Source organism: Alteromonas salexigens (genome assembly GCF_025628895.1).
Classification (GTDB): Bacteria; Pseudomonadota; Gammaproteobacteria; order Enterobacterales; family Alteromonadaceae; genus Alteromonas; species Alteromonas salexigens.
On record NZ_JAOTJC010000012.1, the window covers coordinates 57,672 to 115,342 of the forward strand.

The following is a 57,671-nucleotide window of genomic DNA, read 5'->3' on the forward strand; positions in this document are numbered from 1 at the left end:
AGCCACAAACCTTAACTACCATACAGCAGGGTGTGACTTTGAACTGCAAACCTCATGGGGAAGCCAGCAGGTGAGTATTCCGCTGCTGGGCAGATTCAATGTGAGTAACGTGCTCAGTGCAGTGGCTACCTTGCTGGCGGAAGGCGAGCGGTTTGAGGATGTGATGAAGGTGGTCACCCGACTGCATCCGGTGAAAGGGCGTATGGAAGTGTTTCCGTTTACCGCCCATGCCAACGTGGTAGTGGACTATGCGCATACCCCCGACGCGCTTGAAAAAGTACTGCAAAGTGCCAGGGCTCATACCGATGGCGACGTGTGGTGCGTGTTTGGCTGCGGCGGCGATCGCGATGCCGGTAAACGCCCGCTTATGGGGAAGGCCGCGGAGGCCGGCGCGGATCATCTGGTGATCACCACCGACAACTGTCGTACCGAAGCGCCAGAAGCGATAGCCCGCGATATCCTTCGGGGGCTGGCCGACAGTGCCAACGCAGTGGCAGAGCCCGACCGTGAACAGGCAGTGCGGTATTGCCTGGAGCACGCCAATCAGAATGACCTGATTGTGGTCGCGGGCAAGGGGCACGAAGACTACCAGATAATAGGTACCACTAAGACAGATTATAACGAACGCGCAGTGATAGCGCGTTTGCAACAGGAGTACAGCAAATGATTACCACAACGCTGTCGTGGATCGCCGAGAAAATTGGCGGAAAACTGGAGGGTGAAGACCTCACCGTCGCGGATGTCAGCACAGACACCCGTGCTATGACGGAAGGCGCAGTTTACCTGGCGCTGAATGGGGCTAACTTCAACGGCCATAAGTTTGTGGCACAGGCTGTGGCAGCGGGGGCGGCGGCGATTATTGCCAGTGAGCCGGTTAGCACCAACGTGCCTGTGATATACGTGAACGACACCAAAGAAGCCCTGGGACAGCTAGGGGCTGCGGTAAAAGCCGAAGTGGCACCGAAAACCGTCGCGATCACCGGCAGCAGCGGTAAAACAACCGTAAAAGAAATGAGTGCGGCAATTCTTGAGCGCCGTGGGTCGGTATTGGCTACCGCGGGCAATTTTAACAATGAGATTGGCGTACCGCTGACCCTGTTAAGGTTACAGCCAGAGCACGAATTTGCGGTCATTGAACTGGGTGCTAATCACTTAGGCGAAATTGCCTACACCACCAGTTTAGTTAAGCCTGATGTGGCGACAATCGTGAACGCGGCGGCGTCACACCTGGAAGGCTTTGGCAGTCTGCTGGGTGTAGCCCGGGCGAAAAGTGAAATATTCAAAGGCCTCGCCGAACAAGGCGTGGCCATTGTCAATGAAGACAGTCAGTTCGCTGAATTCTGGAAGGGCAAGCTGAAACACCGTGAGGTCCTCACCTTTGCCCCCGATCAGACCCATACTGCTGACTTCACTGCAGAAGATATCATTGTGGGGCTGGACGGGTGTGCCGCGTTTCAGATGGCCACCCCGCAGGGGGAAGTGGCTATTCAGCTGACTATCCCCGGCTTGCACAATGTGGGTAATGCCCTGGTTGCAGCCGCACTGTGTATGCAGGTAGGTGCCACACTGGAGGATATCCGTGACGGACTGGCTGGTATGCAACAGGTGAGCGGACGACTGAATGTTAAAATGCTCACCAGCCAGATTCGCTTATTAGACGACACTTATAACGCCAACGTGGCCTCCGTTAACGCGGCAATTGATACACTGGCGACGTTTTCCGGACTGAGAGTCATGGTACTGGGCGATATGGCCGAGCTGGGCGAAAAGGCCCGCTACTATCATGAAAAGGTGGGCGACTATGCCCAGCAACAGGGTATCCATTATCTGTTTACAGTGGGCGTTCTCAGTCAGTCTGCGAGCAGTGTGTTTGGCAACAATGGTCAGCATTTCTCAGACATCGAAGCCTTAATGGCGGAGATGGAAAACCGGCTACTGCATGAACAGCGGGATATCTCCATTCTGGTTAAAGGCTCGCGCAGTTCCAGGATGGAGCGGGTAGTGGCCGCCATTGAGGCGTCTCCGCTGGGAAAGCTTGAGCGCCGTCGGGAGCGAATTGCATGTTAATATGGCTGGCTGACTGGTTAACGCAGTTTGATGCGGGATTTAATGTCTTCTCGTATCTGACCATGCGCGCCATCCTGAGTACCCTGACGGCGTTACTGATCGCTATTCTGATTGGTCCGAAAATGATCCGCTGGCTACAGCAGATGCAGATTGGCCAGACCGTGCGCGATGACGGGCCGCAATCCCATCTGTCAAAAGCCGGCACCCCCACAATGGGCGGTTTGTTAATTCTGGCGGCCATCGTGACCAGCGTTTTGCTATGGGCCGACCTGAGTAATCGCTACGTGTGGGTGACCCTCAGTATCGTAGTGGGTTACGGCATTATTGGTTTCGTCGACGACTACCGTAAGGTGATCCGCAAAGATTCAAAAGGCCTGATTGCGCGCTGGAAATATTTTTGGCAATCGGTCATCGCGCTGGTGGTGGCCTTTTATCTCTACAGTTCATCCACCAGTGCGGTGGAAACGTCACTGTTGGTCCCGTTTTTTAAAGAGGTTTTCCCGCAACTTGGGATCTTCTTCATCGCCATTACCTATTTCGCGCTGGTGGGCACCAGTAACGCCGTTAATCTCACCGATGGCCTCGATGGGTTAGCCATTGTGCCGACCATTTTAGTCGCCGGTGCATTTGCTGTGTTTGCTTATGTCACCGGGAATGCAAACTTTGCCGAATACCTGAACATTCCTCATATACCGCTTACCAGCGAACTGGTGATTGTGTGTACTGCCATGGTGGGCGCCGGACTGGGCTTCCTGTGGTTTAACACTTACCCGGCGCAGGTGTTTATGGGCGATGTAGGTTCGCTGGCACTGGGCGGAACGCTGGGTATCCTGGCGGTACTGGTCCGTCAGGAAATTGTGCTTATCATTATGGGCGGCGTGTTCGTGATGGAAACGGTGTCGGTTATCTTGCAGGTGGGTTCCTACAAGTTGCGCGGGGAACGTATTTTTCGCATGGCGCCCATTCATCATCATTACGAACTGAAAGGCTGGCCTGAGCCCCGGGTTATTGTCCGGTTCTGGATTATCTCCATCATTCTGGTGCTGGTGGGGCTGGCAACGTTGAAATTACGCTAATGAATATACTGGAAAACGCACAACATGTGGTGGTGGCGGGTCTGGGAATGACCGGCCAGGCCTGTGTGCGTTTTTTGACAGGACAGCCTGTGACGGTAACGGCGTGGGATACCCGTTCCCACCTCAACGTGCCTGACACCATCACAGTACCCGTGATTCTTGGCGAGCCGGCTGAAGACTTCTGGCAAAACGTTGACTGCCTTATCCTCAGCCCGGGAATCAATCCACAGCTGCCGGCTGTAGAGGCCGCACAGGCGCATGGTGTGGAGGTCATGGGCGACGTTGAACTGTTCGCCCGGCTAAACACAGTGCCAGCGTTCGGCATCACCGGTTCGAACGGCAAAACAACCGTGACACTATTACTTACCCATATTCTGCAAGCTGCGGGGAAACGGGCAATTGCCGCGGGGAATGTGGGCACTCCGGTACTGGATACTCTTGATCAGTCACTGGACGCGGTGGTGCTTGAGCTGTCCAGCTTTCAGCTGGAAACCACCTCATCGCTGACGCTGCAGGCGGCGACTATCCTGAATATATCGGATGATCACCTGGACCGCCATGGCACCCTGCAGCGTTATCTGGACGCCAAACAACGAATTTTTGCCCATTGCGACACCGCCGTAGTCTGGCGGGGGCAAGCGGAAACCCGGCCTACTACAGCGGTAAATAATATGCTGTTGTACGGTCTGGATGACGTAGCCAGCGGGTTGGGTTACCGTCAGGGATGGATCACACTGGACAATGAACCTGTGGTAGATATGCAGCAGGTTGCCCTGGTAGGGCGCCATAATGTACTGAATATTCAGGCCGCCCTGGCCATGGCGATGACAGCCGGCGTGCCACCGCACGTTGCGGCAGAGGCCGTGTATGAGTTCTCCTCCGCGCCGCACCGCTGCGTGGAAATCGCCTCTCATAACGATGTACGCTGGATAGACGACTCTAAAGCCACTAACGTAGGTGCGACACTGGCTGCTATTGAGGGGATTGGACCGGGCTGTTCCGGTAACCTTATTCTGATTGCGGGAGGCGATGCCAAAGGCGCTGACCTCTCGGCACTGGCAGCAGTCATCAGTGAAAACGTTCACTTTGTGATTGCTCTTGGCCGCGATGGTGAACGAATTGCCGCGCTGTCTCCCTGTTCAGCCTATGTACAATCGTTGCAGGAAGCGGTGGCGCTGGCCTATGAAAAAGCCACACCCGGTGACGTGGTATTGCTGTCACCAGCCTGCGCCAGTTTAGACATGTTTGATAATTATATTCACCGCGCCAGCGTATTTGCAGACGCCGTGAAGGGGGTGACAGCCGATGCTTAATGCTGCCACCCGCCTGACTGACTTATTTGCCGCTCGCCATGGCGCCGTGGAAGACCGTCGATCCTACGACAGCGGTCTTATCATGGTCTCCATCGCCTTAATGTCCATTGGCTTGATTATTGTCACCTCGGCGTCTATGCCGGTGGCGGATCGCCTGTTCGACAACCCGTTTCATTTTGCCATCCGGCATATGATTTATCTGGTTATAGCCATCATTGCCGCCATGCTGGTGTTGCAGTTACCGTTAAACTTTTGGCGCGTGAGCAACCCCTATCTGCTGTTAGTTGCGCTGGCACTGTTGGTGGCGGTGCTCTTTATCGGCCGAAATGTGAACGGCAGTACCCGCTGGCTGGCGATAGGGCCGATTACGATTCAGGCCGCTGAGCCGGCAAAATTATTTTTCTTTGCTTACCTGGCGGGCTATCTGGTGCGCCGGTATGAAGAGGTGACAGAAAACCTCAAAGGCTTCATTAAACCGCTGGTGGTGTTCTTTATTCTGGCCATGTTGCTGTTGCTACAGCCGGATTTAGGTACGGTGGTGGTGATGTTTGCCACCACTATTGGCTTATTGTTCCTGGCCGGCGCAAAACTCTGGCAGTTCTTCGCGCTGGCTTTTGCGGGATTGCTGGCGGTGGTAGCGCTGATCGTCTTTGAGGAATACCGAATGAAGCGGGTGACCTCGTTTCTGGACCCCTGGGCTGATCCCTTCGGCGCCGGCTACCAGCTCACCCAGTCACTGATGGCATACGGGCGTGGCAACTGGTTTGGTCAGGGGCTGGGCAACAGTCTGCAAAAGCTCGAGTTCTTGCCTGAAGCGCATACTGACTTCGTGATGGCCATCCTTGCTGAGGAACTCGGCTTCGTGGGTGTGGTGGCGGTATTGGCGCTGATTCTGTACATGGTGGTGCGGGCACTGCAAATCGGTAATGCTGCACTGCTGAAAGAGCGGCCGTTTGAAGGCTACTTGGCGTACAGCATTGGGATCTGGTTCAGCTTCCAGACCGCCGTGAATATTGGTGCCAGCGCCGGCATCCTGCCCACCAAAGGGCTTACCCTCCCACTGGTTAGTTACGGTGGCTCCAGTCTCATTATTATGGCAATAGCGGTGGCGCTGTTGCTGCGGATAGACTTTGAATTGCGGGTTGACGGGGTGCAGGCACTGGGCCGTGGTGATCGGGCACGCCTGCCGAAAAAAGTGTCCCGGACCGAAGGTAAGCAACGGGCCAAGGCCATGCTTGATGATGTTGCTGAGGAGGCCGGCGATGACTAAACGTTGTCTGATCATGGCCGGCGGGACCGGCGGCCATGTGTTCCCCGGACTGGCAGTGGCTGATGCGTTATACGATAAAGGCTGGGACGTACACTGGTTAGGTACTGCTGAGCGAATGGAAGCGGACGTGGTGCCTAAACACGGCTATCCGATTTCTTTCGTACCGGTAAAAGGGATGCGCGGGAAAGGCATATTGGCGAAAGTCTCTGGTGCCCTGACGCTGCTAAAAGGCTTATGGCATGCCCGCAAACTTTTACAGTCGATAAAGCCGGATGTGGTTATCGGGTTTGGCGGTTATGCCAGCGGGCCCGGGGGCATTGCTGCCTGGTCACTGGGAATACCGCTACTGGTACACGAGCAGAATGCCGCGGCCGGATTAACCAACCGCTTGCTAAGCCGTTTCGCCAACCGGGTTCTGTTAGCCTTTGACGATGCGCGGCCGCAATTTACCTCAGCTAAAGATATCCAGGCGGTGGGTAACCCCGTGCGCAATCCTATTCTGACTACTCCGCAAAAAGACAGTATGGAAACTCCGCTTAACATGCTGGTAGTGGGAGGAAGCTTGGGTGCCCGACCATTGAATGATACGGTGCCGGCAATGACTGCTGAATTTGAAAGCTTGTCCATTTGGCATCAGTGTGGCAAGGGCAACGAAGAACAGGTGAAAGCCGCCTACCAGTCCGCACGCAGTCAGGTCAGAGTGACCGAGTTTATTGATGATATGGCCGCGGCTTATGCATGGGCTGACTTTATCGTCTGCCGGGCCGGCGCGTTGACAGTGTCAGAAGTTGCGGTGGCAGGGCGCGCGGCTATTTTTGTGCCGCTTCCACATGCGGTGGATGATCATCAAACCAAAAACGCGCAGTCGTTAGTAAACGCTAAAGCTGCAGTGATGATCCCGCAGTCGCTGCTGAAGGAAAACCTCGGCCCCGCTGTACGCCAATGGATTGCAGACCCACAAGCCTGTCTGAAGATGGGGCATATGGCCAGCAAGCAGGCCCGCCGAAATGCCACCCAAGATGTAGTAACCCAGTGCGAAGCACTGATGGGAGGATCCAGATAATGGTGTTGAAAGCTCCATTCCAAAGCCCGCAAATGCGCAAAGTCCGCCGAATTTTCTTCATTGGTATCGGCGGTGCAGGCATGGGCGGCATTGCAGAAGTATTATTAAACGAAGGCTACACCGTGGTGGGATCCGATATTCAGGCAGGTGCGATGACGCGCCGGCTGGCGGATTTAGGGGCTGAGATCCAAATCGGCCATGCCGCCCAGAACGTCCATGGTGCTGACGTGGTTGTGGTATCCAGTGCCATTGACGAAACAAACCCCGAAATACAGTTTGCCCGGGAGCAACGTATTCCTATTATTCGCAGGGCTGAGATGCTGGCAGAGCTGATGCGCTTCCGGCACGGTATCGCCGTGGCCGGCACCCACGGTAAAACCACCACCACCAGCCTGATTGCCACAATATTCGCCGAGGCCGACTACGATCCCACCTTTGTTATTGGCGGCCTGCTTAATAGCGCGGGCACCAATGCCCGGTTAGGCAAAAGTCGTTATCTGATTGCCGAAGCGGACGAAAGCGACGCATCATTTTTGCATTTGCAGCCCATGGTGTCGGTAGTGACCAATATTGAAGCGGATCACATGGCCACCTACGATGGCGACTTCGAACGAGTCAAAGATACCTTTGTCGACTTTTTGCGTAATCTGCCTTTCTATGGCCAGGCTATTGTCTGGGGGGATGATGAAAATATTCAGGAAATTCGCCCCCGCATCGGCCGCAATATTCTGACCTATGGTTTCGGTGAGCAAAATGATTTCCGGGCTACCGAGGTCACGCTGTCGTTCGGAAAAGCGCAGTTCACGGTATTGCGTCCGGATCACGACCCGTTAACGGTGACGCTCAACCAGACCGGTATGCATAATGTGCTCAATGCACTGGCCGCGATTGCAGTGGCTACCGACGAAGGCGTGAGCGATGAGGCCATTATTAAGGCTTTAGCAGGTTTCGGTGGGATAGGACGGCGGTTTGAGTTACTGGGTGATTTTACAACCAGTAAAGGGCAGGTGACCCTGGTGGACGACTACGGTCATCATCCTACGGAAGTCAAAGCCACCGTTGAAGCGGCTCGGGCAAACTGGCCCGATAACAGGTTAGTAATGGTTTACCAACCTCACAGGTACAGCCGTACCCGGGATCTCTATGAAGATTTTGTAGAGGTGTTGTCGCAGGTAGATGTATTGTTGCTGCTGGATATTTACCCTGCCAGTGAAGCCCCAATCAAAGGTGTGGACAGCAAATCCTTATGTTGGTCCATTCGTCAGCGCGGCCAGATTGAGCCCATTTACGTGGGAGATAAAAATGCGCTGGGACCAATTTTAGCGGGCATTCTGACGGATAACGACATTGTCATGACGCAGGGCGCTGGCAATATCGGCCAGATAGCCAGGCAGTTGCAGCAAGCAGGTCTGGAGCCTGAACAGTTGCAGGCACTGGGGGCCACGTCATGAAATTGTACAGCCCGAGAGAATTTGGCCGGGTAGCTGTGATGCTCGGCGGTGATTCTGCTGAACGCGCGGTATCGCTCAATTCAGGACAAGCAGTTTTGGCCGCCCTCCATCGTCAGGGCGTGGATGCGTTTGCTTTTGACCCGGCAGCGCGACCACTGACCGATTTATCACACGAAACAGTCGACCGGGTGCTGATTATGCTGCATGGTCGCGGTGGCGAGGATGGCTCAATGCAGGGCGCCTTACAGCAGCTAAAAATACCCTATACCGGAAGTGGCGTATTGGGGTCTGCGCTGGCAATGGATAAAATCCACAGCAAGCAAATTTGGCAGTGTCTTAATTTACCGACGGCTAAATACCAAATTGCTGATAAAAGTGACTTTGAAGCTGGATCATGCGGCGCTATAATGCATGAATTGGGGAATGAGGTCATGGTAAAACCGTCTCGGGAAGGCTCGAGTATCGGCATGGCCAGAGTGACGAGCGCTAAACAACTTCTTACTGCCATTCAGGACGCTTTTAAATACGATAATCAAGTCCTGCTGGAGCAGTATATTGACGGGCCCGAATACACTGTATCGGTGGTTCAGGGTGAGGCTTTACCGTCGATCCGCATGTCTACCCCCCATACGTTTTATGATTACGCTGCCAAGTACCAGGATGATACTACTGAGTATTTTTGTCCCAGCGGACTAAGCGATGACGACGAGCAAAGGCTGGCAGCGTTAGCGACCCGGGCCTTTCATGCGCTCTCCGGTTCTGGCTGGGGACGTGTGGATGTGATGCGGGACGCCAGCGGGAATTTTTTCCTGCTGGAGTCGAATACCGTACCGGGCATGACAGAAAAAAGTCTGGTGCCAAAGGCGGCCAGTGCGGCAGGCATGAGCTTTGATGATTTAGTGCTGGCCATATTAGCGACCAGCATGCCCGCAGAGATAGGGCGGGCAGCGGAATAATGACTGACCAGGCGCGCAATTCCTATGAGCTGTGGGGCGGTGTTATCTTCCTGCTGCTGATAGTCTGCGGGTTGATATTCGGCGGGGTTAAAACCTACGGCTGGATGCAGGATGAGCAACAGATGCCGGTACAGGTAATCGACTTTTCCGGCGATTACCGCTACGTCAATATTGCGCGGCTGGAGCGCCTGATTCGCCAGTCGCAGCCAGGCAGCTTTTTTGCGCTGGATGTAAATGACGTGTATCGGCTAGTAGAAGCGCAGCCGTGGATTTACCGGGCTTCGGTACGTAAACAGTGGCCCAATACGTTAAAAATTTATCTGGTTGAGCAGACCCCGGTGGCGCACTGGAATGATGATTTACTGCTTAACCCTTATGGCGATACCTTCAATGCCAGTGGCGAAGGACTGACGCTGCCGCGGTTATACGGACCGGGAGGCAGCGAGAAAACCGCACTGGAAGGCTATCATGCGATGCAGTCGCTGCTCGCGACGGCCGCCATGGGTATCAACGAACTCTCGCTGAGCGAGCGGTTCGCGTGGCAACTGGAGTTACAAAACGGCGTTGAACTGAATCTTGGCAGACAAGAGTTCATCGACCGGCTGCAACGGTTTATCGATATTTATCCGTTGTTGGCCACACAACCGAAGGGCGTGAAATACGTTGACCTTCGATACGACACAGGATTGGCTGTAGGCTGGAAGTCGGCAAACGGCGAACAAAGCGAAGAAGAGAGTTAAGGAAACCATGTCAAAACCTGCTGAACGCAATTTGATTGTCGGACTGGACATAGGAACCAGCCAGGTAAAAGCCGTGGTCGGCGAGCTGCTGGACGATGACCAAATCAGCATTGTTGGTGTCGGCACCCACGCAGCTAAAGGCATGGATAAGGGCGGCGTGAACGATCTGAACCTGGTGGTGAAGTCCGTTCAACGGGCGGTCAATGAAATGGAGCTGATGGCGGACTGCCGGGTCTCGTCGGTCTTCATGTCAATCAGCGGGCGTCATGTGAAATGCCAGAATGAAAACGGCATGGTGCCAATTAACAATCAGGAAGTGACGCAGGAAGACGTTGATAACGTTATCCATGCGGCACGCAGCGTGCCTATTGCTGCAGAACGACGCTTGCTGCACGTACTGCCTCAGGAATACACCATTGATGTGCAGGAGGGGATTAAAAACCCTATCGGCATGTCGGGTGTGCGGATGGAAGCGGACGCGCACATTATTACCTGCGCCGATGATATGGCGAAGAATCTGGTGAAGTGCATTGAACGTTGTGAGTTGAATGCAGACCAACTGATATTCTCTGCGCTGGCGTCCAGCTATGCCGTGCTCACCGATGATGAACGGGAACTGGGCGTCTGTGTAGTCGACATTGGCGGCGGCACCATGGATATCGTGATTTATACCGACGGTGCGATACGACACACGGCGGTGATCCCCGTAGCGGGAAATCAGATTACCAGCGATATCGCCAAGATTTTCCGCACGCCTATCAGCAATGCGGAAGAAATTAAGGTCAATTATGCCTGTGCTCTCAAAGATATGGTGAGCATGGAAGAAAGTATTGAAGTCCCGAGCGTGGGTGGAAGACCCGCTCGGGTGATGTCGCGGCACACCTTGGCAGAAGTCATTGAGCCGCGTTATCAGGAACTGTTTGAGCTGGTTTTGGATGAAATTAAAGCCAGCGGTCTGGAAGAGCAAATTGCGGCCGGGTTAGTGCTAACCGGCGGCACCGCCAAAATGGAAGGCGCCGTTGAGTTTGCTGAGGAATTGTTCCAGATGCCCGTGCGTGTGGGTAACCCCATCAATATGAAGGGGTTGTCCGAGTATGTTGACGACGCGGGGTTTGCAACCGCAGTAGGGCTTTTGCACTACGGAAAAATGCAGTCAGAGAATAATAAGTCCAGTAAGCAGAAAGCCGGGGATAATTTCTTCCACCGGGTGCAAAGCTGGTTTAAAGGTGAATTTTAATTTTTTTTGGGGGCGCTAAGGCAATGGCCATAACCATCAGCATGGATGCATCTGATTTAGAGTGTATGACCTGGCTTAGTGTTGAAGACGTACAACCGGAGAGTAAGTATGTTTGAATTAATGGATAGTCACGGCGAAGAAGCCGTAATCAAAGTCATCGGTGTCGGTGGCGGCGGTGGCAATGCAGTGGAACACATGGTTTCACAAAGCATTGAAGGCGTTGAGTTTATCGCTATCAACACTGATGCACAGGTACTGCGTAGCTCCAGTGCCAACGTCACGTTGCAAATTGGCTCCAGCGTTACTAAGGGCCTGGGTGCAGGTGCCGATCCCAACATTGGCCGGGAAGCGGCACACGAAGATCGCGAAACAATTCGTCAGGCGCTGGATGGCGCTGACATGGTATTTATTACCGCAGGAATGGGCGGCGGCACAGGTACCGGTGCGGCGCCTGAAGTCGCTAAAATTGCCCGTGAAATGGGTATTCTGACAGTCGCAGTGGTGACCAAGCCGTTCCCGTTTGAAGGGAAAAAGCGCACCACATTCGCTGAACAGGGCATCGTTGAGCTGGCGAACAATGTGGACTCATTGATCACCATCCCGAACGAGAAACTGCTCAAAGTGATGGGCCCAGGCACACCATTATTGCAAGCCTTTAGTGCAGCAAATGATGTGCTACGTGGTGCGGTACAGGGTATTGCAGAGCTGATCACCCGCCCCGGTCTGATTAACGTTGACTTTGCAGACGTTCGCACCGTGATGTCGGAAATGGGTAAAGCCATGATGGGCTCTGGTGCAGCATCTGGCGCCGATCGCGCTGAAGAAGCAGCCGAAGCCGCCATTGCCAGTCCACTACTGGAAGATATCGATCTTTCCGGTGCCCGTGGCATCCTCGTGAATATTACCGCTGGTCCGGATTTTGCAATAGATGAGTTTGAGACCGTAGGTAACGCCGTTAAAGCGTTTGCCTCTGAAAATGCGACGGTCGTCGTGGGTACAGTGATAGATATGGACATGACCGACGAGCTTCGTGTGACCGTAGTAGCCACCGGCATTGGCGCAGAGCGTAAACCAGATATTTCACTGGTGAGCTCAGAAGGCTCTCGCCTGACAGCCAGCGCCCGTGAGTATGGTTCACAGCAATCTGCGGAGCCGCGTGGGAATAGCAGTGTAGGATCTACAGACGGCAACCAGGCGTTAAAAGCTGAAGATGAAGCGCAGCCAGGTTCAGATCTGGAGTATCTGGATATCCCTGCGTTTTTGAGAAAACAAGCGGACTGATTCCCACTGGGGAATTTTTACGCAAAACCGTTGTCACAAAGTGAATGGGTGCCTGCTGCTTAGGGGCACGTATGACACTTTTTTGACATGTGAGTGACAACTCACTATAATGCGCGACCGCTTTTTATACAGGTAAAAGCAAACGAGATGATTAGACAACGTACAATCAAGCACCCGGTTCAGGAAACCGGAATAGGGCTTCACAAAGGGGAAAAGGTCACCATGACTCTCCGGCCTGCGCCTGCGAATACAGGAATTGTATTTCGGCGTATTGACCTTGAACCTCATGTGGACATCCCTGCGCGTGCGAACGCGGTGGGTAATACCATGTTGTGTACGTGTTTGAACAACGACGATGGTGTGAGTATTCACACCGTTGAACACCTGGCCTCAGCGTTAGCTGGCCTGGGTATCGACAACATTATTGTTGAGGTTGACAGCAACGAGCTGCCGATCATGGATGGTAGTGCAAGTCCGTTCGTCTTCTTGTTGCAATCCGCCGGTATTGAAGAGCTCAACGCACACAAACGGTTTATCCGTATTAAGAAGCCTGTGCGGGTAGAAGACGGTGATAAGTGGGCCGAACTGGTCCCGCACGACGGTTTCCGGGTAGATTTTAAGATTGATTTCGACCACCCGGTAATCAGTCAGACACGTCAGCACATGGTGATGGACTTTGACTCCTGTTCGTATGTGAATGAAGTCAGCCGGGCGCGCACATTCGGATTCATGAGTGACCTGGAATACATGAACGCGAATAACCTGGCGTTGGGTGGCAGTATGGAAAATGCTGTTGCGCTGGACGAGTTCCGTATTCTGAACCCGGAAGGGCTTCGCTACGATGACGAATTCCTGAAGCATAAAATTCTTGATGCTGTGGGCGACTTGTATCTGGGTGGCCACAGTATTATCGGTGAGCTACGGGCATTTAAGACCGGCCATGGTTTAAATAACAAGCTGTTGAATGCCGTGTTATCACAGCGCGAGTGCTGGGAGTTCGTGACTTACGACTCGCAGGATGACGCGCCTATCCGATACGCGCAGCCGCTACTGGCGTAATTGAATGATAAGCTTGTAATAAGAAAGCCGCTCATGTTTGAAGCGGCTTTTTTTATTGTGGCAACAAGGGATCAAAACTGTTTAGGTGGAAACTTGCAGTTTAGGGGCTTGGGTTTTCCGCCGGTATAATAAAAGTGCTGCACCGGACGCCATCAACAAACCAAATGTTGCCGGGGCATTTACTTGCGGATTAGGTGGTGGTGGCGGAAGAACTACTTGAATTTGACCGCCGTTGCTCGGCATGGTCCATTGTGTCAGGGCAATGTTTGTCGTGCCGAAAGTATGCGGACCAGGCTGTAAACCACTAACTGTTACTGTTAAGAAGTTAGGTTCAGACAAGGTGGTAAGCGTACCGCCAGCAAACATTGCATATGTGGCATTTACCAGAGCACCATCAAGATTATTAATACTAGTTAAGCTGTTAATGAACCCATCGAACGGGTATTCTACTCCATCAATAAACAAAGACCCGTCGGGGGAGGAAAGACTTCCGTGCCAGTGTTGATCGTAAAATAATACATCACCGTTATTTAAGACTCTCCAACTGAGCGACACCGTATGTGCATTAACATTGGTCGCTATACCAAAAATTGTAAAGAATAATAACGTACATCCTGTTAAGAAGCGTTTCATAATCATCTCCAATAAGGATTTTTCGTTACTTCGCCGTATAATTACAGGCACAAAAAAAGCTGCTTAAGCCGTGCCAGATCTATATCTCGTTGAAAAGATGTTTATTTATTCAAATGACTTTTTCGTTAAAGTGAAAAGTGTAAAGAAAGCTGACATTTTTCTCAGGGAGATTGAGGTTTTGTCGTTAACTTTGTAAGGTGAGCGCGAATCAATGGGTTGGAAGGATCTAACCTTGAAGCTTCCGCAAGCATTTTTTTTGCGGTTTCTATATCACCACTTTTTTCGAACCAGGTAGCGGCAGTATCGAGTGCAGGTGGATAATCAGAGTGATGCTTAACAAGTGAGTCTACATAGACACGCGCTTCACTTAATCTGTTGTTATCTGTTAAGAGAGCGGTTAAATTATTTAACGCAAAGACATTGTATTGATCGAGTAACAATACTTGTTTATAGCTTTCGATAGCTGTCTCCGGAGAGTCATTTTCAACTTTATTAGCTAATATTAATTTTGCTGTAATATTGTCAGGATGTTCCTCGGAAAATACGCGAATAGTATGAATAGCCGCTGAAAACTTCTTATTTGCTTCTAATGTTTCTCCTAACAGAAGGGTTGAATGCAGATTATTCCTGATTTCTGCTGCTCTCTGCGCGTGAGGTAAGGCCTTCGCGCTCTCCTCTTTTTGATTATAAAATGTGGCTAGTAAGTAATTGAGGTAGTAATTTGATTGTAAGGAGTCTTCGGTAACTGTAGGTTTCTGAATGAGGATCCTTCCTTCTTTACGAATATAAGTGATGTATTGAAGCTGATACGTCAAAGGCTGGGATTGAAAATGCGCCAGGTAACGTGAAAGCACATCTTCCGCTTCCAATAGCTCTCCGGACATTTCCAATACTGTTGCCAATGCAGTCACCGCAGCTTCATTATAAGGGCTTTGTTCAAGCCAAAACTTTGAAAATAATAAGGCCTCTTCAAGTTCGTTCGCACGTATTAGAGAAATCACATAAGGTAGGTAGTCTACCCCGTCAGCGATGCGGTTAGTGTAAGACGAGAAAAGTCGTAGTACATTGGTTGTTTTGTTGTGCGTGCTGAATTTTCGAACTGCAAAATTAAAAAGTTTAAGGTCTTCTGGCTGATGTTCTGCACTCTTCAGCATTAGTGAAGCCACTTCGTCAACCTCATCTGATGTCTCGGCCGCGGTGAATGCGGTTTGCCAAATCGCCGTTGAAGTCGTATGGGAGGTCATCATCGGATGAAGATGTCGCAAGGCCCTCTCTGGTTCGTTCAGCTTAATTGCTACTCTGGCCTGAAACAACCCAGCGACATCTTCGTTCAGGTAATTGGGAGGCATGTCAGTAACTAAGTCAGTGACCAGACTGAATTGGTTTTGTAAAAAAGCAGCCTGAACCTGAAGTTGGCCACTTGCTGTTTTCGCACCTAACTGTTCTAGAGAGTTTTTTAACTCCGAATGTGCCCGCTTTCCCTTTGTATTAAAGAGCCAGGCACCATAGGAGTCGAGCATGTCTATCGACCATTGCTGTTCGATGATCTTATCAGCCGTGACATCACCAACCAGAAGCAATGGCCATGGTGTATCGTCGCTCTCATCGCCAGACTTTGTCGTGAAAAGCTTTTCATAATATCCTTTTCGATAAAGTTGATAATTGGCAACGCCTTTTAATTGCTCCACAGTAGATGAATTATTATTCAAGCTTTCCAGTGTTTTCTTTGCAAGCAATGGCTTTTCAAGAGCCAGATAAGCGCCAGTCAGTATATGATAGAGAGGCTCGGAAAGAGAAGTGAGTGAACGTAACCTCTCGAGATAGACTACAGCCTCCCCATATTCTTTATTTTTAAATGATGAAGCCCCCATTATAGCTAGCAGGTGTTCATCAGCGGTTCCTTGCGACATCGCTTTTTTACCACTAGCGTATGCCTCATCAAAATTACCTATGTTAAAACTTATAATAGACTTAAGCTTTGCTAAGAAGGGGGATCTCTGCCACGATTCTTCAAATGGCGAAAAATACCGTTCCGCTTCATCAAAGCGCTCTTCATATATGAGAAGTGAAATGAGTGCTAATCTATTTTCAGAATGTTGCGGGCGGAGCTCTAATTGAGTTAATAGGGTCTCAATAACTTCGCTTGGGGAATCGTTATTTGTATAAACAAACCGCATAACGTCCATATAGTCATACAGCTGTTCCTCATTGGGGGACAGTAATTCCAGTTCTGTCAGCGCTTTGTCTGGCTCTTCTCCCGATACATATTTTACAAAGCGGCTTGTTAACTGCGTATAAAACTCGTTTTCTTCCTCCATGGACTTGTGATTCGACCAAAAATCAACCCCATCTTCATAGGTCCCTGCCATTATCAAGGCTTTGACTTTCTGAAAGATATCTCGTGGGGTACCTCCGTGAGAGGTTATAGCCACTTCGGAGGCTTCCCGAAGTTTAGAATGGGCACCCGTTTCGGAATATATCAAGTATCTACGGGATGTAATTTGATGTACCGGAGCTCCGAAATCGATCGCTCTGCTTAATTCTTTCTCTGCTGACTCATACTTACTTTGCGCAATGTATGCATCGGCCAGTGTTAATCTGAGGAGGTAATTGTTCCCTTCTTTCTGAAGAGCGGTTTTAAGAATTACTTCAGCAGTTCGATGATCCTGGCGCTCCATAGCAACTTTTGCTTCTGCCAAAGACTCATCACTTGTTTGACCACACCCAACCGTAAATAAAGCCGACAGTACGAGAAGAATAGAAAAAATTCGGTAGTTTGCATACCGATGATAAAGTGACCAATCAGGGCGATATGTTTTCACGTTGATACCTTTCGGCGTCGCTAGTCTCGTGACGACTAGGGGAATTGAGCTATTTCTAACTATATATCAGTCCACAAATATTGCTTAATTATCGTTCAGTTTATTTCGTGTTTGTTTGGCGGCAATTTAAACGTTAAACTATGCCCGGTTAACGATGGGGCAACGAATGAAAGTTGAGATAAAACTATATTCTGAAAGTAAGTCTTACTTTAGAAGTTATCGAATGCGAGATGTTGTAAGCATCACGGTTCTTTGCTCTCTTTTCATGTTGGTGTCGAGTCGCTCCACCGATTCGGTGTCAGAAGATCTTGCGCGCATCAAGCTGGCTCAGACCGCTATGACTACGCAGCAAGACGAGGTCACGGCGCTGAAGACAAATACCAGTGAAAAACTGAATGCGCTGGTGACGCATATTGCTTCGTTATCAGCGAAGGTGAATCAACTTGACAGCCAGAATGCACGACTGGCTGAAGAATTAGGTATGGCAGCGGCTGACCTGGACGCTTTCGTACCTGCAGCATTACCTGATGAACATCAGGACGGTCCGATCATGCAGCAGATTACTGCGCTACAGCAGTCACTGGATAGTAAAGCGCAACAACTGACCATGCTTGAAAGTCTGGTCAGAGGGCACCATATCAGTGAGCAGAGTACATTATCTGGCCGTCCGATAAAGTCTGGATGGTTGTCGTCTTATTATGGTATGCGCGCCGACCCCTTTACCGGGGAGCAGGCGATGCATAAAGGATTAGATTTCGCCGGGGAAGCCGGCGACAGCGTGGTTGCCACCGCCGCCGGGGTTGTTACCTGGTCGGGCGATCGGTACGGCTACGGAAATCTGGTAGAAATAGAGCATGGAGATGGCGTGGTAAGCCGGTACGGGCACAATCAGTCGCTCCTGGTGTCAGTAGGGGATGTGGTGACCAAAGGACAGCAAATTGCTGTAATGGGCAACACAGGCCGCTCTACTGGTGCGCATGTTCACTACGAAGTAATAAGAAACGGACAACAAATCGATCCTCTGCCTTTCGTTTACAAGAAGTAATCGGGCAGCAGCCAGGTAAGTCAGTTAGTCTGACAACATCAAATTTGGGTGGCCATGCTGTGCCGTTGTGCAGGGTGGGTCATTTTTAGAAAATTGACGGCGCAGGTATGTGACGTCACGACAAGTAGTGGAATAATCAACCAAATGTTTGCAAGCGTCCTGAGAAAAGTATTCGGAAGTCGAAACGACCGTCTATTAAAAAAATTACAAAAAAGTGTCGAAGCCATTAACGCGCTGGAGTCTGAGTACGAAGGGCTTTCCGACGACGCACTAAAAAACAAGACAGCTGAATTCCGTGAACGTCTGGAAAAAGGCGAAACGCTTGATAGCCTGCTGGTAGAAGCGTTTGCCACTGTCCGGGAAGCCAGTAAACGGGTCTACGGCATGCGTCACTTCGACGTGCAGATGCTGGGTGGTTACGTACTTCACCAGGGTAAAATTGCCGAAATGCGTACCGGTGAGGGTAAAACCCTGACCGCAACCTTGCCGACTTATCTGAACGCACTGACCGGCAAAGGTGTTCACGTGATCACTGTGAATGATTATCTGGCCCGTCGGGATGCTGACTGGAGCCGCGAGTTATTTAATTATCTTGGTATGACCGTGGGTTGTAACGTACCGGGCATGTCGCCGGAGCAGAAGCGTGAGGCTTATGCCAGCGATGTCACTTACGGTACCAACAATGAGTTTGGTTTTGATTATCTGCGTGACAATATGGCATTCAGTCCTCAGGATCGTGTTCAGCGTCCCTTGCACCACGCCGTGATCGATGAAGTTGACTCCATCCTGATTGATGAAGCCCGTACACCACTGATTATCTCTGGTGCGGCAGAGGACAGCTCAGAACTTTACCGTCGGATTAACACGGTTATTCCTGAGCTGGTTCAGCAGGAAGAAGAAGACGAAGAAGGTAAAGAAGGCGACGGTGACTACACCATCGACCTGAAAGCGAAGCAAATACACCTGACTGAGCGTGGTCAGCTGCACGTGGAAGAAATCCTCCAGCGTTCAGGCATTCTGCCTGAAGGGGAATCGCTGTTTGCGGCCGGGAATATCTCGCTACTTCACCATATTAATGCGGCACTGCGCGCGCACAAGCTGTTCAGCAAAGACGTAGACTACATTGTTAAAGAAGACCAGATTGTTATTGTTGATGAACACACCGGTCGTACGATGGAAGGGCGTCGCTGGTCTGAAGGTCTGCACCAAGCAGTAGAAGCTAAAGAAGGTGTGAAGATCCAGAATGAAAACCAGACGCTGGCGTCTATTACTTTCCAGAATTACTTCCGCTTATACGACAAACTGTCAGGCATGACCGGTACCGCCGATACTGAAGCGTTCGAGTTTCAGTCTATATACGGCCTTGAAACCGTGGTGATCCCCACCAACCGGCCGATGATCCGCGATGATAAGGCTGATCTTATCTATCTGACCGCGGAAGAAAAGTACGAAGCCATTGTGGAAGATATCCGCGACTGTGTAAAACGCGGCCAACCCACGCTGGTTGGTACCGTGTCTATTGAAAATTCTGAGCTGCTGTCACGGATCCTCAAGAAAGAAAAGATCCCACACAAGGTTCTGAATGCCAAATTCCATGCGCAGGAAGCTGACATTGTTGCCCAGGCGGGTAAGCCGGGCGCGGTAACCATTGCCACAAACATGGCAGGTCGGGGTACCGATATCGTGTTAGGCGGTAACTGGCAGGTGGAAGTGGAGAACATGGAAAACCCCACCGAAGAACAAATTGCGAAAGTAAAAGAAGCCTGGCAGATCCGCCACAAAGAAGTCCTGGACGCCGGCGGTTTGCACATTATAGGTACTGAGCGCCACGAGTCACGCCGTATCGATAACCAGCTACGCGGCCGGTCAGGTCGTCAGGGGGACCCGGGCTCCAGCCGTTTCTACCTGTCGCTGGATGACGCGTTAATGCGCATCTTTGCGTCTGAAAAAATGGCCGGCATGATGAAGCGGTTGGGTATGGAACGTGGCGAAGCCATCGAGCACCCGTGGGTTACCCGCGCCATCGAAAATGCCCAGCGCAAGGTAGAGGGGCGTAACTTCGATATTCGTAAGCAACTGCTGGAATACGATGATGTGGCTAACGATCAGCGTAAGGTGATTTACGAGCAGCGTAATGAGCTGCTGGACGAAGGCGACATCAGCGAAACCATTGCGGTTATTCGTGAAGATGTGGTGAACACCGTCGTGAACGAATACATTCCGCCCCAGTCACTGGAAGAGATGTGGGATGTGAAAGGGCTGGAAGAGCGCCTGAGAGCCGACTTCGCGGTAGATTTACCGCTTCAGGAGTGGCTGGACAACGACGACAAGCTATACGAAGAAAAGCTGCGTGAGCGTATTCTTGAAGAAATCACCGCGGCGTATCAGGAAAAAGAAAAACTGGTAGGCGCTGACGTACTGCGTCAGTTCGAGAAAGCAGTCATGCTGCAAAATCTGGACAGCAACTGGAAAGAGCATCTGGCGGCCATGGATCACCTGCGTCAGGGGATTCACCTGCGCGGTTACGCACAGAAAAACCCCAAGCAGGAATATAAACGCGAGTCGTTTGAACTGTTCTCAGAAATGCTGGAAGCTCTGAAAATCGAGGTCATCACCATTCTGTCACGGGTTAAGGTGCGTGCTGAAGAAGACGTCGAGAAAGTTGAAGAGCAGCGTCGTCAGGCTGATGACGTGCCTAAGAACTTTAAGCACGAAGATGCCAGCGCGAAGCCAGAAGCGGCCAGCGACAAGGTACGCAGTGAAGTGCGCAACGGACCGAAAGTAGGCCGAAATGATCCCTGTCCGTGCGGCTCAGGCAAAAAATATAAGCAATGTCACGGTAAACTGACCTGATGAAAGAGGTGCATGTCGCCGTGGGGGTTATCCTTCGCGGCAACCAGGTTTACGTGTGTTTACGTCCTGAGGACAAGCACCAGGGCGGCAAATGGGAGTTCCCCGGCGGCAAGGTCGATAGCGGGGAAACGGTGCAGCAGGCACTTAGCCGTGAATTGTCCGAGGAAACCGGTATTCGTGTTAACACTTCGTCACCGCTAACAGAGGTGGTGCACGATTATGGAGACAAGCGGGTCCGCCTTGATGTCCACCTGGTCACCGGTTTCGACGGCGAGCCTTATGGTGCTGAAGGGCAACAGGGCCAGTGGTGGTCAGTTGATTCATTGGACCCGACGGTTTTTCCACAGGCTAATAAAGAAATTATTAACGCTCTGCACGCCACTTTATAAGTCGCCCTGAGTATTATATAAAAAAAGCGAAAGCCGACTGGCTTTCGCTTTTTTGTTTGTGCAGTGTGCAGCGGCGTTTAAATGGTGATGCGGGTAGCAGTGGCGAATGCCACGTGCTGCTTATGATATGCCGCTTCATTGATGAAATGGGGGTAGGTGGTATCACCTTGCCAGGTAATATCGTTTCCGGCAAAGTCGCGAAATACCGGTTGACCGGGCATCAGCGGCAGAAAATCTGCATCCTGGAGCTGGTGATGGATCATTGCCGTACGCTGGCCCTGTTCGTCGAGGGGAAAGGGGATGTTGTCACCCAACCGAAATGCTTCGCAAGCAGGCAGGTTACCCAGCGTCTCGTTATTCCAAGCCACACAGAAGCCCAGAATAGCTTCGGCCATCGTCTGGGTTAACTGATAGATATCTTCTCTCAAAACCCCCTGTGGCTGCGCGCCAACTTCAATCATGACGCCTTTGGTGCCCGTGGTGCATAAATAAGGGTGCTCTGCGACCGGTTGCTCGTCTTCAATCAACACATTGGCCTCGGGCATCACCTGCTTCACGTACCGGGCCAGCTGGGTGTTAAACTCATCCAGTTCCAGAATGATCAACGTCGCGCCCATATTGCTGGTGGTGTTATGAATATCCACCACCAGGTCGTGTTGTGAGTTGCCTTTTGGCCCCAGTTGTTCATTCAGTTTAGTCGCCAGCCGGGCTTCTTTACTGGTGCCTTTCCCCATCAGCATCTGAAAAGAAAACTGCCGGTTCAGATCATCCTCGACGAAGCGGACATTGGCGTTGATGGCATCCGGGTTAGCCAGCACACAGGACACATTCAACGACGCAAACGTGTCGGGCAGGCCCTGTTTACGCCAGCTGTTTATAAGCTGAATACCACTGGTCTCATTGCCGTGGGTACCGCCTACCAGCGCTACGGATTCGATCATCGCTGTTCCTTAGTGTTTGAAAAAGTCGTCAGGTTGCTGACTGAGCATGGCTTCTATTTCTTCGATGTCCATGGGCGTGGCAGGGGTTTTAGGCTCTGCCGCGGTGGCGATTTTGCGTTCTTCGCCGGCCCACTCGCCGAGATCGATTAGCTGACATTTTTTGGAGCAGAACGGGCGATATTCACTGTCTGTGCTCCACACCACAGCTTTGCTGCATATTGGACAATTTACTTTCATGACATTGCTCAGAATAGTTGTGATACGCCTATGTTACTGCGAAGTCGGCATTGAAAAAAGGCCAGTAACAACCAGGCAGGTGTGCAGATAAACCGGTTAACAGGCTGCGAGAGTAAAAGGGACATCAGAAGATACCGAGCTGCCCTGACCCGCATCCGGGTCGAACCACATAAAGCGTACTGCGAAACGATATTTATTGCCGCTTACGGTAGGGTAATGGCCTTCTGACACGCTACAACGAATGCGAAGCAATTCGTTCTTATCTTCGGCTACCCCCTGGTAGAAACCATTATTAGCGGTGAATTGCTGAAAATTACCCCGTTCGCGCAGAAACGACAGACTAATGGCGATCGCGTCTTCCAGTATGGTGAGCGTTTTTAGCCAGCCTGAAATGTCCTGCTGCCGGGTTTCCAGCGGTTGCTTTAACCAGTAATGCAGGTTCGGTAAATCAAAACTGCAAGCCCCGCCGGGAATGGCAAAGCGTTGGCGGATAGAAGATAAAAATTTATCCTCCCTAAGCTCGGTACCAAATTTCTTGCTGGCCTTAAGTTGTTCACGCAGCCTGATAATAGACTTCAGTGCATGGTCTAACGCACTGCTATCAATATTGGGATGTTGCGACCAGTGCACCAGATTTTTTTCATGACTGTCGAGGTCTTTGAGAATATCCGTACGCAGATCGAGCCGATCGAACAGATCCAGCAAAATAAATAGCTGATCGAAGAAATACATCTGCACCGGCGCTGTCTGGACTTGCGCACCCGTTTTCAACTGAGCCATTAATTGCTCAATTCTCAGGTAATTGCGAACCTTTTCCTTCAACGGAAATTCGAAAACAGCGTCAGACATGTAGTTCCTCATAGTTTGGTCAGATCGAACTACAGCGTAAAAACGCCAGAATTTCAAGCGCAGAGGGCATTTAATGGCAAATGAACGTTAGTTTGCGCTGCTTGCCATAGAAAGATAGCGTGTGTGAAGGTTGGCAACGTGATGCCGGGTTGCTTCCCGTGTGCCGCTATTGTCGATGATATCATCAGCGTGCGCTAGCCGGGTGGCCCGGCTTGCCTGCGCTTGCATAATGTTGCGAATCGTTTGCTCAGAACTGCCGTCCCGCTGCATGGCCCGCTTCAGCTGTAGATCTTCCGGGCAGTCTATCACCAGTACCCGGTCTGCCATAGCAGTAAGATTGTTTTCTATCAGCAGAGGCACCGCGAGCACCGCATAGGCAGAGGTACTAGCCCGAATAGCGCTGTTCATACTTTCCCGGATAAGCGGGTGAAGCAATGCGTCTAGCCATTGTTTTTGGTCAGGGTTGTGAAAAACAATTTCTCGTAGCGCCTGACGATTCAGCGTGCCATCTGGGTGTAAAACAGGGTCGCCAAACCGCGAGGCAATGCGCGCCAGCCCATCAGAGCCGGGTTCAACCACTTGACGGGCGATGACGTCCGCGTCGATGACATCAATACCAAGTGCACTAAAACAATCGGTGACAAGCGACTTACCGCTGCCTATGCCCCCGGTCAGCCCCACTACCCAGTTCTGCGCCATTAGCCCAACGCCCAGTTAATATAGCCGCTGATAATATCGTCTTTATAAAGCAGTGTGATCCAGCCGGCAACGGCCAGGTAGGGGCCGAAGGGGATCGCCAGCGACTTACCTTTGCGCTGAACTACCATCAGGGTGACACCGGCGATGGCGCCCACCAGGGAAGACAGTAAAATGATCACCGGCAGCCCTTGCCAACCGGTAAACGCTCCTAGCGCGGCCAGTAGCTTAAAGTCACCGTAGCCCATACCCTCTTTGCCGGTAGCCAGTTTAAACAGCCAATAGACACTCCATAAACTCAGGTAGCCCGCCACGGCGCCAAGAATGGCGTCCTGGGGAGACACAAACACGTTATTCAGACTAATCAGCAGACCTACCCACAACAGCGGCAGCGTCAGTTGATCGGGCAGCAGCATCTTATCGAGATCGATAAATAGCAGCGCGACTAATATATAGGTAAACAGCACCGCCCACAGGGCCTGTGGTGAGGGGCCAAAATGCCAGGCTGCCAGGGTACAAACTACGGCGGTTAATAACTCTACCAGGGGATACCGTACTGAAATTCCAGCACCGCACGAGGCACAGCGACCTCTTAAAAAAATATAACTGAGCAGCGGAATATTTTCCCACGCACGGATCTTATGCTGGCAATGGGGGCAGGTGCTGTCAGGTTTAACCAGATTAAAGGGCGCCTGAGGTTCAGGCGTCGCGTCGGGTGAAAAGTAGCTCTGATATTCCTGCTGCCAGTCGCGTTCCATCATAATAGGTAGGCGATGTATAACCACGTTCAGAAAGCTGCCCACCATCAGACTCACCACAAAAATGAGCGAATAAAAGAATACAGGTGAAACCAGGCTGAGTTGAATGACCGACTCTATCATGATGAATTACGTCTGCTGAAAAAGGCAAGACTGCCAGATTGACAGTCTGATAACAATCAAAAGGGGTGGGCTAAACCACATTCCCCATCTGGAATATGGGCAAGTACATTGCCACAATCAGGCCGCCAATAACCACCCCGAGCACCGCCATTATCATGGGCTCCAGCAAACTGGTTAAGCCGTCTACCATATCGTCAACTTCGGCCTCGTAGATAGTGGCAATTTTGGCCAGCATTTCATCCACGGCACCGGACTCTTCACCAATGGCTATCATCTGGGTAACCATATCAGGGAACACGTTAGTGGCGCGCATGGCAGTGTTCATTTGCATACCGCCAGCGACTTCGTTTCGAATAAACAGGATGGCATCGCGGTAAACCGCATTGCCGGACGCGCCGGCTGCGGATTCCAGTGCGCCTATCAGCGGCACACCAGCGGCAAAGGTAGTAGACAGAGTACGGGTGAAGCGGGCGATACTTGCCTTTTTCAGGATCTCACCGACTACCGGGGCTTTCAGGACTTGCTTGTCAACACTGTCGCGCAGTTTTTGCGAGCGCTTATGGGCGCGCATAAACAAGAAGCCGGCGATACCAGCACCGATCCCAATAAACACACCGTAATTCTGCACAAATGCAGAAATGGCCAGTACGAACTGAGTAAATGCAGGCAGCTCGGCACCAAAGCTGCTAAAAATTTCTTCAAATTGCGGCACCACGAATATCAGCAGAATAGTGGTTACAATAAACGCCACCACCAATACCGCGATGGGGTAGAACATGGCCTTTTTAATTTTTGACTTCAATGCCTCAGCTTTTTCTTTGTAAGTGGCAATGCGGTCGTAAATGGTTTCCAGCGCCCCGGATTGTTCGCCGGTGTGCACCAGGTCACAATATAAGTCGTCAAAATAATCCGGGTGTTTGCGAAGCGCGGTGGAAAGCGGGTTACCGGCTTTTACCTCATCGGTAATCTCACCCAGCAACTTACGCATGGAACGTTTAGCGTGCCCCTGAGCAATCATTTCCAGCGCCTGAATGAGGGTAACGCCGGCGGTCAGCATGGTGGCAATCTGACGGGAAATCACCGAAATGTCAGCGGCGGTGATTTTTTCATTACCTCTGCCAAACAGCGGGGTGGACAACTTCTTTACCTTATTGGCAGAAATGCCCTGACGGCGTAGCAGGTTTTTCGCCTCGGCCAGTGAAGTCGCGGAGATTTCACCCTTGCGGCTTCCGCCACGTTTGTCTTTGCCTTGCCAGGTATACACTGTTGCTGCCTTGGCCATGTGGACTACCTCAGAATACTGTTTCGCGAAATAAAGGATTAAAAGAGTATAGAGACAACAAAGCCCAGTGAAAACTGGGCTTTGTTTCAGTTATTTAGCGAATGCTAAATTAGCACAGTGTGGCTGGGTCACAAACTGCTCCCCAGGTCACTTGACGACTTGCAAAGTCCAGTGTCGGAGTCAGGGTGTAAGTACCAGCGCCACTGATTGAAGAATCAGTTGCCTTAGTAGCTACAATCACGCCGTTGGTAGTTGACAGGCCAGTTACGCCTGGACCGGCAGTAACGTCAGCAGGGATACCAGAAGAATTACCGTTGCAGTTTGCTAATACAGTGGTTGCGTCAGTACCTGGCTGGGTCTGTGCACAAACTTCAACAGCAGACTTAGCGGCCGCAGTGGCGTTAACGACTTCAGTGAAGCGCGCTTTCTGCGTGTAGTTCTGATAGGCCGGCAGAGCGATGGCTGCCAGAATACCGATGATAGCAACAACGATCATCAGTTCGATTAATGTAAAACCTTTTTGGTTAGAAGCTTGTACTTGTTTCATGGTCTTTCTCCGGGACGCGTATTACGCTTTTCAAAATAAATAGCATTTAAAGTTACGTTATATACCTGAGTCGTCCTGTCTAACGGCCCCGGTACTTGTGTGTCAGTATAGGAAGACTTTTCTATCTGACAAGTATCAGAAATTATACCGAGGTGTTGCTTTTGTCTGAGTTAACCAGGCGACGTAAAGTGCTCTACACAGACCCGGAACGGGCCGTGGCCGGTTTTATACATTTACTGCAGGGTGACCCGCAACGACAAATCGATTGCCTGAACGTGTTTGGTGAGCGCACCTGAAGAAATAAAGTCTACGCCCAGGCCCGCCAGTGAGTGCAGTCGTGCATCGGTGATGTTTCCTGAGACTTCCAGCTTACAGGCTCCCTGATTTATGTCGACTGCCTGTTGGACCTGTTCGTTCGTGAAATTATCTAACATGACAATATCCGCGCCAGCCCTAATGGCTTGCTGCAATTCATCCAGTGATTCCACTTCTACTTCTACCGGTTTGCCGGGGTGGGCATCCCGGGCTGCGGTGATAGCCGCCTGGATACTGCCGCACGAGATTATATGATTCTCTTTAATCAGAAACGCGTCGTGCAGACCAACCCGGTGGTTTTTACCGCCGCCGATGGCCACAGCATACTTTTGTGCCAACCGCAGGCCCGGTAAGGTTTTACGGGTATCCAAAATGCGTGTATTGCTATTGGCGAGGATTGCAGCATAGTGGCTGGCAGCTGTGGCCGTGCCCGACAGGGTTTGCAGAAAGTTCAGCGCGGTGCGCTCGGCGGTAAGGATCCCTCGCGCCGACCCGTGCAGTGTCGCCAGCTGCGTATCGGCCGCTACTGTGTCGCCATCGCTGACTGCCCACTCAACCTTTATGGCCTCATCAATCTGAGCAAATGCACTGCTGGCCCAGTCGGTACCACACACGGTGCAGTCTTCCCGGGTAATGATGTGCGCCGTGGCCTGTTTGTCAGCTGGGATAAGGTTGGCAGTGATGTCGTTGGTGGGTGATAGCTCACCCCCTAAATCTTCGGTTAATGCCAGGGCTACCTGCGCGTGAATAGTGCTAAGGTCTGGACGGGCCATGGTGTCAGATACTCGTATTCGCTAAAGGGTACGCAATATTAACCATTCCCCGCGCTGAGTAAACTCCAATTGCTTCAAAACACTCATTCCCAACAAAATCTGGTCGCTTTGCATACCCGGATTGAGATTGCCACGGATATTGTTAAGTTCTATGTCCCCAATTTGCAAACGGTCGATGCGGGTTTCTGCCACTGTCACCGTGCCGTTTGCAGTTTGTGCCAGACCGCGCCTGCCCGCAATCAGACCCAGGTCGTCTTGTAAGTGGGCCGGGACGGCCACATCGGTAGCACCGGTGTCCACCAAAAAAGTGACCGGCGTGCCGTTAATAAAACCGCTGGTAACATAGTGGCCGGCATGGTTTTGTTTAAGCCTGACTTCAGTCTGGTTATCTATGCGCATGGATTTGGGCTGCTGGTTGGGGTTAACCTGTTGTTCCAACAGATCGCCGAACACCAGAATTAGCAGGCCGAAAGCACACACCCAGGCTAATACAAACATCCACTTACCGGCACCGCTTGAATTTTGGGTCATGAAATCCTCTTTATTGTCACCATGACTAAAGCTGGTTGAGAGATACGGGAACTGATGTCACACTTTCCTTATTAGTTTGTCAATGTGGCTTTCATGAATACCAGCGATGACCTCTACCCTCAGGCCGTGCAAATACACAGTGATTTTTGGGATGCACGGCCAGCATCGGCGGCAATTTCGCTGTTGGTGATCCATAATATCAGCTTACCACCGGGGCAGTTTAATACGACTGGCATTCGGGATTTGTTTACCGGTAAGCTCGATCCCTCAGCAGATCCATTTTATGAGCAAATTGCTGACTTACGGGTATCAGCGCATTGTGTTATTTACCGTACCGGCCAGGTGGAGCAATTTGTACCCTTTTCAGGGCGCGCCTGGCATGCTGGCGTGTCCTCGTTTCAGGGGCAGGCCCGGTGTAACGACTATGCCATCGGCATTGAACTGGAAGGCACCGATTCTCAGCCTTATACTGAGGCTCAGTACCACGCACTACATGCGTTAAGTGAATATATTTTATCGCAGTATCCTCTGATCACTTGCGGGCGGATAGTAGGGCATAATGATATCGCTCCGGGTCGAAAAACCGATCCCGGCCCGGCGTTTGACTGGTGTCGTTACCGTCAGACTCTGTTTACAACAATGGATCCAACACGATGATGTTAATAAGTTTGTTGCTGGTACTGGCTATCGAGCGCAGTGGCGTAAAAACACCCCATTGGCACATAGAGTATTATGGAACACGATACCGCAGCTGGCTCACCGATAAAGGCTGGTTATCCGAGGACAGCGCAGACTGGCAGGTGTGGCTGTATTTACTGCTGCCGGCACTGCTACTGGGCTTTCTTGAAAGCTGGTTGCTGGGGGCATTCCTGACGTTTGTGGAGCAAACCCTGATATTATTTGTTTGCATCGGTTGTCCGGCGTTACGAGCCACCTATAAACATTTCTTACAAGCCGCAGACCGGGGCGATCTGGAAGCCTGTGCCCATTATTCAGACCAGCTTGGGCATTGCGAAGAACCCGCTTCAGAAGAGCAGACGGCAGCCAGTCGGGAAGGTAAAACGTTCGGTCAGCATTTAACCTGGCTGAACTATCAGCACTATGCCGCAGTGATTTTATGGTTTCTTGCATTCGGTGCCCCGGGTGCATTGTTTTACAGTGTGACGCGCGTAGTCCACGAAGGCTTTTGCCGCGAAGGCACGTCTCAGCAGTCCGCCACCGCCAGATTGCTGTTTGCACTGGATTTTATCCCGGTGCGAATTGTCTCGTTTGGCATGTTAATGATGGGACACTTTTCCCGCGCCTTCCCACTGTGGTTGCGGTATCTGTCAGACTTTACGGTGATGCCGGGACGCCTGCTTACTGAGGTAGCCGGACAAGCAGAAGTACTCAGTCCCGAAGAGCAGTCAGCCCAGCAAGCTAATGCGGCGGTGGAGCCGAAAGTGCTGGTCAGACTGGCTAAACGCAATATTTTATTCCTGATGGCGGTCACCGCAGTGCTTACCTTAACCGGCCTGCTTCCGTAGCATGGAGTCAGCGTTTCCCTGCATTATTTTTCATCGTTCTGGTCTGAGGCGGGCTCCTCAGACCAGTTTGCCAAAAATCAATTTTTGCAACAAATTCAACCAGAAAGCTTAACAACGCCGACGCTTTACAGGATGTTAAAGGGGGAAACTATTTACCTGTAGGTTATTCTCACCTACACTGTATAGGTAAAATGGTATTACCAATTCCGGGTGGCGCAGTAAACTTGTTTACATTTTAGCCGCCTTTTTTGTGAGCGGGACTAAGATAAATGCGTCAAGGACGGAAAAAACTGTCAGATGTCATTACCGAGCAACTGGAATCTATGATTCTGGACGGCTCGCTTTTGGCTGGCCAACAGCTTCCGCCCGAGCGGGAACTGGCCCAGCAGTTTGACGTATCGCGTCCGTCTTTGCGGGAGGCGATAGGCAATCTGCAGGTGCGGGGGTTAGTAGAGCGTAAGCAGGGTGGCGGCACGTTTGTCAGCCGTGAGCTTAATGCGACGATGACCGACCCGCTCATGGCGCTGATAAGCCGGCGCCCGGAAACCCAGTTCGATTTACTGGAGTTTCGGCACGCGTTGGAAGGCATGGCGGCATATTATGCTGCCTTACGTGGTCAGCCAGAGGACTATCAGGCGCTGCGCAAGGCACTGGATGATTTGCCTACACCCGCGAAAAATGAAAGCAAGCACGCGCAGGCACAGGCATTGGGACAGTTTTACATCATCATGGCGCGGGCATCCCATAATATGGTGCTGCTGCATGTGATGAGTACCATGCAAACAATGTTAATAGAAAACATTGAGAAAAACCTTGAGATGCTGGCGCAGCATACTAGTGTGGTGGATGACATCGCGCGTCAGCGCTGTGAAATTGTCGAAGCCATTGCGTCCCGGGATCCGGAAGCAGCCCGTCAGGCGTGTAATGCGCATCTGGCTTTCATTGAAAAAACGTTGCTGGATATCAACAGGCGTGACAGTCGCGTTCAACGCGCACTGCGACGACTGGAAATATAAAGGGCGCGAAGCCCGTTATACACAGCCGGTGCACATCGAATGCATCGTGCTCATACAGGGTGAGCCACAAGGGCTTGCTTTAAGTAAAACGTAGTTTAGGTATCCATCCTGCGGGGCAGAGTGACCCCGGGGGTGGTTTTCTATATTAGCAAACATAGGATGGCACCATGACTGATATGATGCACCAAGATGTGGATCCACAAGAAACCCAAGAGTGGTTGGATTCACTAGAGTCAGTTTTAGAAGAAGAAGGTACAGAACGGGCTCACTTCTTATTAGAATCACTAATTGAAAAAGCACGCAGAAATGGTGCCCACTTACCCTATGATGCAACCACCGCATATATAAATACTATTCCGCCAGGTCAGGAACCCACAATGCCGGGCGACCAGACCATTGAAGGTAAAATTCGTAATGCGCTGCGCTGGAATGCCCTGATGATGGTATTGCGTGCGTCGAAGAAGAACCTGGAGCTGGGCGGACATATCTCTAGCTTTGCGTCATCTGCCATGCTGTACGATGTGGGCTTTAACCACTTCTACCGCGCGCCAAACGAAAAAGACGGCGGGGATTACGTATTCTATCAAGGCCACGTCTCCCCAGGCATTTACTCACGCGCATACATTGAAGGACGTCTGACTGAAGAGCAGCTGGACGGTTTTCGTCAGGAAGTAGACGGCAAAGGCCTGTCTTCTTACCCGCATCCTAAGCTAATGCCTGATTTCTGGCAGTTCCCCACCGTGTCGATGGGCTTAGGCCCAATGCAGGCAATTTATCTGGCCCGCTTCCTGAAGTACCTTACCGACCGTGGTATCAAAGACTGTTCAGAGCAGCGCGTATGGTGCTACCTGGGTGACGGCGAGTGTGACGAGCCGGAAACATTGGGTGCCATCGGCCTGGCTTCACGGGAAGGTCTGGATAACCTGACGTTCGTTATCAACTGTAACCTGCAGCGTCTGGATGGCCCGGTGCGGGGTAATGGCAAAATCATTCAGGAGCTGGAAGGCAACTTCCGTGGTGCTGGCTGGGAAGTCATTAAAGTTATTTGGGGTCGCTACTGGGATCCTCTGCTGGCCCGTGATACGTCAGGCAAACTACTCGATCTGATGAACGAGACGGTAGATGGCGAATACCAGAACTTCAAAGCCAAAGGTGGCTCGTACACCCGTGAGAAGTTCTTTGGTAAATACCCTGAGCTGAAGGAAATGGTTGCCAATATGTCTGATGAAGACATCTGGCGCCTGAATCGTGGCGGACACGATCCGGTAAAAGTCTATGCTGCATATGATCGCGCCGTGAAAACCAAAGGCCGCCCTCAGGTTATCCTGGCGAAAACCGTTAAGGGGTATGGCATGGGCGCTGCCGGTGAAGGCAAGAACATTGCCCACCAGGTGAAGAAAATGGACATGGAAGGCGTGAAAGCCTACCGCGACCGTTTCAATATTCCGGTAGACGACAGCGAGCTGGAAAACCTGCCGTATTACAAGTTTGAAGACGACAGTGAAGAAATGAAGTACCTGCGCGAACGTCGCGAGGCACTGCATGGTTATATGCCGGTGCGTCGGGCTAAGTCGTCTGAAGACTTGCCTGCGCCTCCAATGAAAGCATTCGAAGCCGTAACGAAAGGCTCGGGCGATCGTGAGATTTCTACCACTATGGCCTTTGTGCGGGTACTGACTGCGCTGCTTAAAGACAAGCAGATCGGCAAGCGTATCGTGCCAATTATCCCGGATGAGGCCCGTACTTTCGGTATGGAAGGCCTGTTCCGTCAGGTTGGAATTTACTCTTCACAAGGTCAGAAATACGAACCACAGGATTCTGATCAGGTTGCTTATTACCGTGAAGACAAGAAAGGCCAGGTTCTGCAGGAAGGTATAAACGAACTGGGCGCAATGGCCTCGTGGCTGGCGGCGGGTACTTCCTACAGCCTGAATGACCTGCCGATGGTACCATTCTACATTTACTATTCTATGTTTGGCTTCCAGCGTGTTGGCGACATGGCATGGGCGGCAGGCGATTCACGGACCCGTGGCTTCCTGGTTGGCGGAACCGCAGGGCGTACTACGCTGAACGGCGAAGGCCTACAGCACCAGGATGGTCACAGCCATACGCAGGCTGCGCTCATTCCTAACTGTATCAGCTACGATCCCACCTACGGCTACGAAGTGGCGGTGATTGTGCAGGATGGTCTGCGTCGCATGTTTGAAGAACAGGAAGACGTGTTCTACTACCTGACTGTAATGAATGAAAACTACGTTCAGCCAGCCATGCCGAAAGATTGTGAAGAAGGCATAGTGAAAGGTATCTACAAGCTGGATACCGTGGGTAAAGGCAAGAAGAAAGTGAAACTGCTTGGCTCCGGTACCATTCTTGAGCAGGTACGTGAAGCGGCCAAGACGCTGGCGGATGATTATGGCGTAGAAGCGGAAGTTTATTCGGTGACGTCGTTCAACGAACTCGCCCGGGACGGTATGGATTGTGACCGTCACAATATGCTGAATCCGGATGCGGATGCCAAAACTCCGTTCATCACACAGGTGCTGAATGAGGGTAACGATGGTCCTACCGTTGCGGCTACCGATTACATTAAGAACTACGCCGATCAGGTGCGCAGCTTTGTACCGGGTTCATACCGGGTACTGGGAACCGATGGTTTCGGTCGCTCCGACAGCCGTGCCAACCTGCGTCGTCATTTTGAAGTAGATGCGGCCCACGTGGCGTTTGCAGCACTGTATGAACTGCATAAAGCGGGCGATGTTGATGCCAAGACATTGTCCAAAGCCATGAAAGATCTGAACATTGATTCAGACAAAGTTAACCCGCTTTACGCGTAAGTTCACGGAGACTCAGAATTATGTCAGATATCAAAGACGTTCTTGTACCCGATCTTGGGGAAGACGAAGTTGAAGTTATTGAACTCTGCGTGGCAGAGGGTGATGACGTTGATGCCGAAGACTCGCTGGTTACCGTTGAAAGTGACAAAGCCAGCATGGACATACCGGCGCCTTTCGCCGGTAAAGTAAAAGAGTTATGCGTCAACGTTGGCGACAAAATCTCGCAGGGCGACCTGCTGGCTAAACTGGCTGCGGCCGGAGACGCTGGTGGCGATGACGCTGATGAGCAGGAAGATACTGAATCTCAGCCAGCGGCAGAGGAACAGTCTCAAGCTGAAGAGAAGCAAGAAGCTGCGCCGGCCAAAGAGAAAAGTAACGGCAGCGGCGGTAGCAAAACCATTGAAGTTAACGTGCCTGACATCGGCGACGAATCTGAAGTGGACGTGATTGAAGTTCTGGTAGCCGAAGGCGACACGGTTGAGGCAGAAGACGGCCTGATCACGCTGGAAACCGACAAAGCGACGATGGATGTGCCATCGCCCCAGGCCGGCAAAGTTGTCAGTCTGTCGGTTAAAGAAGGTGATAAAGTCAGTGAAGGTTCACTCGTCCTGACACTGGAAGTGGCCGGTGACGATGACGGCGAACAAGCCGCACAGGACGATGGCGCTGATGACGCGAAGGCCGACAGCAATAGCGGCGAGAGCGCAGCTGAAGCTACCGAAGAAGAAATTGAAGTTAAGGTACCTGATATCGGTGATGACGCCGACGTGGACGTTATCGAGATTCTGGTTGCCGAAGGTGACACCATCGAAGCCGAAGATGGCCTAATTACCCTGGAAACCGACAAAGCCACCATGGACGTGCCTGCCCCGAAAGGCGGCACCGTAACCAAGCTGTTGGTGAAGCAGGGCGACAAGGTCTCGGAAGGCTCTTCGGTACTGATGCTGAAAGTAAAGGGTGAAGCCCCGAAATCAGACAGCAAGCCGGCACCAAAACAGGAGTCGCAAAAGCAGTCTGAGTCGTCTTCCAAAGACAGTGGCCGTCCGAAGCCACCACCGGTTCCGCATCACCCCTCTGCCGGTGAGAAACCAAAAACCGGCAAGGTGCATGCGTCACCCTCCGTACGCCGTCTGGCTCGGGAGTTTGGTGTCGATTTGACACAGGTAAATGGCAGCGGTCGCAAGGGACGGATTCTGAAAGAAGACGTTCAGTCGTACGTCAAATACGAGTTGTCACGGCCGAAGGCCACAGCCGGTGCTGTCGGTGACGGTGGCAATGGTGGCTTGCAGGTTATCGCACCACCTAAAGTTGATTTTTCTAAGTTCGGTGAAGTGGAAGAGAAGCCACTTACCCGCATTCAGAAGATATCCGGACCTAACCTGCACCGTAACTGGGTAACCATTCCTCACGTTACGCAGTTTGAAGAAGCAGATATCACCGATCTGGAAGCGTTCCGTAAAGATCAGAATGCCATTGCTGAAAAGCGTAAGCTGGGGGTCAAAATCACTCCGCTGGTATTCATGATGAAAGCGGCGGCCGATGCATTGAAAGCCTACCCGGTCTTCAATACGTCATTGTCAGCGGACGGTGAGTCACTGATCCAGAAGAAATACTTCCACATAGGTATTGCGGTAGACACCCCGGGAGGCCTGGTGGTGCCAGTGGTTCGTGATGTCGATAAAAAAGGCATCATGGAACTGTCCCGTGAGCTGATGGAACTTAGCGTTAAAGCCCGTGACGGTAAGCTGAAAGCCGCCGATATGCAGGGTAGCTGCTTCACCATCTCTAGTCTGGGTGGAATCGGCGGCACCGCATTCACACCTATTGTGAATGCGCCTGACGTAGCTATTCTTGGCGTGTCGAAAAGCGACATGAAGCCTAAGTGGAATGGCAAAGAGTTCGAACCGCGTCTGATGGTGCCATTGTCACTGTCATACGACCACCGGGTAATTGACGGTGCGGTAGCGGCACGCTTTGCAGTACACATGAAGAATGTACTGGAAGACATGCGTCAGATGCTGCTGTAATGCAGCCAAACGTAAAGGGGAGTGGTTCATTCCCCTTTACGCCTTTTTTCAGGCAATTAGGCCTACTTAGCTTTACAGGGCTTGTTGCCACTAGTTAAAATTCATGCGTTTTACGCATTTTTACTATTTTGGACAGGATTTGAGGTCACGATGAGCGAAATAAAAACTCAGCTAGTTGTATTGGGCGCCGGGCCGGGCGGCTACTCCGCGGCATTCCGCGCTGCCGACTTGGGCATTGAAACAGTCATTGTTGATGCCAGGGAAACACTGGGTGGGGTGTGTCTTAACGTAGGGTGTATTCCTTCGAAAGCACTGCTGCACGTGGCAAAGGTGATGAAAGAAGCTGATCACCTGTCCAATCACGGCGTGTCGTTCGGCAAGCCTGAAATTGATTTGGATAAGCTAAGAGATTACAAAGACAGTGTGGTCGGCCAGTTGACCAAAGGTCTCGACGGCATGTCTAAAATGCGCAAAGTAAAACACGTTCAGGGTTACGGTAAATTTACCGGAGCCAACACCCTGGAAGTGGAAGGTAAAGATGGCAAGACCACAATCTCCTTCGATAACGCCATTATTGCTGCAGGCTCTGAGCCGGTATCTCTGCCCTTTATCCCAGAAGATGATCGGGTAATCGACTCAACCGGCGCGCTGGAAATGAAAGATATTCCAGAGAAAATGCTGGTGCTGGGAGGCGGTATTATCGGCCTGGAAATGGGCACAGTATACGAAGCACTGGGCTCAAAAATTGACGTGGTGGAGTTCCTCGACCAACTTATTCCGGCAGCCGATAAAGACATCATGAAAGTCTTCATGAAGGCTTACAAAGACAAGTTTAATGTCATGCTGGAAACCAAGGTGACCAACGTTGAAGCAAAAGACGATGGTCTGTACGTGACCTTTGAAGGTAAGAAAGCACCTTCTGAACCAGTACGTTATGACAAGGTACTGGTAGCAGTAGGTCGTCGCCCCAATGGTAAACTGTTTGATGCGGATAAAGCCGGTGTTGAAGTGGATGACAAAGGTTTCATCAACGTTGACAAGCAAATGCGCACTAACGTTAGCCATATTCACGCCATTGGCGACATAGTTGGTCAGCCTATGCTGGCGCACAAAGCCGTACACGAAGGCCATGTAGCCGCAGAAGTTATCTCTGGTATGAAGCATTACTTCGACCCGCGTGCTATTCCATCAGTCGCGTACACTGAGCCGGAAGTTGCCTGGGTTGGTCTGACTGAGAAAGAAGCGAAAGAACAGGGCGTAAGCTACGAAACGGCTTCGTTCCCGTGGTCAGCCTCTGGCCGCGCTATTGCTTCTGATGCGACCACAGGTCTGACGAAGATGATCTTCGATAAAGACAGTGGCCGGGTAATTGGTGGCGCAATGGTCGGTACCAATGCCGGTGAGATGTTAGGCGAAATCGGCCTGGCTATTGAAATGGGTGCGGACGCAGAAGATGTTGCTCTGACAATTCATGCTCACCCAACGCTGAATGAGTCGATTGGCCTGGCGTCAGAAATTTTTGAAGGCAGCATCACGGATATGCCAAATCCGAAGGCCAAGAAAAAGAAATAATGGTTTAACAGCCGAATCAGAAAGCGAGGCTATTGCCTCGCTTTTTTTATGTCTGAAGCTAATCAGATGATCCTATTTTACTCCACGGCATATTCAGTGGCGGTAGAGTCCAGCTTAAGCAACTGAATGCTCTCATTACACTATTTCAAGGCGCCCTGAATGTGCGCACAGGTACCGGATCGCGCGGTTAGTCAGTATACTGAATGGTATCGACATTAAGGAGCGGCTCTGCAGCCATGAAAAACACCCCATCACCGGCCTCTGCTCAGCTGGAATTCTTTACGGTTCCCAGCCCGTGCATCGGTGTGTGTGAGTCAGGACCACGGGGATACTGCAGAGGCTGCTACCGAAGCCGCGATGAACGGCTGTACTGGTTGAAAGTTGATGACGCCACCCGGCGTAAAATCATTAGCGCCTGCCAACGCCGTAAACAGGCGGCCCAGCGTAAACAGCAGCAAGTGTCTGAGCCAGCGCCGCCCGGGCCGCAACAACCCGACTTATTTGACGAGTAAAGCCGGTGGTCCATTGACAACTCTGGGTGATACCAGAGTTATTCGTTCGGGTAGGGATCTTGCGGTGCATCGCCCTGACCGCTGACAATTCGCCAGGCATTTTCTGTATGGGGTTTATTCTCGGGATTAGGGCAGGGCGGGAGTGAGCTTTTCGACTGATTGGAGAGCCGGTAGCCACAGTCTGCACACTCATAGGTGCCGGCTGAGACATCACTGCCATAAGGGACGGTTTTTTCTGCTGTCATAACATAACTCCTTTGCATATTATTCGATGGCCTGCACGGGCAGACCCTTGTTTATGCATTCGTTACCGGAGCTAATTTAGATTACTTAATGTTCTTCGGGCGACCCTTTCAGTGGCGACGTCCTTCACTGAATCCTACAAGTATTTATTTTTTTACCTTTGTTGCGCAGCGTGCAGGCTGTGTTTTAGGCCACGCTTGTTATAATACCCGCCGCTAAAAATAAAGGATAACCGGCTATGTCATTAACCAAACACGTCTCGCAAGCTACGCATTCGTTCACTTTCCCGGATATTTGTTTGCGGATCCGCGACGTGCTTGATGATCCACGTTCTGGGGCAGATGATATTGCCAGCATGATCAGTGTAGATCCCTCATTAACAGCGAAAGTCCTGCGACTGGCAAACAGCGCCTTATTTCGGTTTCCCGCAGAAATAGAGTCAATCACGAAAGCAGTAAATGTGATTGGGGGGGAAGCTTTGTACAACCTGGTGGTGGCGGAAACGGCCAACACGGCATTCCGGCATTTTGATTCTGCGAAGATTGACCTCGACAAGCACTGGTTCGAGTCAGTGTATTGTGGAATGGCGGCGAAATATCTGGCTAAGTCCGCCCGGCTGCGCGGTTCGGAACGCTTTTTCGTGATGGGGATCCTGCAGAACTTTGGTGAATTGGTGGTGGCAAAAAACTCCCCCGACGCCTATCAAACCTATAGTGACGACGAGCGGGAACTGGCACCAGAAATTCGTCAACTGGACCATTTCGGTTTTACCTTCAATACCTGTAGCGGTACCATAATGGAAAGCTGGAAGCTGCCTATGCCTCTTTACTATCCGGTACTGCAGGTGCATCGGCAGGAAAAAATCCGGTCTGAAACGGACATTGGGATCCTGGCCTGTGCCAGACGTCTGACACTTCGAGAAAATCAACAAGAGCGATATGCAGAGATAGATGTTTTTTCTGCCGACATTGCCAACAGTGTAAAAGTAGAAGGGGAAACCCTGGGTAACACCGTAGAGTTTGCCAATAAAGAAGCAAACAAGGTGGCCGCACTTATTCGCTGATCCCTTACAACCAGTGCCAGGGAAGGACAATACGACAACGTGCGCTAACAATTCAGTAATAATTTATGAAACAAAATCTTGTCCTTCGGCTGCTTGGAGTGGGCTGCCTGGTGTGTCACGGCGCGGCGGTGGCCAGTGACCGTAATTTAATTCAAACTCTGTATCATGCCGACTTCGTGGCTGATGCCGATGATGATGTGCCGCGGTTTTCGCTGGATGGCGAACTGGGTGTGCTGGCGGCAACCGGCAACACTCATGCTACGTCGCTGAAAGCCGGTATTACGTCCGAGCAGGAAACCTATAACTGGAGTAACAGTTATTTTGCCGAGCTGCTGTATAAAGAAAGCGAAGTGTCCCAGGACGACAAAGTCTCACGGGAGAAAACCGCGCAGCGTTTTTTCGGGTACGCCCAGTTTGACTACAAGCTGAATTATCCGGGCCGGCGTTTGTTCATGTACGCCGACTACGAAAACGATTCTTTTAATGGCTACGACTACCGTGCTTCATTAGCCGCGGGTTACTCTCAGCGGTTATGGCGAAACGAAGAAAGCGAGTTTCGCTATAGCATTGGTCCTGGCTACTCGTTTATTGCTCCTGAGGCTGATACCGTCACCTCGGCAAACGACGGCATGATGCTGCGTGCGTCGGCCGAGTATCGTTACCGGTGGCCCTCTGGCGCGCGTTTTCGACAGTTTGTCAGTACGGAAACCGGTGCTAACAACACCCGTTCACGGTCTGAAACATCTGTCGCCGCTAACTTGTTTGGCTCTTTTGCGCTAAAAGTTTCAGTAATACTTAATCACGAAACTGATCCTGCTGATGAGGTTGCTTCGTTAAACACCGAAACTTCGATAGCGCTGGTTTACCAATTTTTCTGATGTACCCGGACGGGTGTCTTTTGATGTGTAATTCGTTGCTATTACCATGACGTTAGTTACCATAGCTTCAGAAAGTTTAATTTTGAACCAATAGCGCTGTCATCCGCACTTAATTTTGGATAATTAAATAACAAAGGAATACCTATGAAAAACACACTGTCCGCTGCCTGTCTGTTGGCATTGGCCACGTCTACATCTGCATTCGCTCAGGGTGAGGCCAAACCTTTCACAATGGAAGGTGAGCTGGGTTTTATTTTCACTACGGGCAACACTGAAACGACGTCGGTTGCTGCAGGTTTAACTGCGCATCAGGAGCTAACAGACTGGAGCAACGATTACGTAGTAGAAGGCCTGTACAAGCAAGAGACTGTAGAAGACGAAGGCATTGAAGAAGAGCGCACCTCAGCGCAGAAGTTCTTTGCCTCAGCCCAGGCTAACTATAAACTGGACAATCCGAATTACCGCTTATTCGGCTTCGCCTCGTACGAAGACGACCGGCTGAGTAACTTCGATTACCAGTCTACCCTTGCAGCGGGTTGGAACCATAAGTTGTTCGAAACGGATACACAGGCTTTTGAGTATTCAATCGGTCCGGGTTATGCTTTTGCTGAAACGCAGGATGGCGAAGAGCAAAATGGTATGATTGTTCGTGCCTCGGCCGCTTACCAATGGCGCATTTCTGATACAGCGAAATTCAGCCAGACGGTATCTACAGAAGTCGGTGCAGACAACACCAAATCCCGTGCTGAAAGTGCGCTGACTGCGACTATTAGCGGCAATTTGTCTATGAAGCTGTCAGTCGAGCTGGACCATAACTCCAACGTATCGCCTGGCATTGAAAAACTGGATACAGAGACCTCTGCGACGCTGGTATACAGCTTCTTCTAAGCGCTACCTGTCACACGACCTCGCACAAAAGAAAGGCTGCCTTAGGCAGCCTTTTTTGTGACTTTCGGGATGAGCGGTACGCTAGTGCAGAATGCGTGTTTTTATGGTGCCGTCGATATGTTGAATTTCCGCCAACGCTTCATAAGCGCGGTCGGCCTCAACGTCTACCACTACGTAACCAATCTCTGAATTAGTCTGCAGGTACTGAGCTTCAATATTAATGCCTTTTTCGGCAAAACTGCGGTTAATTTGTGTCAGCACGCCCGGGCGGTTGTGGTGAATGTGTAATAAGCGAGACCGGCCGGTATTTTCAGGCAGCGATACTTCCGGGAAGTTAACGGCTGACAGGGTAGAGCCATTGTCGCTGTATTTTGCCAGCTTACCGGCGACTTCAATGCCTATGTTTTGCTGCGCTTCCTGTGTACTGCCACCTACATGGGGGGTAAGGATCACATTGTCGAAGCGGCGCAGGGGCGACTCAAATTCTTCATCATTCGACTTCGGCTCTACCGGAAACACGTCAATCGCGGCACCGTTCAGATGCCCGCTCTCTAGTGCTGCTTCCAGAGCGGCAATGTCCACCACCGTGCCTCTTGATGCATTGATAAGGATGCTACCTGGCTTCATGGCGGCTAACTCTTTAGCCCCAATCATATCCTGAGTTTGCGGAGTTTCGGGTACGTGCAGTGACACTACGTCGGAGGTATTCAGTAACGTGGTGAGATCTTTGACCTGGGTGGAGTTACCCAAGACCAGCTTGTCTTCAATATCAAAAAACTGAACCCGCATGCCCAGGTGTTCAGCAAGAATACTCAGCTGCGTGCCAATGTGCCCGTAACCCACTATACCCAGCGTCTTGCCCCGCGCCTCATACGATCCTACTGCACTCTTTTCCCATTCTCCGCGGTGCGCTTTGGCATTTTTGGCCGGGATTCCGCGTAATAGCAGGATCAGCTGGCCAAGGACCAGTTCTGCCACAGAGCGCGTGTTGGAAAAGGGTGCGTTAAATACCGGAATACCACGAATTTGCGTGGCCGCCAGATCCACCTGATTGGTGCCGATGCAGAAGCAGCCGATGGCGACCAGTTTCTGCGCCGCCTCTACCACTGCCTCGGTAATTTGGGTGCGTGAACGCAAGCCAATGAAGTGCGCATCTTTGACCTTCTCGATTAGCTCAGCTTCGGGCAAAGACGTCTTCAGGTATTCTATATTGGTGTAACCATTATTCTTGAGGGTTTCCAGGGCGCTATGGTGTACACCTTCTAATAGCAGAATGCGGATCTTATCTTTGGGGAGTGAAACTTTACTCATGTATGCGCTTCTCAACTGACAGTGAACTAAATGTGATGTTACGGGGTGCCCATGTCTGGTTGGCGTTATTGTGCTAAAGACATCTGGACGTCTAAATGGCAAAGTAACAGAAAAGCCCGACAGTGAAAAGCGCTATTTTAGGTGCGAGGCAAAGTGTCAGCGCATCGCACCCGGGGCTTGGTTAATAGCTGTCTACACCGTCGTCTGTGGCAACCAGAACAGTGTCTGCACCACGCATGGCGAAAATGCCATTGGTGACCACGCCGGTGATATTGTTGATAGCCTTTTCAAGCGCGACAGGATCGCTGATGGTCAGGTTGTGTACGTCCAGAATAACATTACCGTTGTCGGTCACTACACCTTGCCGGTACTCAGGATCGCCACCCAGTTTTACTAATTCACGGGCAACATAAGAGCGGGCCATAGGAATCACTTCAACGGGCAACGGAAACCTACCCAGCACCGGCACACGTTTGCTGTCATCAACAATGCACACAAACTTTTTAGCCACTGCAGCGACAATTTTCTCCCGGGTAAGGGCAGCGCCGCCGCCTTTTATCATGTGTTTATGTTCGGTGACCTCGTCCGCGCCATCCACATACACAGAAACACTGTCAACGTGGTTCAGGTCCAATACTTCTATTCCCAGCGCCTCGAGTTTTTTGGTCGATGCATCCGAGCTGGAGACTGCACCGGCCAACTGATGCTTGATGGGCTCCAGTGCCTCGATAAAGTAGTTAACTGTCGAGCCCGTGCCCACACCAATGATAGTATCCTGCTCAATATAGTTAACAGCAGCCTGCGCCACGTTACGTTTTTTCGCGTTTTGGTCCATGATCCCTCCCTATGTCATTGCCCTGAGTGTAACGCAAAATGTTTGGTACGTGGGAAAAAACCACTGGATCGAAGAGTGCTGAGGTTTGCCTGCTAAACATGTGTATTAGTGGTGCAATCAGCGACAGCGCAGCACCTGCTGTGGGGTCACGATCATATCCAGCGGCACGTCCCATGCCATAACTGGCAAGCTGTCGGCACGCTGGCACTCATGTGCCACACCAATCAGTAACGGAGGCCTGGGTAATCCCGCGAGGTTGGCAAGGGTCCGGTCGTAAAAGCCCCCCCCCATACCAAGACGGTTCCCTTTGTCGTCGAAGCCCACTAAGGGCATTAACAGGGCCTGATGCTCCTGGGGCAAACGAATGGCCTGACAGTCCAGCGCGGGCTCAGAAATGCCAAAGCGGTTCTGCACCATTGGTGTAGTGGCGTGATAATCGAGAAACAATAACTGGTTGCCACTCACCGGGTGAAGCACCGGCAAAGAGGTGCACACGTTTTGCTCATGCAGATGAGCGAGATAGGGAGCCAGGCTTATTTCCCCGTCGTTGGCCAGATAGCCTGCCACCCGTCTGACACCCCGCAATTCAGGCAGTGTGGTGAGTGTTTCAGCCAGCAAACGGGCGGCTTGATGTTGCTCTTCATCAGTGAGGTCGCGTCTGGCTTTACGCAGAGTCTGGCGCCATTCGGTACGCGTTAGCATGATAGTGCAATCTCTCTTTGAATTACGGTATAGCCAAAGAGTACACAGTGCCCTATTCCACAGCAAGTCATGCGCTGAGCTAAACGTTGAATTTAACCCGCAAAAAAGGGGCCTCGGGCCCCTTTCAACAAACGCGGTGCGCGCTTAATTTGCGTAGGTTTCGACGAACAGTTGTTCGAGGGCGGCGTGGTCCACTTTGGTCGCCACTTTGATGGTATTCGCTTCCGTCCACAAAGGGCTGGCGGTGGTGCCGGCCGGCGCCACGATAGTTTGCCCACGATTCAGGTGGTCAGTCGCCACCCGCACGTTTCCTTCGGTCAACTCGAACAATTCGGGGTGACGAAGGTGCGCAATGGGAAAGGCGTCATGGAAGAAACAGACCCGGTCTTCCCGGTTCTGAGAGTAAAAGTCCATGTAAAATTGCGCTGTTTGCTGCACGAAACCGCCCAGTTTAGGATTTTTCTCTGCAAGCACGTCCACAAAAGTAGGCGCAAAGGGAACGGCATTGGTGACATCCAGACCAAACATTGTCAGATCCCAGTCTGCGGCAAAAACAATTTCTGCAGCATGGGCATCATTCCAGATGTTGGCTTCAGCCACCGGGGTCACGTTGCCGCGCACAAAGGCGGCTCCACCCATAATGCTGACACCTTTAACCAGTTTAGGAAGTTCTGGCTCCAGGCGCAGAGCCAACGCCAGGTTACCTAGCGGCCCAATGGCGACCAAGGTAATTTCACCGGGATATTTACGGGCCATGTCCACAATGAACTGGGCCGAACTGCGGGGATCCAGTTCGCGGGCCGAAGGTGTGGGGTTAACACCGCCAAATCCGTCGTCACCGTGAACAAAATGCGCATAGCTGGACTCAGGTCCTACCCAGGGCATGCCAACGCCTTTGGTGACAGGGATGTCCTGATCAGCCATTTCACACAGGGTCAGCGCATTCTGGGCGGCCATATCGACCGGCACATTGCCAAATACGGTAGTTAGGCCCAGTACCTCAATGTCAGGTGACTGGAAAGCGAAAAAAATCGCCATGGCGTCATCGATACCCGGGTCGGTATCCAGAATAATTTTATGGGTCATAATACTCTCAAACGGAAAAGTTAACTGCTGTGCTCAGCCAGGAAGCGATCCACTTCCTGTTGGGATGGGATCGACTGGGCTGCACCTTCGCGGGTCACCGCAATAGCGGACGCGGCACAGCCGCGGGTCAGCGCCTGGCGCGCATCGGTCTTGTTACTATAGGCCGAAAGGAAATAACCGATGAAGGTATCACCCGCCGCGGTGGTGTCACTGGCTTCTACACGAAAGGCATCGACTTGGATGGTTTCTTGGTCGCGCAACATAATTACGCCCGCTTTACCCAGGGTGATGATGACTTCTGCGTGCTGCCAGTGTTCCCGAAATGCCTGTAAGATGCTATCCAGCTCGCTCTCGCCAGTGATTGCTGCCGCCTCAGTTTCATTCACTATAAGCAAGTCAACACAGTCAAGCGGTAACTCTTTGACAGAGTCGCTCATTGGCGCAGGGTTAAATGCAACTTTAAGCTGTTTTTCTTTAGCCTGTGACAACACCTCAGCGATGCTGCTGGTTTCATTCTGGGTTAATACCCAGTCAGAGGGGGTAGTATCATCCAGCCCACGTCGCACGCTGTCTGCGGTGAGTGTTTGATTGGCTCCGCCAAACAGTACAATGGCGTTCTCGCCACTGGGAGTCACCTGAATGATGGCATGCCCGGAGGGGGTGTCGTGACATTTTACGCCACGGCAATCCACGCCTTTCTTAATTAAGAACTGCTTAAAGGCCGCGTCACCTTCGTGAATGCTGCCTACATGGCGGACTTCCGCGCCAGCTAGAGCCAGAGCTATAGACTGATTCGCGCCTTTGCCACCAAGTAATTGCTGATATTGGGTAGAGGCTAGCGTTTCACCAGGTTTCACAAAGTGATCAACATGGTAAACGTGGTCGATGTTAATCGAACCGAAATTTATTATCGCCATTTCTTCTTCCGTCGAAAGAGGGCGCCTTCCAGGATACCGCTGTCTATTGTTCGCCCTTGAACCGAAAAGTTCAAGGCGGAAGAATCGCCACAACCGTAGGCTTCTCGATACTACGCCGAGCTTGCGCAATAGTTGTGATCTCAACTTCCTAAAGGTAAAGCATCGGCCAGGGACATGAATAAACTGGCAAATACCCCAGAAGGCATTGTTATTGTGTAACGCAACAGGGTATATCAAACGCGCTAGCGGGTGAAGTAGATCAACCCGGGATATTCCCCTTCACAGCGCTCATCTTTTCTGAAGAAGGACTGCTGTTGCTCCATATTTGACCGTGTGGTCAGCTTCAGTATCGCCGTCTACGCTGTTGATTACAAGCATAGCAGCTGTGTTGCCTTCCGTAGCGCGGCGCATGGTAAAACAAGCATGACGCCGTGCCAACCCCTGTTGTTGCAAATGAGTAATCTCTGCGCAATACGCAAGCCAATAGGCTTTCAAAGGGGAGTTTGATACTATGCAGACAAACAACCAGAGGAAGAATGGCGTGGAAAAATACCTCGATTACGACAGCATAACTAACCGACTTTCCCAGCATGGCATCAGCGCCGATGCTGCTGAGATGCATGGCATATTGTGTGGCATGATGGCAGGTGGCATGTCTATTACTGATCAGAAATGGTTAGAGGCACTGAGTGACACCACCAATGGTGGCGAACCCTTCAACGCGGCCACCGAGCAACTGTTAACGGGCTTATTCAACCAGACCGGACAACAGCTACTGGAAGCGGAATTCGCACTGCAAATTGTATTGCCGGATGATAAAGCCCCCATCAACGACCGGGGCATGGCCCTGATTAACTGGGTGCAGGGGTTCATGCTGGGCTTTGGCTTATACCAGCAGGATATGACTCGTTGTTCCGAAGATGTGCGTGAAGCGTTGCAGGATTTTGCTGATATCGCCCGTATGGAAGAGCCCATGAGCGACGACGAAGAATCTGAACGGGCGCTGGACGAAGTGATCGAATACGTCAAAATTTCAGCGCTGTTGTGCTACAGCGAACTGGGTCAGTCGCTACTGGAAGATCAGCCCGGTAAGCCGTCAGTACACTAATTCAGGGACCCGTATGATAAGTCAGCAGGAATTTACCACCCGACAAGACCGGTTACTGGCCCAGTGTCAGCCCTACAGTATTTGTCTCATCCACGCCGCCTCGCTGGTTACCCGTAGCCGGGACACCGAATATGTGTTCAGACAGAACAGTGATTTCTGGTATCTCACCGGCTTCAATGAGCCAGATGGCTGGCTGGTGTTGTCAAACCACCCCCGTTACCCGTCCAATTTCCGCGCGATGGCCTGTCAGGCGAAAGATCCCCAAGCCGAGGTGTGGCATGGCAGACGGTTTGGGGCGGAGAATGCGCTGGAGCATTTTGGTCTGGATGAGGCCTGTGAACTGGAACAGTTACCCGAAGCCCTGCACGAGTGGATGTCGGGTCACAAGCATGTGTATTTCGCGTTAGGGGATAACGAAAAGGCTGACCAGGTCGTTACTGAAATGCTGGCCATGTTGCGCAGTACCCCGAAAGAGAACACGGCGCCGCAGTCGCTGGAAGATATTCGCCCCATCCTGCACGAAATGCGGCTGTTTAAGTCGGCTTGTGAAGTCGCCGTTATGCGCGCGGCGGCGCAGATCAGTGCGTCGGCACACAAACGTGCTATGCAGCTTGCCCACCCGGGGTGTTACGAATACCAGCTGGAAGCGGAACTTCATCATGAATTCGCCATGGCGGGGGCCCGCTCACCCGCTTACGGCACCATTGTTGGCAGCGGCAATAATGCCTGCATTCTGCATTACACAGAAAACAGTGACAAAGTGGCAGACGGCGATCTGATCCTTATCGACGCCGGAGCCGAATTTCAGGGGTACGCGGCAGACATTACCCGAACGTTTCCGGCGAACGGCACCTTTACGGATGCGCAAAAAGAGGTTTATGCGCTGGTACTGAAAGCTCAGGAAGCCGTACTGGCAATGATAGGACCGGGTGTGACACTGAACGAAGCCATGCAGCTTAGCGCAGAAATTATTACCGACGGGTTAATTACCCTGGGCGTGCTCACCGGGTCCGTGGCCGACAATCTGGACAAGCAGAGCTGGCGTCAGTATTACCTGCATGGTTTAGGTCACTATATTGGCTTAGACGTTCACGATGTTGGCGATTACAAGATTCAGGGGGAGGACCGGCCTTTGAAACCAGGTATGGTGATTACCGTTGAACCGGGGATTTACCTGCCCGAGGATGCGGATATTCCTCAGCAATACCGGGGCATGGGCGTGCGCATTGAAGATGACGTCGTGATTACCGCAACAGGCGCAGACATATTAACCGGCGATGTGCCCAAGCAAATTGAAGACATTGAAGCGCTGATGAGGAAGTAACCACCCGTGAAGCATGTGGACATAGTGATTGTTGGAGGCGGTGTCGTGGGTTATTCGCTGGCGGCCGGGCTGCTGGCAGACACCGCTTTGCAAGTGATGGTTGTCGATGCTCACGACCCCGCTGCAGCGTCAGGAGGGCTCGACAACCGGGTGATTGCACTGGCTAAGCGTACCGTGGATGAGTTTACCCGTATTGGTGTGAACTGGCGTAACGCGGCGCGGTATCCCATAAGACATATTCAGGTGACCGACAAAGGTGCAGCGGGTTTGTGTGAGCTTACTGCCAGCGACTACCAGCTGGATGCCTTCGGGCAAGTCGTGTCCCTGGCTGCCCTGGGCGAGGTTTTGCAACAACATTGCGACCAGCCGCGGTGTCAGCAACTGACACCTGAAACGGTGGCTTCGCTGACACAGCGCGCAGACGGCGTCACACTGACATTGGGTGATGGCAGCACGTTGGATACTTCGTTACTGGTGCTGGCTGACGGGGGGCGTTCCGGGCTGGCCGAGTCAGTGGGTATTGGACGTGAACAAGATGATTATACTCAGGTGGCCATTACCTTCAATGTGCAGACCAGCGAGCCGCACAACCACCGGGCTTATGAGCGATTCACCGAGCATGGTCCATTGGCTTTCTTACCATATGATGCTGACTTCTCGGATAAATCCCGGCAGGGGCATGGATTTTCTGTGGTGTGGACCGTATCTCAGTCCCGTGCTGAAACACTGCTGGGGGAGGGCGATGTACGCTTTTTAGCAGAGTTACAAAAGGCATTTGGTTATCGGCAAGGTGTTATCAGTGATGTCAGCACACGTCTCAGTTACCCCCTTAGTCTGAGTACCGCTGATGCGCTGACTGCCCATCGCGTGGTGTTGCTGGGAAACAGTGCGCAAACACTGCACCCCATTGCCGGGCAGGGGTTCAACCTCGGACTGAGGGATGTGGCCACGCTGCTGCACGTTATTAACGGGGCTGAAGATCCCGGCGCCCATACGGTGTTGCAAACGTACCGGCAATCTCGCGAACGGGACCGTCAGGCTACGATTACCCTTACGGATACGCTGGTACGTACGTTTTCGAACCGGCACTTTCCATTGTTAGCCGCGCGTAACGTCGGGTTGATGGCATTAAATTTATGGCCGCTGGCGCAAACAGAATTTGTAAAGCTAACGACCGGGTATGGCACGGCGACGCCCCCCTTAACGAATACAGGAAACAGGTGATGATGCAAAACGTGGATGTGCTTATTGTGGGTGGCGGTATGGTGGGGCTGTCACTCGCAGCTGCCCTGCAACACTCCTCATTATCAGTGGCCCTTGTTAGCAATACGGATATTGAGCAGCCGCTGCCGGCCTCAGCCACTACCCGGGTGAGTGCAATTAATAAACGCAATGCCGACACTTTACAGCGCCTGGGTGCCTGGCAGCACGTGGCGTCAGACCGGGTGTGTGCATACACGCAAATGGCAGTATGGGACAAGGACAGCTTCGGACGCATTGCATTTGATGCAGCGGCGACGCAAACCTCAGAGCTGGGTCATATTGTCGAAAACCAGGCATTGGTTAATGCGCTGGCCAAACAGGTATCTGCACAGCCGCAAACCACTGTTATCCGCGGCAATATAGAACGGGTATTGCACGGCGACAACCAAACGATGGTGATGCTGGATAATCAGGATGCCATTGGCTGTAAACTGCTGGTGGGCGCCGATGGCGCAACCTCGCTGGTGCGCCGGCACGCCGCTTTCCCACTGACCTTTAAAGATTACGAACACACCGCCATAGTAGCCAACCTGCGTACTGAGCTACCGCATCAAGGCGTAGCCAGACAGGTATTTACTCCCACCGGCCCACTGGCATTACTGCCCATGGCTGACGAACATCTTGTCTCGGTGGTGTGGTCACAGGATAAGCCAGATGCCGCCAAGCTGCTTGGGATGGATGAAGAGGCGTTCAGTCACGCACTGGCGTCTACTGCACATAGCGTGTTAGGCCCCATGCAGTTAGCGAGTGAGCGTTATCACTTCCCGCTGGTGATGCGTTATGCCCGGCAATGGGCTAAAGACGGCATGCTGATCCTCGGTGACGCAGCCCACACGATCCATCCGCTGGCAGGCCAGGGCGCAAATCTTGGTATGCAGGACGCTTTCACCCTGGCGGAGCATTTGGTGGCGTTGACGGAGTCGCACAAATCTATCGCCTCGTTGCGCTATCTGCGGCCGTGGGAGCGGGCGAGAAAAACCGAAGCGACCAAAATGATTGCGGCCATGGAAGGATTTAAGCAATTGTTTGAAGGCAATGATCCACTGAAAAAGTTAGTTCGCGGGGTGGGGCTGGCGGCCACCGACGCACTGCCGGCAGTAAAAAACCGGTGGGTAGCCCAGGCGATGGGACTGTAGCGACCCTTGCGCATCTTTGCGCTGCTCTGCGCTAACAGCACCCCTCGCGCATCTTCCCGCTGACCTGCGCTAACAGCGCCCACAGAGATTTATAACAGCCGCGGGGCTGGGCCTGCCGGTGTACACTCTAAGCACAGATTTGTTTACCCTCCTTGTTGCAAGCCGCCCGCTATTGCACCAAGATTGGATTATTCCAATGCAGGGACTGACTCATGAATAAACGCGATTTTCTCAAATTTTCCGGCCTGGGTATGGCAGCAGTGGCCACACCCTTTGCGCTGCAGGCTCAGGACAAAGATTTTCCTACTTCCTCACGGCTGGCGGATATAACCGGCGCTGTCGAGCCAATTTCCGCCGATGAACGCGCCGCCCGTGTCAGTAAGGCTCAGGCATTGATGAAAGAGCATGACATCAACGCGCTGGTGATAGAGCCTGGTGCAGCGATGGACTACTTTTCCGGGATCCAGTGGTGGCGCAGTGAACGTCTGACGGCCCTGATAATTCCGCAACAGGGAAATGTGGCGGTGGTGACGCCCTTTTTCGAGAAGCCTAGCGTGGAAGAGTCATTGCAAATCGACGGTGACATTCATGTATGGCAGGAACACGAAAGCCCCTACGAACTGGTTGTCAATGTGCTTAACAACCATGGCATCAAACAGGGCGCTGTGGGCTTTGAAAGTACCGTACGTTATTTTGTGCTGCACGGCATTATGCAGGCGGGCAGTAAGTTGGAACACGTGTCTGCCGATCCAGTAACCCTGGGTTGCCGCATGATGAAAACGCCTCACGAACTGACGTTGATGCATAAAGCGAATGAGGTCACGCTGCGGGCTTACGAGCACGTGTATGCAGAGCTTAAAGAGGGCATGACCCAGGCTGACGTTAAAGCCTTAATGCATGATGCGCAGCAGCGTCTGGGTGGCAGCAATACCTGGTGTCTGGCCTTGTTTAACGAAGCCAGTGCTTACCCGCATGGCACCCGTCAGCAACAAACGATCAAACCGGGGTCGGTGGTGCTGTTAGACAGCGGTTGCAGTGTGCACGGTTATCAGTCGGATATCAGCCGCACCTTTGTATTTGGCAAACCAAACGACAAGCAGCGGGAAATTTGGAACCTGGTGAGAAAAGGTCAGGACATTGCGTTTAATGCCGCGACGCTGGGTGCCAGTGCAGGCAGTGTCGATGATGCAGTACGCAAACACTACCGCCAGCAAGGATTCGGACCGGACTACCAGCTGCCGGGCCTGTCTCACCGAACCGGACACGGTATTGGTATGGAAGGGCACGAAAGCGTGAATTTTGTACGGGGTGAAACCACCAAGTTACAACCCGGTATGTGCTTTTCCAATGAGCCCGGTATTTATATTCCCGGTGAGTTCGGGGTCCGCCTCGAAGACTGTCTGTATATGGGGGAAAAGGGGCCGCACTGGTTCACTGAGCCGCCTGCCAGTCTGGAGAAACCCATAGGAAAGCTGGTACCACTGGCGGTGAGCTAGCCGGCAATGCCCTGTGGCACGGGCGCGTTAGGCGTTCGCTTTCAGCCGCGACACGATGAACGTCGATAATGTTTTGCTTATCACCGGGTGTTGGGTGTCCTGATTAAACAGGCATATATTGACCTTGCCCAGCCCCGGCAGGTGGGCGTGTCGCAGTGGCGTCAGGTTGGCGGGCAAGCTGGTACGAGCCAGTGCCGTGACCCCCAGCCCCTGTTGAATGGCCGCCACCAGCCCAGATAAGTCGGCATTGGTATAGGTGATTTTCCAGGCCCGGGTTTGTTGTTTCAGTTGTTCAATCACCCGGCTGCGATACATGCAGCCGTCCGGAGCCAGCACCAGCGAAATGGTATCAACAGCCAGCGGCTGGACCGGGTCACCTACCCACACAATCTCATCCTGTAAAACCACCTCACCCTCAATGGTTTCCGCCGGGTTCACCAGCGCCAGAATCAAATCGAAATGTTCCCGCTGTGCAGGGTGTAGCAAATCCCGGCTAAGGGCTGAAGTAACCTCCAGCGAAACGTCGGGGTAACGTTTCGAAAACTCGCCAATAAGGCCGGGTAACAGGGTCGAGGCAAATTCACTGGGGATCCCCAGTCGCAACCGCCCGCTAAGGGGCGCCGGGGTCAGACTGCGAAAGATGGCATCGTTCATTTCCAGCATTTCTTTCGCTTTCGGATACAGCCAGTTACCGTCGGTACTCGGCAGGTGGCGTTGTCCCACCTTGGTAAACAGTTTGCGGTCTAACTGGGCTTCCAGTTTTTTAATTTGCAGGCTAATTGCCGGTTGCGAGCGCCCCAGCCATTCGCCGGCCTTGGCGTAACCGCCTTGCTCTATCACGCTGACAAATGTGCGCAGATTATCCAGCGACAGCTGTTTCATTTGATTTGCATTTCTGATGTTCAGTGGTGAATACATTATAAATACAAATGTATGGATAAGAAATTCCAATTTGTTGATCGGCAGGACTCTTTCTATACTCTGCAACGTTTTTATCACAATTAAGAGTGAGTCGAATGACCAGTACGACTGCCCTACACGCCAAGCACCTGGAAGCCGGTGCAAAAATGGTGGATTTTTTTGGCTGGGATATGCCAATTAACTACGGTTCTCAAATAGAAGAACATCACGCCGTTCGCCAGGACGCCGGCATGTTCGATGTGTCGCACATGACCATCGTTGATGTGACCGGCCCGCAAGCGAAAGCCTACCTGCAGTATTTGCTTGCCAATGATGTCGCAAAACTGAAAGACAAGGGTAAAGCCCTGTACAGCGGCATGCTGAATGAAGAAGGCGGCGTGGTAGACGACCTGATTGTTTATCACTTCGATGATACCAACTACCGGCTGGTGGTGAATTCCGCTACGCGGGAAAAAGACATGAACTGGCTGAATGGCTGTGCGGAAGGCTTTGAGGTCAGTATTACTGAACGCTCAGAGTTTGCCATGATTGCAGTGCAGGGGCCTAACGCGAAAGAAAAAGCGGCCACCTTGTTCAGCGCAGCACAAAAAGAAGCGGTTGCCGGTATGAAGCCGTTTTTCGGTGTGCAGGCGGAAGATCTGTTTATCGCCACTACCGGTTACACCGGTGAAGCCGGCTACGAAATTATGGTGCCGGTAGCACAGGCAGCCTCGTTCTGGCAGGGCCTGTTAGATGCGGGCGTTAAACCCTGTGGTCTGGGCGCCCGTGATACTTTGCGTCTGGAAGCAGGCATGAACCTGTACGGCCAGGATATGGATGAAACTGTATCGCCGCTGGCGGCCAATATGGGCTGGACCATTACCTGGGAACCTGCCGATCGTAACTTTGTGGGCCGTAAAGCCCTTGAAGCACAGCGTGAAGCAGGCACCGACAAACTCATTGGGCTGGTTATGACTGACAAGGGCGTGCTGCGTCACGGTCAAAAAGTCCGTACCGAAAATGGTGAAGGGGTGATCACCTCAGGCACCTTCTCGCCAACACTGGGGCACGCCATTGCGATGGCCCGTGTACCAGCTGGCGTAGGCGACACCGTGGAAGTGGAAATGCGCAAGAAGTGGGTTACAGTAAAAGTGGTTAAGCCCAGCTTCGTCCGTAACGGTAAAAGTGTATTGTAAATTCAAAAGATAAAAAGCAGGAACAATTATGAGCAATATTCCAAAAGACTTACGCTATGCAGCTTCTCACGAATGGGTTCGCCCGGAAGGTGACGGTGTATTCACGGTAGGTATTTCTGAGCATGCCCAGGATTTGTTGGGTGACATGGTATTTGTTGAGTTGCCGGATGTTGGCGACGAGGTAAGCACAGGTGACGACGTAGCCGTGGCAGAGTCAGTAAAAGCTGCTTCTGACGTCTATACGCCGCTTACAGGTGAAGTGATTGCCGTAAATGAAGATCTGGAAGACTCACCTGAACTGGTGAACTCCGACCCATACGGTGATGGCTGGATGTTCAAAATTAAGGCAGAAGATGCGGCAGAGTTTGAGAATCTGCTGGATGCCGAAGCTTACGAAAGCACGTTGGACGAGGACTAATCGCCGACGCGACAAGTCCAGCACAATGAATAAAAAAGGGGCGGCTGGGTTGCCCCTTTTGTCTTTTTACTAATCGCGGATGCTTAATTAACGTTATGTCGAATTCTTCTACACTGGCTCAACTGGAGCAAAAAAATTCATTTGTTCGTCGCCACATTGGCCCTGGCGAGCAAGAAATTCAGGCCATGCTGGAGACCATTGGCGCCAGCTCGCTTGATGATCTGATGTCTCAGACGGTGCCGGCCGGTATTGAGCTGGATAAGCCCCTTGAAGTAGGCGAGGGAGCAACGGAAGTAGATGCACTGGCAGAGCTTAAGGCTGTCGCACAGAAAAATACCATTAACCGGTCTTTCATCGGTATGGGCTACTATGACACCCATGTGCCTAATGTAATCTTGCGTAACGTACTTGAGAATCCGGGTTGGTATACAGCTTACACGCCGTATCAGCCAGAAATCGCCCAGGGCCGCCTGGAAGCCATCCTTAATTTTCAGCAACTGACCATTGACCTGACCGGGCTTGAGCTGGCCTCGGCGTCGCTGTTGGATGAAGGCACCGCCGCGGCGGAAGCGATGTCGCTGTCAAAGCGTGTGTCAAAAAACAAAAAAGCTAACCTGTACTTCATTGCCGATGATGTGCATCCGCAAACTCGTGACGTAGTCGCCACCCGTGCTGAGATGTTCGGGTTTGGTATTGTCACCGGGCCTGCAGAAGAAGCAGCCGAACATGATGTATTTGGTGCATTGTTACAATACCCGTCAACCACTGGTGAAATCAGTGATATTCGCGGCGTTATTGCGGCGGTGCAGGCTAAAAAAGGCATTGTGTCTGTAGCCGCCGACCTGATGAGTCTGGTATTGCTGGAGTCACCCGGCGAATTGGGTGCCGATGTCGCACTGGGCAGTGCTCAGCGCTTTGGCGTACCGATGGGGTATGGTGGTCCACACGCGGCGTTTTTTGCCACCCGTGATAGCTACAAACGCTCACTGCCGGGGCGTATTATCGGCGTAAGTAAAGACTCCCGCGGCAATCAGGCGCTGCGCATGGCACTGCAAACCCGCGAACAGCACATTCGTCGCGAGAAGGCCAATTCGAATATCTGTACTGCCCAGGTACTGCTGGCGAATATGGCTTCCTTCTATGCGGTGTACCATGGTCCACAAGGGCTTAAAACCATCGCTGAGCGTATCCACCGGTTTACTTCCATTCTGGCCACTGGTCTTACTCAAAAGGGCCTGGCGCTTAAACACAACACCTGGTTCGACACCCTGACCGTGCAGGTAGAGGACAAAGAGGCGGTACTCAAAGCCGGCTACGAGGCTGGCATTAATCTGCGCAGTGATCTTGAGGGCGCGGTAGGTGTTTCTCTGGACGAAACCACCACCCGTGGCGACGTACTGACTCTGCTGAACGTGCTGCTGGGTGACGGGCACGGACTGAAAGTGGAAGATCTGGACGCTGAGGTGACCACCCAGGACAAAAACGGTATTCCGGCCGACCTTATGAGAACCAGCGACATTCTTACCCATGAAGTGTTTAACAAGTACCACTCCGAAACGGAGATGCTGCGTTACATCAAGTCACTGGAAAATAAAGATCTGGCCCTGAATCATTCGATGATCTCTCTGGGCTCGTGCACCATGAAGCTGAATGCCACCGCGGAGATGATCCCCGTAACCTGGCCTGAGTTTGGCCAGCTGCACCCGTTCGCGCCAGTAAATCAGGCGGCAGGCTATCAGGAAATGATCAGCGAACTGAGCGAGTGGCTGATCAACATTACCGGCTATGACGCATTATCTATGCAACCTAACTCCGGCGCGCAGGGTGAGTATGCCGGCTTGCTGGCTATTCAGCGTTACCATGAGAGCCGCGGCGAAGGACATCGTAATGTGTGCCTGATCCCCAGCTCGGCGCACGGCACTAACCCAGCATCAGCGCAAATGGTAAGCCTGAAAGTGGTGGTGGTAAATTGCGATAAGAACGGCAATGTAGACCTGGACGACCTGCGTAAGAAAGCACAGGAAGTGGGCGATAACCTGTCGTGCGCAATGATTACTTACCCGTCTACCCATGGTGTATATGAAGAAACTATCCGCGAAATTTGTGACATCGTACATGATCACGGTGGTCAGGTTTATATGGATGGCGCAAACATGAACGCGCAGGTAGGCATTACATCGCCGGGCTTCATTGGCTCTGACGTGTCGCACCTGAACCTGCACAAAACCTTTTGTATCCCGCACGGTGGTGGTGGTCCGGGTATGGGCCCCATAGGCGTGAAGTCGCACTTAGCACCATTTTTACCTAACCACAGTGTAGTGAACATTGATGACGCCGGGAAAGACTGTGGGGCAGTATCGGCAGCGCCATGGGGCAGTGCCTCTATTCTGCCAATCAGCTATATGTACATTAAGATGATGGGCTCTGCCGGATTGCGTAAAGCGACCGAAGTGGCCATTCTGAATGCCAACTATATAGCCAAGTCGCTGGAAGGACATTTTGACGTATTGTACAAGGGCCGGAATGGTCGTGTGGCCCATGAATGTATAATTGACTTGCGTCCGTTGAAAGAGGCGTCAGGGGTGAGTGAGCTGGATATTGCCAAGCGCCTGATTGATTACGGCTTCCACTCTCCTACCATGAGCTTCCCGGTAGCCGGTACGCTGATGGTTGAGCCGACTGAATCCGAATCGCAATATGAACTGGATCGCTTCGTCAACGCCATGATCAGTATTCGCGAAGAAGTCGCTAAAGTAGAAAGCGGTGAATGGGACGGCGAAAATAACCCACTGCACCATGCACCGCATACGTTAGCGGACATTTGTGACAGTGACTGGGGTCGTAATTACGATCGCATGCTGGCCGCATATCCGGCCCCTGAAGTACATCGCAATAAGTTCTGGCCAAGCGTAAACAGAATTGACGATGTCTATGGTGACCGCAACCTGATGTGTTCTTGTCCTGCGATTGATACTTATCGGGATGAGTAGTCTGCAAGTGTCAGTTTCGAATGAAGTTTGTGTTGCTTAAATAAAGTTTGTGAAAAAGGGCCGTAGGGCCCTTTTTAATGCCGCGAAGCTATGCACCGTAAATATCTCATCATAAAACTTTTA

At 51.9% G+C, this 57,671-nt stretch carries 51 protein-coding genes and 1 other RNA gene (1 of these 52 only partly in view); 33 read left to right on the forward strand and 19 right to left on the reverse strand.

Translation table 11 applies throughout. The features are described 5' to 3' along the window. The 12 genes from OCL06_RS13095 to lpxC all read left to right on the forward strand — a co-directional run. On the forward strand, nucleotides 1–667 hold the end of the coding sequence (locus OCL06_RS13095; RefSeq protein ID WP_262995273.1) for a UDP-N-acetylmuramoyl-L-alanyl-D-glutamate--2,6-diaminopimelate ligase. 863 nt of this gene lie to the left of the window's left edge; 667 of the gene's 1,530 nt are visible here — the last part of the coding sequence; its start codon lies off the left edge, out of view; it ends in the stop codon at nucleotides 665–667. Then, nucleotides 664–2,067 carry a UDP-N-acetylmuramoyl-tripeptide--D-alanyl-D-alanine ligase gene (locus OCL06_RS13100; protein ID WP_262995275.1) on the forward strand — a complete coding sequence of 468 codons (1,404 nt, stop codon included), beginning with the start codon at nucleotides 664–666 and terminating at the stop codon, nucleotides 2,065–2,067. Before OCL06_RS13095 ends, OCL06_RS13100 begins: the two co-directional genes overlap by 4 nt. After that, entirely contained in the window at nucleotides 2,061–3,143 is a 1,083-nt protein-coding gene (gene mraY, locus OCL06_RS13105) for a phospho-N-acetylmuramoyl-pentapeptide-transferase (protein ID WP_262995276.1), read from the forward strand. Before OCL06_RS13100 ends, mraY begins: the two co-directional genes overlap by 7 nt. Next, nucleotides 3,143–4,456, forward strand: coding sequence for a UDP-N-acetylmuramoyl-L-alanine--D-glutamate ligase (murD, locus tag OCL06_RS13110; RefSeq protein ID WP_262995278.1), 1,314 nt, complete (start codon nucleotides 3,143–3,145; stop codon nucleotides 4,454–4,456). The genes mraY and murD overlap by 1 nt, the downstream gene beginning before the upstream one ends. After that, nucleotides 4,449–5,726, forward strand: coding sequence for a cell division protein FtsW (gene ftsW / locus OCL06_RS13115; protein ID WP_262995280.1), 1,278 nt, complete (start codon nucleotides 4,449–4,451; stop codon nucleotides 5,724–5,726). The genes murD and ftsW overlap by 8 nt, the downstream gene beginning before the upstream one ends. Then, the gene (murG, locus tag OCL06_RS13120; protein WP_262995282.1) at nucleotides 5,719–6,789 is read left to right on the forward strand and encodes an undecaprenyldiphospho-muramoylpentapeptide beta-N-acetylglucosaminyltransferase; all 1,071 of its coding nucleotides are present in this window, start codon (nucleotides 5,719–5,721) and stop codon (nucleotides 6,787–6,789) included. The genes ftsW and murG overlap by 8 nt, the downstream gene beginning before the upstream one ends. Next, nucleotides 6,789–8,240 (forward strand): UDP-N-acetylmuramate--L-alanine ligase, encoded by a 1,452-nt coding sequence (gene murC, locus OCL06_RS13125; RefSeq protein ID WP_262995284.1) that lies wholly within the window; start codon nucleotides 6,789–6,791, stop codon nucleotides 8,238–8,240. Before murG ends, murC begins: the two co-directional genes overlap by 1 nt. Then, on the forward strand, nucleotides 8,237–9,196 hold the full coding sequence (locus tag OCL06_RS13130) for a D-alanine--D-alanine ligase (protein WP_262995286.1): 960 nt from the start codon (nucleotides 8,237–8,239) through the stop codon (nucleotides 9,194–9,196). The genes murC and OCL06_RS13130 overlap by 4 nt, the downstream gene beginning before the upstream one ends. Next, nucleotides 9,196–9,936 carry a cell division protein FtsQ/DivIB gene (locus OCL06_RS13135; protein WP_262995288.1) on the forward strand — a complete coding sequence of 247 codons (741 nt, stop codon included), beginning with the start codon at nucleotides 9,196–9,198 and terminating at the stop codon, nucleotides 9,934–9,936. Before OCL06_RS13130 ends, OCL06_RS13135 begins: the two co-directional genes overlap by 1 nt. A gap of 7 nt (nucleotides 9,937–9,943) precedes the next feature. After that, the gene (gene ftsA / locus OCL06_RS13140) at nucleotides 9,944–11,173 is read left to right on the forward strand and encodes a cell division protein FtsA (protein WP_262995290.1); all 1,230 of its coding nucleotides are present in this window, start codon (nucleotides 9,944–9,946) and stop codon (nucleotides 11,171–11,173) included. 108 nt (nucleotides 11,174–11,281) lie between these two features. Beyond that, complete coding sequence (gene ftsZ / locus OCL06_RS13145) at nucleotides 11,282–12,454, forward strand: cell division protein FtsZ (RefSeq protein WP_262995292.1); 1,173 nt, start codon at nucleotides 11,282–11,284, stop codon at nucleotides 12,452–12,454. A gap of 147 nt (nucleotides 12,455–12,601) precedes the next feature. Next, nucleotides 12,602–13,513: a UDP-3-O-acyl-N-acetylglucosamine deacetylase gene (gene lpxC, locus OCL06_RS13150; RefSeq protein WP_262995294.1), complete on the forward strand. Its 912-nt coding sequence runs from the start codon at nucleotides 12,602–12,604 to the stop codon at nucleotides 13,511–13,513. 81 nt (nucleotides 13,514–13,594) lie between these two features. Here lpxC and OCL06_RS13155 read toward each other — a convergent pair whose 3' ends face one another. Together OCL06_RS13155 and OCL06_RS13160 are read right to left on the reverse strand one after the other, a co-directional pair. Continuing rightward, nucleotides 13,595–14,146 carry a hypothetical protein gene (locus OCL06_RS13155; RefSeq protein WP_262995295.1) on the reverse strand — a complete coding sequence of 184 codons (552 nt, stop codon included), beginning with the start codon at nucleotides 14,144–14,146 and terminating at the stop codon, nucleotides 13,595–13,597. Between the two features lie 161 nt (nucleotides 14,147–14,307). Further along, nucleotides 14,308–16,968: a tetratricopeptide repeat protein gene (locus OCL06_RS13160; RefSeq protein WP_262995297.1), complete on the reverse strand. Its 2,661-nt coding sequence runs from the start codon at nucleotides 16,966–16,968 to the stop codon at nucleotides 14,308–14,310. 166 nt (nucleotides 16,969–17,134) lie between these two features. On the opposite strand from OCL06_RS13160, the gene OCL06_RS13165 reads away from it, so the two are divergent. The 3 genes from OCL06_RS13165 to mutT all read left to right on the forward strand — a co-directional run bounded on the left by OCL06_RS13165 (nucleotide 17,135) and on the right by mutT (nucleotide 21,255). Further along, nucleotides 17,135–18,013: a M23 family metallopeptidase gene (locus OCL06_RS13165; protein WP_262995299.1), complete on the forward strand. Its 879-nt coding sequence runs from the start codon at nucleotides 17,135–17,137 to the stop codon at nucleotides 18,011–18,013. 144 nt (nucleotides 18,014–18,157) lie between these two features. After that, nucleotides 18,158–20,866 (forward strand): preprotein translocase subunit SecA, encoded by a 2,709-nt coding sequence (gene secA / locus OCL06_RS13170; protein ID WP_262995301.1) that lies wholly within the window; start codon nucleotides 18,158–18,160, stop codon nucleotides 20,864–20,866. Beyond that, nucleotides 20,866–21,255: an 8-oxo-dGTP diphosphatase MutT gene (mutT, locus tag OCL06_RS13175; RefSeq protein WP_262995303.1), complete on the forward strand. Its 390-nt coding sequence runs from the start codon at nucleotides 20,866–20,868 to the stop codon at nucleotides 21,253–21,255. The genes secA and mutT overlap by 1 nt, the downstream gene beginning before the upstream one ends. A 77-nt stretch (nucleotides 21,256–21,332) precedes the next feature. Here the strand turns inward: mutT and OCL06_RS13180 are convergent, their stop codons facing one another. The 9 genes from OCL06_RS13180 to OCL06_RS13220 form a co-directional block, all read right to left on the reverse strand. Beyond that, nucleotides 21,333–22,196, reverse strand: a complete 864-nt coding sequence (locus OCL06_RS13180) for an aspartoacylase (RefSeq protein WP_262995305.1) — start codon at nucleotides 22,194–22,196, stop codon at nucleotides 21,333–21,335. Between the two features lie 9 nt (nucleotides 22,197–22,205). After that, nucleotides 22,206–22,433: a DNA gyrase inhibitor YacG gene (gene yacG, locus OCL06_RS13185; RefSeq protein WP_262995308.1), complete on the reverse strand. Its 228-nt coding sequence runs from the start codon at nucleotides 22,431–22,433 to the stop codon at nucleotides 22,206–22,208. Between the two features lie 96 nt (nucleotides 22,434–22,529). Beyond that, the gene (gene zapD, locus OCL06_RS13190; RefSeq protein WP_262995310.1) at nucleotides 22,530–23,282 is read right to left on the reverse strand and encodes a cell division protein ZapD; all 753 of its coding nucleotides are present in this window, start codon (nucleotides 23,280–23,282) and stop codon (nucleotides 22,530–22,532) included. A gap of 87 nt (nucleotides 23,283–23,369) precedes the next feature. Continuing rightward, nucleotides 23,370–23,981: a dephospho-CoA kinase gene (gene coaE, locus OCL06_RS13195; RefSeq protein WP_262995312.1), complete on the reverse strand. Its 612-nt coding sequence runs from the start codon at nucleotides 23,979–23,981 to the stop codon at nucleotides 23,370–23,372. Next, nucleotides 23,981–24,856 carry a prepilin peptidase gene (locus OCL06_RS13200; protein ID WP_262995780.1) on the reverse strand — a complete coding sequence of 292 codons (876 nt, stop codon included), beginning with the start codon at nucleotides 24,854–24,856 and terminating at the stop codon, nucleotides 23,981–23,983. Before OCL06_RS13200 ends, coaE begins: the two co-directional genes overlap by 1 nt. A gap of 73 nt (nucleotides 24,857–24,929) precedes the next feature. Then, on the reverse strand, nucleotides 24,930–26,141 hold the full coding sequence (locus OCL06_RS13205) for a type II secretion system F family protein (protein ID WP_262995314.1): 1,212 nt from the start codon (nucleotides 26,139–26,141) through the stop codon (nucleotides 24,930–24,932). A gap of 109 nt (nucleotides 26,142–26,250) precedes the next feature. Next, on the reverse strand, nucleotides 26,251–26,688 hold the full coding sequence (locus tag OCL06_RS13210) for a pilin (protein ID WP_262995315.1): 438 nt from the start codon (nucleotides 26,686–26,688) through the stop codon (nucleotides 26,251–26,253). A 233-nt stretch (nucleotides 26,689–26,921) separates the two neighbouring features. Beyond that, nucleotides 26,922–27,776, reverse strand: a complete 855-nt coding sequence (gene nadC / locus OCL06_RS13215) for a carboxylating nicotinate-nucleotide diphosphorylase (RefSeq protein ID WP_262995317.1) — start codon at nucleotides 27,774–27,776, stop codon at nucleotides 26,922–26,924. Between the two features lie 21 nt (nucleotides 27,777–27,797). Beyond that, the gene (locus tag OCL06_RS13220; protein WP_262995319.1) at nucleotides 27,798–28,307 is read right to left on the reverse strand and encodes a retropepsin-like aspartic protease family protein; all 510 of its coding nucleotides are present in this window, start codon (nucleotides 28,305–28,307) and stop codon (nucleotides 27,798–27,800) included. Nucleotides 28,308–28,400: 93 nt separating this feature from the next. On the opposite strand from OCL06_RS13220, the gene ampD reads away from it, so the two are divergent. The 7 genes from ampD (at nucleotide 28,401) to OCL06_RS13255 (ending at nucleotide 37,794) form a co-directional block, all read left to right on the forward strand. Continuing rightward, on the forward strand, nucleotides 28,401–28,964 hold the full coding sequence (gene ampD / locus OCL06_RS13225; RefSeq protein ID WP_262995321.1) for a 1,6-anhydro-N-acetylmuramyl-L-alanine amidase AmpD: 564 nt from the start codon (nucleotides 28,401–28,403) through the stop codon (nucleotides 28,962–28,964). Beyond that, complete coding sequence (gene ampE, locus OCL06_RS13230; protein ID WP_262995323.1) at nucleotides 28,961–29,833, forward strand: beta-lactamase regulator AmpE; 873 nt, start codon at nucleotides 28,961–28,963, stop codon at nucleotides 29,831–29,833. The genes ampD and ampE overlap by 4 nt, the downstream gene beginning before the upstream one ends. 269 nt (nucleotides 29,834–30,102) lie before the next feature. Next, nucleotides 30,103–30,849: a GntR family transcriptional regulator gene (locus tag OCL06_RS13235; RefSeq protein WP_262995325.1), complete on the forward strand. Its 747-nt coding sequence runs from the start codon at nucleotides 30,103–30,105 to the stop codon at nucleotides 30,847–30,849. Nucleotides 30,850–31,016: 167 nt separating this feature from the next. Continuing rightward, the gene (aceE, locus tag OCL06_RS13240; RefSeq protein WP_262995327.1) at nucleotides 31,017–33,683 is read left to right on the forward strand and encodes a pyruvate dehydrogenase (acetyl-transferring), homodimeric type; all 2,667 of its coding nucleotides are present in this window, start codon (nucleotides 31,017–31,019) and stop codon (nucleotides 33,681–33,683) included. A gap of 20 nt (nucleotides 33,684–33,703) precedes the next feature. Beyond that, nucleotides 33,704–35,710, forward strand: coding sequence for a dihydrolipoyllysine-residue acetyltransferase (gene aceF, locus OCL06_RS13245; RefSeq protein ID WP_262995329.1), 2,007 nt, complete (start codon nucleotides 33,704–33,706; stop codon nucleotides 35,708–35,710). Between the two features lie 150 nt (nucleotides 35,711–35,860). After that, nucleotides 35,861–37,282: a dihydrolipoyl dehydrogenase gene (lpdA, locus tag OCL06_RS13250; RefSeq protein ID WP_262995331.1), complete on the forward strand. Its 1,422-nt coding sequence runs from the start codon at nucleotides 35,861–35,863 to the stop codon at nucleotides 37,280–37,282. 236 nt (nucleotides 37,283–37,518) lie between these two features. After that, complete coding sequence (locus OCL06_RS13255) at nucleotides 37,519–37,794, forward strand: DUF1289 domain-containing protein (protein ID WP_262995333.1); 276 nt, start codon at nucleotides 37,519–37,521, stop codon at nucleotides 37,792–37,794. 38 nt (nucleotides 37,795–37,832) lie between these two features. On the opposite strand, the gene OCL06_RS13260 is transcribed toward OCL06_RS13255, so the two are convergent. After that, complete coding sequence (locus OCL06_RS13260; protein WP_262995335.1) at nucleotides 37,833–38,039, reverse strand: zinc ribbon-containing protein; 207 nt, start codon at nucleotides 38,037–38,039, stop codon at nucleotides 37,833–37,835. A gap of 236 nt (nucleotides 38,040–38,275) precedes the next feature. Here OCL06_RS13260 and OCL06_RS13265 point away from each other — a divergent pair, with 236 nt between their 5' ends. From OCL06_RS13265 to OCL06_RS13275, 3 genes are all read left to right on the forward strand, one after another. After that, nucleotides 38,276–39,100 (forward strand): HDOD domain-containing protein, encoded by an 825-nt coding sequence (locus OCL06_RS13265; protein ID WP_262995337.1) that lies wholly within the window; start codon nucleotides 38,276–38,278, stop codon nucleotides 39,098–39,100. 65 nt (nucleotides 39,101–39,165) lie between these two features. Then, a complete protein-coding gene (locus OCL06_RS13270; protein ID WP_262995339.1) occupies nucleotides 39,166–39,978 on the forward strand; it encodes a DUF481 domain-containing protein in 813 nt (270 codons plus the stop codon). A gap of 144 nt (nucleotides 39,979–40,122) precedes the next feature. Next, on the forward strand, nucleotides 40,123–40,866 hold the full coding sequence (locus tag OCL06_RS13275; protein ID WP_262995341.1) for a DUF481 domain-containing protein: 744 nt from the start codon (nucleotides 40,123–40,125) through the stop codon (nucleotides 40,864–40,866). 81 nt (nucleotides 40,867–40,947) lie between these two features. Here OCL06_RS13275 and serA read toward each other — a convergent pair whose 3' ends face one another. From serA to ssrS, 6 genes are all read right to left on the reverse strand, one after another. After that, nucleotides 40,948–42,177: a phosphoglycerate dehydrogenase gene (gene serA / locus OCL06_RS13280; protein ID WP_262995343.1), complete on the reverse strand. Its 1,230-nt coding sequence runs from the start codon at nucleotides 42,175–42,177 to the stop codon at nucleotides 40,948–40,950. A 181-nt stretch (nucleotides 42,178–42,358) separates the two neighbouring features. Then, a complete protein-coding gene (rpiA, locus tag OCL06_RS13285) occupies nucleotides 42,359–43,012 on the reverse strand; it encodes a ribose-5-phosphate isomerase RpiA (protein ID WP_262995345.1) in 654 nt (217 codons plus the stop codon). A 117-nt stretch (nucleotides 43,013–43,129) separates the two neighbouring features. Continuing rightward, the gene (locus OCL06_RS13290; RefSeq protein ID WP_262995347.1) at nucleotides 43,130–43,714 is read right to left on the reverse strand and encodes a 5-formyltetrahydrofolate cyclo-ligase; all 585 of its coding nucleotides are present in this window, start codon (nucleotides 43,712–43,714) and stop codon (nucleotides 43,130–43,132) included. A gap of 144 nt (nucleotides 43,715–43,858) precedes the next feature. Next, entirely contained in the window at nucleotides 43,859–44,800 is a 942-nt protein-coding gene (locus OCL06_RS13295) for a nucleoside hydrolase (RefSeq protein WP_262995349.1), read from the reverse strand. Between the two features lie 20 nt (nucleotides 44,801–44,820). Continuing rightward, nucleotides 44,821–45,717 (reverse strand): ribokinase, encoded by an 897-nt coding sequence (locus tag OCL06_RS13300; protein WP_262995352.1) that lies wholly within the window; start codon nucleotides 45,715–45,717, stop codon nucleotides 44,821–44,823. Between the two features lie 21 nt (nucleotides 45,718–45,738). Continuing rightward, nucleotides 45,739–45,922, reverse strand: a non-coding RNA gene (ssrS, locus tag OCL06_RS13305) — 6S RNA. 306 nt (nucleotides 45,923–46,228) lie between these two features. Between ssrS and OCL06_RS13310 the strand changes: the two genes are divergently transcribed. The 5 genes from OCL06_RS13310 (at nucleotide 46,229) to OCL06_RS13330 (ending at nucleotide 52,044) form a co-directional block, all read left to right on the forward strand. After that, complete coding sequence (locus OCL06_RS13310; RefSeq protein WP_262995354.1) at nucleotides 46,229–46,825, forward strand: UPF0149 family protein; 597 nt, start codon at nucleotides 46,229–46,231, stop codon at nucleotides 46,823–46,825. 13 nt (nucleotides 46,826–46,838) lie between these two features. After that, entirely contained in the window at nucleotides 46,839–48,149 is a 1,311-nt protein-coding gene (gene pepP, locus OCL06_RS13315) for a Xaa-Pro aminopeptidase (protein ID WP_262995356.1), read from the forward strand. A 6-nt stretch (nucleotides 48,150–48,155) separates the two neighbouring features. After that, nucleotides 48,156–49,373: a 2-octaprenyl-6-methoxyphenyl hydroxylase gene (gene ubiH, locus OCL06_RS13320; RefSeq protein WP_262995358.1), complete on the forward strand. Its 1,218-nt coding sequence runs from the start codon at nucleotides 48,156–48,158 to the stop codon at nucleotides 49,371–49,373. Continuing rightward, a complete protein-coding gene (locus OCL06_RS13325) occupies nucleotides 49,373–50,548 on the forward strand; it encodes an FAD-dependent monooxygenase (RefSeq protein ID WP_262995360.1) in 1,176 nt (391 codons plus the stop codon). The genes ubiH and OCL06_RS13325 overlap by 1 nt, the downstream gene beginning before the upstream one ends. A 212-nt stretch (nucleotides 50,549–50,760) precedes the next feature. Then, nucleotides 50,761–52,044: a M24 family metallopeptidase gene (locus OCL06_RS13330; RefSeq protein WP_262995362.1), complete on the forward strand. Its 1,284-nt coding sequence runs from the start codon at nucleotides 50,761–50,763 to the stop codon at nucleotides 52,042–52,044. A gap of 27 nt (nucleotides 52,045–52,071) precedes the next feature. Here OCL06_RS13330 and OCL06_RS13335 read toward each other — a convergent pair whose 3' ends face one another. After that, the gene (locus tag OCL06_RS13335) at nucleotides 52,072–52,926 is read right to left on the reverse strand and encodes a LysR family transcriptional regulator (protein ID WP_262995364.1); all 855 of its coding nucleotides are present in this window, start codon (nucleotides 52,924–52,926) and stop codon (nucleotides 52,072–52,074) included. A 134-nt stretch (nucleotides 52,927–53,060) separates the two neighbouring features. Here OCL06_RS13335 and gcvT point away from each other — a divergent pair, with 134 nt between their 5' ends. The 3 genes from gcvT (at nucleotide 53,061) to gcvP (ending at nucleotide 57,548) form a co-directional block, all read left to right on the forward strand. Next, a complete protein-coding gene (gene gcvT, locus OCL06_RS13340) occupies nucleotides 53,061–54,140 on the forward strand; it encodes a glycine cleavage system aminomethyltransferase GcvT (RefSeq protein WP_262995366.1) in 1,080 nt (359 codons plus the stop codon). Between the two features lie 28 nt (nucleotides 54,141–54,168). After that, nucleotides 54,169–54,558: a glycine cleavage system protein GcvH gene (gene gcvH / locus OCL06_RS13345; protein ID WP_262995390.1), complete on the forward strand. Its 390-nt coding sequence runs from the start codon at nucleotides 54,169–54,171 to the stop codon at nucleotides 54,556–54,558. Between the two features lie 95 nt (nucleotides 54,559–54,653). Next, nucleotides 54,654–57,548, forward strand: coding sequence for an aminomethyl-transferring glycine dehydrogenase (gene gcvP, locus OCL06_RS13350; RefSeq protein ID WP_262995392.1), 2,895 nt, complete (start codon nucleotides 54,654–54,656; stop codon nucleotides 57,546–57,548). The last annotated feature ends 123 nt before the right edge of the window (nucleotides 57,549–57,671 follow it).

What these genes read in the sequence shown, in the direction of transcription:
- OCL06_RS13335 (WP_262995364.1), bottom strand. Translation starts at nt 52,926, where the DNA reads ATGAAACAGCTGTCGCTGGATAATCTGCGCACATTTGTCAGCGTGATA.
- OCL06_RS13155 (WP_262995295.1), bottom strand. Translation starts at nt 14,146, where the DNA reads ATGAAACGCTTCTTAACAGGATGTACGTTATTATTCTTTACAATTTTT.
- OCL06_RS13330 (WP_262995362.1), top strand. Translation starts at nt 50,761, where the DNA reads ATGAATAAACGCGATTTTCTCAAATTTTCCGGCCTGGGTATGGCAGCA.
- aceF (WP_262995329.1), top strand. Translation starts at nt 33,704, where the DNA reads ATGTCAGATATCAAAGACGTTCTTGTACCCGATCTTGGGGAAGACGAA.
- OCL06_RS13135 (WP_262995288.1), top strand. Translation starts at nt 9,196, where the DNA reads ATGACTGACCAGGCGCGCAATTCCTATGAGCTGTGGGGCGGTGTTATC.
- OCL06_RS13205 (WP_262995314.1), bottom strand. Translation starts at nt 26,141, where the DNA reads ATGGCCAAGGCAGCAACAGTGTATACCTGGCAAGGCAAAGACAAACGT.
- ftsA (WP_262995290.1), top strand. Translation starts at nt 9,944, where the DNA reads ATGTCAAAACCTGCTGAACGCAATTTGATTGTCGGACTGGACATAGGA.
- ampD (WP_262995321.1), top strand. Translation starts at nt 28,401, where the DNA reads ATGAATACCAGCGATGACCTCTACCCTCAGGCCGTGCAAATACACAGT.
- pepP (WP_262995356.1), top strand. Translation starts at nt 46,839, where the DNA reads ATGATAAGTCAGCAGGAATTTACCACCCGACAAGACCGGTTACTGGCC.
- nadC (WP_262995317.1), bottom strand. Translation starts at nt 27,776, where the DNA reads ATGGCCCGTCCAGACCTTAGCACTATTCACGCGCAGGTAGCCCTGGCA.
- OCL06_RS13235 (WP_262995325.1), top strand. Translation starts at nt 30,103, where the DNA reads ATGCGTCAAGGACGGAAAAAACTGTCAGATGTCATTACCGAGCAACTG.
- OCL06_RS13210 (WP_262995315.1), bottom strand. Translation starts at nt 26,688, where the DNA reads ATGAAACAAGTACAAGCTTCTAACCAAAAAGGTTTTACATTAATCGAA.
- OCL06_RS13290 (WP_262995347.1), bottom strand. Translation starts at nt 43,714, where the DNA reads ATGCTAACGCGTACCGAATGGCGCCAGACTCTGCGTAAAGCCAGACGC.
- OCL06_RS13180 (WP_262995305.1), bottom strand. Translation starts at nt 22,196, where the DNA reads ATGATCGAATCCGTAGCGCTGGTAGGCGGTACCCACGGCAATGAGACC.
- gcvP (WP_262995392.1), top strand. Translation starts at nt 54,654, where the DNA reads ATGTCGAATTCTTCTACACTGGCTCAACTGGAGCAAAAAAATTCATTT.
- murC (WP_262995284.1), top strand. Translation starts at nt 6,789, where the DNA reads ATGGTGTTGAAAGCTCCATTCCAAAGCCCGCAAATGCGCAAAGTCCGC.
- zapD (WP_262995310.1), bottom strand. Translation starts at nt 23,282, where the DNA reads ATGTCTGACGCTGTTTTCGAATTTCCGTTGAAGGAAAAGGTTCGCAAT.
- OCL06_RS13295 (WP_262995349.1), bottom strand. Translation starts at nt 44,800, where the DNA reads ATGACCCATAAAATTATTCTGGATACCGACCCGGGTATCGATGACGCC.
- gcvT (WP_262995366.1), top strand. Translation starts at nt 53,061, where the DNA reads ATGACCAGTACGACTGCCCTACACGCCAAGCACCTGGAAGCCGGTGCA.
- murG (WP_262995282.1), top strand. Translation starts at nt 5,719, where the DNA reads ATGACTAAACGTTGTCTGATCATGGCCGGCGGGACCGGCGGCCATGTG.
- OCL06_RS13100 (WP_262995275.1), top strand. Translation starts at nt 664, where the DNA reads ATGATTACCACAACGCTGTCGTGGATCGCCGAGAAAATTGGCGGAAAA.
- OCL06_RS13310 (WP_262995354.1), top strand. Translation starts at nt 46,229, where the DNA reads ATGCAGACAAACAACCAGAGGAAGAATGGCGTGGAAAAATACCTCGAT.
- OCL06_RS13255 (WP_262995333.1), top strand. Translation starts at nt 37,519, where the DNA reads ATGAAAAACACCCCATCACCGGCCTCTGCTCAGCTGGAATTCTTTACG.
- OCL06_RS13130 (WP_262995286.1), top strand. Translation starts at nt 8,237, where the DNA reads ATGAAATTGTACAGCCCGAGAGAATTTGGCCGGGTAGCTGTGATGCTC.
- gcvH (WP_262995390.1), top strand. Translation starts at nt 54,169, where the DNA reads ATGAGCAATATTCCAAAAGACTTACGCTATGCAGCTTCTCACGAATGG.
- secA (WP_262995301.1), top strand. Translation starts at nt 18,158, where the DNA reads ATGTTTGCAAGCGTCCTGAGAAAAGTATTCGGAAGTCGAAACGACCGT.
- lpxC (WP_262995294.1), top strand. Translation starts at nt 12,602, where the DNA reads ATGATTAGACAACGTACAATCAAGCACCCGGTTCAGGAAACCGGAATA.
- OCL06_RS13260 (WP_262995335.1), bottom strand. Translation starts at nt 38,039, where the DNA reads ATGACAGCAGAAAAAACCGTCCCTTATGGCAGTGATGTCTCAGCCGGC.
- mutT (WP_262995303.1), top strand. Translation starts at nt 20,866, where the DNA reads ATGAAAGAGGTGCATGTCGCCGTGGGGGTTATCCTTCGCGGCAACCAG.
- murD (WP_262995278.1), top strand. Translation starts at nt 3,143, where the DNA reads ATGAATATACTGGAAAACGCACAACATGTGGTGGTGGCGGGTCTGGGA.
- rpiA (WP_262995345.1), bottom strand. Translation starts at nt 43,012, where the DNA reads ATGGACCAAAACGCGAAAAAACGTAACGTGGCGCAGGCTGCTGTTAAC.
- ampE (WP_262995323.1), top strand. Translation starts at nt 28,961, where the DNA reads ATGATGTTAATAAGTTTGTTGCTGGTACTGGCTATCGAGCGCAGTGGC.
- yacG (WP_262995308.1), bottom strand. Translation starts at nt 22,433, where the DNA reads ATGAAAGTAAATTGTCCAATATGCAGCAAAGCTGTGGTGTGGAGCACA.
- serA (WP_262995343.1), bottom strand. Translation starts at nt 42,177, where the DNA reads ATGAGTAAAGTTTCACTCCCCAAAGATAAGATCCGCATTCTGCTATTA.
- ftsW (WP_262995280.1), top strand. Translation starts at nt 4,449, where the DNA reads ATGCTTAATGCTGCCACCCGCCTGACTGACTTATTTGCCGCTCGCCAT.
- OCL06_RS13270 (WP_262995339.1), top strand. Translation starts at nt 39,166, where the DNA reads ATGAAACAAAATCTTGTCCTTCGGCTGCTTGGAGTGGGCTGCCTGGTG.
- OCL06_RS13300 (WP_262995352.1), bottom strand. Translation starts at nt 45,717, where the DNA reads ATGGCGATAATAAATTTCGGTTCGATTAACATCGACCACGTTTACCAT.
- ftsZ (WP_262995292.1), top strand. Translation starts at nt 11,282, where the DNA reads ATGTTTGAATTAATGGATAGTCACGGCGAAGAAGCCGTAATCAAAGTC.
- OCL06_RS13325 (WP_262995360.1), top strand. Translation starts at nt 49,373, where the DNA reads ATGATGCAAAACGTGGATGTGCTTATTGTGGGTGGCGGTATGGTGGGG.
- OCL06_RS13220 (WP_262995319.1), bottom strand. Translation starts at nt 28,307, where the DNA reads ATGACCCAAAATTCAAGCGGTGCCGGTAAGTGGATGTTTGTATTAGCC.
- mraY (WP_262995276.1), top strand. Translation starts at nt 2,061, where the DNA reads ATGTTAATATGGCTGGCTGACTGGTTAACGCAGTTTGATGCGGGATTT.
- coaE (WP_262995312.1), bottom strand. Translation starts at nt 23,981, where the DNA reads ATGGCGCAGAACTGGGTAGTGGGGCTGACCGGGGGCATAGGCAGCGGT.
- OCL06_RS13165 (WP_262995299.1), top strand. Translation starts at nt 17,135, where the DNA reads ATGAAAGTTGAGATAAAACTATATTCTGAAAGTAAGTCTTACTTTAGA.
- OCL06_RS13275 (WP_262995341.1), top strand. Translation starts at nt 40,123, where the DNA reads ATGAAAAACACACTGTCCGCTGCCTGTCTGTTGGCATTGGCCACGTCT.
- OCL06_RS13265 (WP_262995337.1), top strand. Translation starts at nt 38,276, where the DNA reads ATGTCATTAACCAAACACGTCTCGCAAGCTACGCATTCGTTCACTTTC.
- lpdA (WP_262995331.1), top strand. Translation starts at nt 35,861, where the DNA reads ATGAGCGAAATAAAAACTCAGCTAGTTGTATTGGGCGCCGGGCCGGGC.
- aceE (WP_262995327.1), top strand. Translation starts at nt 31,017, where the DNA reads ATGACTGATATGATGCACCAAGATGTGGATCCACAAGAAACCCAAGAG.